Origin of the sequence: Stieleria sedimenti, assembly GCF_025060895.1 — a bacterium.
Classification (GTDB): domain Bacteria; phylum Planctomycetota; class Planctomycetia; order Pirellulales; family Pirellulaceae; genus Stieleria; species Stieleria sedimenti.
In genome coordinates, this window is the sequence record NZ_JANZKV010000068.1 from 1 (window position 1) to 53,253 (window position 53,253).

Here is a 53,253-nt window from a genome sequence, read left to right on the forward strand (position 1 = left end):
GGACGCTGGCGCGAACCGGCCGATCTCAAACGGTGATCAGAGTGTTTGACGCGAGCCTACGGGGCACCCGACCTGACGAAACGACGCTTGCTTTCGCGGTCTGGCGCGGGTCGATCGCTACCGCGTCGGGCTGTCGCTAAAGCCTGGCCAAACGCGGGGAATGAATGCTTCACCGAGCTAACCCGCTCCAGTGAAAACCTGCTCGAGAGACGCTGTGCTTACAAGCCCAGGTCGCCGAACAGCGGAGTGCTCAGGTAGCGTTCTCCCAAGCTGCACATGATCGTGACGATCCGCTTGCCTTTCATTTCCGGGCGGGCAGCAACTTGGGCGGCGGCCCACATGTTGGCCCCGCTGCTGATGCCACCGACGATACCTTCTTCTTTGGCCAGTCGTCGGCCCCAGGCAAACGCGTCTTCGTCATCGACCTGGACCACATCATCGATGATACTGGTGTCCAGATTTTTGGGGATGAACCCGGCCCCGATGCCTTGGATCCGGTGTTTGCCGGCTGCCCCGCCGCTGATGACCGGCGAATGAACCGGTTCGACGGCGATGGCTTTGAAGTCGGGGTTTTTCTGTTTCAAGTAGCGGGCGACACCGGTGATCGTTCCGCCGGTCCCGACGCCGGCCACAATCGCGTCGATTTGGTGGCCGCTGTCTTCCCAGATTTCCGGCCCCGTGGTCGCTTCGTGAATCGCCGGGTTGGCGGGGTTCTCGAATTGTTGCGGCATGAACGCGGTTTCGTCTTGGGAAACCAGTTCGGCGGCTTTGTTGATCGCCCCCTTCATCCCATCTCCGGCGGGCGTCAGCACCAGGTTGGCTCCCATCGCGCGGAGCAATGCGCGGCGTTCGACCGACATCGACTCGGGCATCGTTAACGTCAACTTGTAGCCCTTTGCCGCACAGACGAACGCCAGGGCGATGCCGGTGTTGCCGCTGGTCGGCTCGATCACATGGGTTTCCGGAGTGATCGTGCCGTCCTTCTCGCCGGCTTCGATCATCGCAACGCCGATCCGATCCTTGACGCTGTTGAGAGGCTGAAAGAATTCGCACTTTGCGAACACGCTCGCACCACCCTCAGGCACCAAGCGATTCACTTGGATCATCGGGGTATCGCCGATCGCTTTGGTCGCGTTTGAGTAAGTCTTTCCACGTGGCATGTTCATTCCTCCCTGGAACAACCGTTGCATGATGACATCGTCTGTAAACGTTTCAGCCCACGACCCAGGTGTCCCCGGCGTGGAATAGCTTTTCTAACTCGCCTTCGCCGCGGGTCTTTTTGGCGAGGTCGACTTGAGCGTTGATCTGTTCGTCGTAGGTCGAGACATTGTCGACGTCACGCAAGATGCCGATCGGCTCGGGCATTTCCGGATAACGCATTCTCGCCAGCATCATTTGAATCGACGGGTTGGGATCTTTTTCGTCGTGGATCAGCAGGTCATCATCGGGGACATCGTTGCGGTTGACGATCTCCAGATGGGTTCCGACCAGGCGGATCGCTTTCTCGTTGTCTTTGCCAAACACCAGCGGCTTGCCGTGTTCGAGTTCGACGACGTTGTCGGCACGCTGTTTCTTTTCTTGGGCGTACGCCATCGCACCGTCGTTGAACACGTTGCAATTCTGGTACACCTCAACCAGCGAGGTCCCCTTGTGCTGCGAGGCACGCTTGAGCACTTCACCGAGGTGCTTGACGTGGGCGTCCAACGACCGAGCCACGAAGGTTGCTTCGGCGGCCAAGGCGACCGACAGGGGACTGAGCGGGTGATCGATCGATCCCATCGGCGTGCTTTTGGTGACCTGGCCTTCCGTGCTGGTCGGGCTGTATTGGCCCTTGGTCAATCCGTAGATCCGATTGTTGAACAGGACGATATTGATGTCCAAATTACGACGTAGCACATGGATGAAGTGGTTGCCACCGATCGACAGCGCGTCGCCGTCGCCGGTAATCACCCAAACCATCAGATCCGGACGCGTCGATTTCAAACCCGTCGCGAACGTCGGCGCTCGGCCGTGAATGCTGTGCATCCCATAGGTGTTCATGTAATACGGGAAACGACTGCTGCAGCCGATGCCGCTGATGAAAACGATCTTTTCGCGCGGCACGCCAAGTTCCGGCAGAACCTTTTTCATCTGCGCCAGAATCGAATAGTCGCCGCATCCGGGGCACCATCGAACGTCTTGGTCAGAAGCAAAATCAGCGGCTTTGAGAACAGGCAGGGACATGGCGGAAATATGGGGAATCGTTTTGTGTTTGAAAGGATGCTTCTGCTTCTCGTCACCTCGCTCGACGCTGCGAGCAAGGCGACCGTGTTGCCGACGAAACGGCCGCGGTGATCTAGACGGCGACGATCTAGACGGCGACGGCGGCCGGCACGAGGGCTTCAATTTGCTCAATCAGTTCGCTGACCGCGAACGGCTTGCCTTGGACCTTGTTGTAACCAATGCAATCAACCAAGTAGGCCGAACGTAACAACATGCGGAGCTGACCCATGTTCAATTCCGGTACCAGCACCCGATCAAATGACTTGAGCAGGTCGCCGAGATTTCGCGGCATCGGATTCAGGTATCGGAGGTGGGCGTGGCTGACGCGGTGTCCGGCTTCCTGGCAACGGCGGACCGCGGTCAAACAGGCGCCGTAGGTGCCGCCCCAAGACACGACCAACAGATCTCCGCTGGATTCACCATAGACCTCTTGTTCGGGGATCCGCTCGGCGATCTTGGCAACCTTGGCCGCTCGCGTTTCGGTCATCAATTGGTGATTGGCAGGGTCGTAACTGACGTTGCCCGTTTGGTGTTCTTTTTCCAATCCGCCGACTCGATGCATCAGGCCTTCGGTCCCGGGAATCGCCCAGGGGCGGCCCATGTTTTCATCGCGGAGATACGGCAAGAACGGCTCGCCGTCGTTGCTATCGACCGGATGCTGGATTTCAATTTGCGGCAACGAATCCAAGGTCGGAATCTTCCAGGGCTCGCTGCCGTTGGCGATGTAACCGTCCGAGAGCAGCATGACCGGCACCATGCACTCGGTGGCAATCCGCCAGGCTTCGATTGCCATGTCAAAGCAGTCGGCCGGGGACCGCGGTGCGATCACGGGAATCGGAGACTCGCCGTTGCGGCCGAACATCGCTTGCAGCAAATCGCTCTGCTCGGTCTTGGTCGGTAATCCGGTGCTCGGTCCGCCGCGTTGGACGTTGACGACGACCATCGGCAATTCCAGCATCATCCCCAAGCCCATCGCCTCGGCTTTGAGCGCGATTCCGGGACCGCTGCTGGCGGTGACGGCCATCGTGCCCCCGAACGCCGCTCCGATCGTGGCACACATTGCGGAGATTTCGTCTTCGGCTTGGAACGTGCGGACGCCAAAATTCTTGTGCTTGGTCAGTTCATGCAGAATGTCGCTGGCCGGCGTGATCGGATAGGTGCCATAGAACAAATCCTTCTTGCTCAGCTTGCTGGCGGCCACCAGGCCCCAAGCCAAGGCCTGGTTGCCCATGATGTTACGGTAGGTGCCCGGGGAAAGCTCGGCCGCTTCGACCTGATAGCTTTCGCCGAACGCTTCGGTGGTTTCACCGAACGCCCAGCCGGCCCGCAACGCCGCGATGTTCGCTGACGCGACATCCGGTTTCTTGCCGAACTTGTTTTCGATGAAGCGCAGCGTCGGGTCGAGCGAACGGCCGAACAGCCAGTACACCAGGCCCATGGCAAAAAAGTTTTTGCAGCGGTCCGCAATTTTGGGGCTCAGACCGTGCTCGGAGACCGCGGTGCGGGTCAACTGCGTCATCGGCACCTTGATCAGCCGGTAACTGTCGTTGATCACCGTTGCTTCCAACGGATTGGCATCGACCTTGGCCAGTTTGAAATCCTTGTCGGTGAACCCGTCTTCGTTGGCGATCAGGATGCCGCCCTTGCGAAGGTCCTGGATATTGGTCACCAACGCGGCCGGATTCATCACCACCAGCGCATCGAGTGTATCGCCGGGCGTGAAGATCTCCTCTTTGGCAAACTGGACCTGAAAACCGCTGACCCCGGCTCGGGTCCCCCGCGGGGCGCGGATTTCGGCCGGGAAATCCGGGAACGTGGCCACGTCATTGCCAGCCAACGCACTGGTATTGGTCAGCTGGGTCCCCAATAACTGCATCCCGTCGCCCGAATCCCCGGCCAGTCGCACGGTGATTCCGGAGACGGATTTGACATGTTTTGTAGTCGTCATGAACTGCATCTTTCGCGTCGTCTGGTGGCCTCGCCGGGGCATCTGGCGGCGTTGCCGAGGTTTCTACCGCGCCATCGCTGCGGCAATCCGTTTCGGGGCCACAAGTTGTAGCGACCGACGGACTGTAGGGGTTGTATCGAGTGTTCCAATTCGGAAACTTCGTCAAATTCTATAATTCGGCCATCAAAACGTAATGACCGGGAGTGTTGAAACAGGCATTTTGCGCAAGAAACGCCCCGGCGAACGTGTTTTCGCCTTGCAAATCGGGTGTTTTCTTGCGGTTACACCGCGACACGATGTCCCGGGGCGTACCGCACTTCCATCATTTCGATCTTCTGGCGGGTTGCCTGAAGCACCTCAAAGGCGGCATCTCCGATCTGGAAGGTCGCCCCGGCCTCGGGGATTTCCCCGAGGTTGCTCAGGACCATCCCGGCGACCGTTTCATAGTCGTCGCTCTCGGGCAGTTCCCAATGCAGCCGGTCGTTCAGGTCATCGATCATCACGCGACCACTGACGATGACCGTGGATTCGTTGATGATTTCGAACCGCGTTTCCTCGTCTTCGTCGGATTCGTCGACGATTTCACCGACGATTTCCTCCAAGGCGTCTTCGATGGTCACCACCCCGGCGGTCTGTTGGAACTCGTCCAAAACGATCGCCATGTGGGAACGGCTATGCAAAAACTCTCTCAACAGTGATTCGACGCTGCGATCAACGGGCACCGTCCAGGCGTGTCGCATGATCTCCCCGAGCGGTCGCGAGGGCGTTTTCCCGTCGGCAATCTCCGGTAATAGGTCTTTGACGTACAGCACACCGACGACCTTGTCCAAGGTCCCGTCGTAGACCGGCAACCGGGTTCGCCCCGATTCAATCACCTGCTGCATCACCGCCGGCCAGGTGTCGCCCAGTTCGACCGCATCGATGTCCCCACGTACGGTCATGATGTGACCGACGGTGTCGTCGCTCAGATCCATCACGTTTTGAATCATTTCGCGAATGCCGGGCCCGAAGATGCCTTTGTTCGTCCCCGCGGCAATGATCGTGCGGATTTCGTCTTCGAGTAACTCTTCGGACTCGTCTTCGTTTTCGTCCTGTCCCGACAACCGGCGGGTGAGCGCCGCGATCACTTCACCGGGAATGGAAAACGGGTTCATGACCGACGTCAACGTGCGCCAGAACGGCCAGGTGTGATAGAGCACCGGCGCCGACGCGAATCGGGTGACCGCCGCCGGTAGCCAGGCATGGACGAACATCATCGAGATCGCCGCCAAAACGACCCATGCGACCAGCGAGCCGAGCATGGTGGTCAAGGCCAGCGAGCCGGTACCCTGTTTGGAAATGATCAAAGCAGCCGTGCCCGCGATCAGAAACAACACCGTTCCGATCATCCGCAAGTATTCGCTGCCGCGAATCGCTGCGTCCTGATGCTCCAGCACGCTGCCGAATCGTTCCCGGCGTTTCTTGACACGGCAGAACGCTTCCAGCGACCGCCCTGCGAAACAGTCCAGCAACTCCGCCCCTAATCCACCGATGCTGCTGACCAGGAATCCGGCGGCGGAAACCATCAGGTAAGGCCACGCATTATCCACGCTGGTCGCCCTCCGCCACAGCCGGCGTCTGGAGCCCCAGCCGCGCCAGCACCTCACGCTCGGCGTCTCGCATCAGCGCCCGCTCGTCGGCTTCGTGATCGTCCATGCCACCGATATGCAGCACGCCATGAATCACGTACAGCAACATCTCATTGGCAACTTCCCAGCCCACCTCCGATGCGTTCTCGTGAGCGGTCTCGACGCTGGCGACCAATTCGCCCTCGATGTGATCGGGATCGTCTGAATAGGGAAAGCTGATCACATCGGTCGGGTAGTCGTGCGACAGGTGCCGGGCATTGATCTCGTGGATCGTCGCGTCGTCGGTGATTCGCACGCCGATTTGGCCGCGTTGGAATCCACGCCGTGCCGCTGCCGCTCGCACCGCTTCAGCCATCCGATCATCGCTCAGTCCCAGACGATCCTGCCAGGCTTCCACCGTGCCATCCCACAGGACATCCACCGCGACGCCCGCACCATCGCGGGGGGCACTGCTGTCGTCTTGATCGGGGGAAGCGTTGCGAAGGATCGCACCGGAAGGATCAGGCTCCTCGATATCGGGAGAAGCCGGCTGAGATTTCGAATCGGTCTCAGGCTGGCTGTTGGCTCGGGTATTTGACACGTGCGTGATAGATAGCGGTAAGGGACTTCACCAAACTCTTTCGAACAAGATTCAATTGCTGGAACGTCAACCCGCACTCGTCGAATTGACCGTCCGCCATTTTCTTTTGCGCGATTTGGTCGACCAGGTTCTGAATCCGCGCCGGAGTCGGATCGACCAGTGTGCGGCTGGCACTTTCAACGGTATCGGCCAGCATCATCACGGCCGCTTCCAAGGTCTGGGGCTTCGGCCCAGGATAACGGAAATCTTTGTCGCTGACCTGTTTTTCGTTTGGATTGTCTTCACTTCGTTTGGCCGCTTCGTTGAAAAAGTATTCGACCAGCGTGGTGCCGTGGTGCTGCATGATCAAGTCGATCAGCGGTTGGGGCAGGTGGTGATTCCGCGCCAAATCCGCTCCGTCTTTCACGTGCGCGATGATCACCAACGTGCTCATCGCCGGCTGCAGCGAATCGTGTTGGTTGACTCCACTTTGATTCTCGATGAAGTATTCCGGCTTGAACATCTTGCCGATGTCATGAAAGTACGCTCCGACGCGGACCAGCAATCCGTTGGCCCCGATCGCATCGGCGGCGGCTTCGGCGATCGACGCGACGTTGATACTGTGATTGTACGTACCGGGCGCACGCTGCGCCAAACGACGCAACAGCGGGTGGCTGGCATCGCTCAAGCTCAGCAGGCTGAGATCGGTTTGGACGCCGAATGCTTTTTCGATCAACGGCAAGATCGGCGTCAGCGCCGCTGCGGAAATCACGATGAACGCGCCGGCACGCAAACCCTCTTGCGCCAGCCCGGCCAGCACTTCCAGAAAACTCACGGTCGTCGGCGCCAGACGTTCTACGCCGGTCGGGATCGTCGTCGTGTCGCCGGTGACGATCCCCACCCCGACCACCGTCAGGAACGTGACCGCCGCGGAGACGCCGCCGACGAACAATAAATGGCTCTGGGTTCGGATCCGTCCGGTCAGTAGGGTCGACGTCGTGACCGCCGCGGCCAACATCACCAAATGGCTGAGCCCTTCGTTCAAAAACAACGTCACACTGATGATCGCCGCCGACATCAGCAACAGCGACAGATCGCGACCGTACACGATCGCGGTGATGATCGAGGCGATGACCAGCGGGGCGAGTTCACTCCGATACTTGTCGCTGGCAACCCAGTAGCTGATTCCGATCGTGCAGACGAACAAGAACAACAACTTGGAAAGCTTGACGCGGTCAAACACCAACGAGCGATCGTCGACAAACAGGATGTACGATCCGCACAACAAATAAAGTGCCGCGATCATTCCGCCGTAGGCGGCGACTCGGGCGATTCGGTCGATCGCGCCGCGATAGTTGGTCCATTGGCGATGCTCCATCTGCAACAAACGCAGTTCGTGCTCATCGAGCGGTTCCCCCGCATCGGCGAGTTCCGATTGCCCGGCGTAGAATTTTTTCATCACCGGCGGGACGCTGGCGGCGATCTCTGCTCGCGCCTTACCACTGGCTTCGTCGTCATAGGACAATGTCTCATATTCCGGCAGCCGCTTGTCGATCCAATGGCTGACCATCTGAGCGACCAGGCGGTGTTGATCGGTTTCGACCTGGCTGCCAAATTGCGAGCGAAACTCTTCGGCCAGCATCGATTCGATCTTGGGCTTCATCAACGCGATCTGGACGTCGTCGACGGTGACTTCGACGGCATCGGACGGTTCGGTCGAATAGACGCGGATGAATCGCTGGCTGCCCTGTTCGGCCTGGTGTTTGATCGATTGCAACAAACCGTTGTCGAACTCGTCTTTCTGCAAGTTCTTGATCGCGGTGTCCAGTTTTTCTAATTCGGGATCACTGGCGAACACCGCCTTCATCGCGATGAATTGCTGATCGGCCGATGGCTGGTCGGTGGTCGCCGATTCGGGCGTGACCGCCACGGTGGCGACAAACTCCTCGAACGCCTTGCGCTCCTCTTCATTCATTTCCTTGAGCGACTGGGCGTCCAGAATCACGAACAAGCGATTCTTCAAACGTGCCCGCAGTTGCTCCAGAGGCGCTTTCCAGTTCCGGTAGTAGACCGGAACTTCACGTACCTTTTGGAGCCGCAATGCTTCGGTCTCGATCTGGTTCTCGACCTCAAAATTTACCCGGGCGATGATGTCTCGCACCGGGATCATGCCCGTGCGATACGCGAATCGCGGTTCCCAGGTCCGGCAAACGACCAGCAGCGCGATTGCCGCGGACAGACCGATCAGAATCCGGACGGCCCAATCGGCCTTGTCGCTATCGATCCACCACTGAACCATCTTCGGCTTGGGAATCCCCAGCGATTCAATGCGTTCCTGTCGCGTTCGCGTCTTTGTTTGGCCGTTCATGTCTGCGGATCCGATTCCTCGGGTGGGCTACCGATCCAACGTTTCCTCGCCACCGCTTCGCCCGGACAAATCGCCTCCGATCACCCGCACGCTTCCACGCCGCGGTCGAACCGATGCTCCGGTGTTCTCGGTCTCTTCATAGGCTTCGACGATGCGTTGCACCAATCGATGCCGGACAATGTCTTCGCCGGTCAATCGAATCATGCCGATCGCCTTGATCCGATGCAGTCGACGGATGGCGTCTTTCAACCCGCTTGTCACTCCGCGCGGTAAATCGAGCTGCGTGGCGTCACCGCTGACCACCATCTTGCTGCGTTCCCCCATCCGCGTGAGAAACATTTTCATTTGTGCGATCGTCGTATTTTGGGCTTCGTCCAAGATGATGAAGGCATCGTTGAGTGTCCGCCCCCGCATGTAGGCCAGTGGAATCACCTCAATGACTTCCTGCTCCATTAACTCACGCGCTTGGTCATAGTCAACCATTTCGCCCAGTGCGTCCAACAGTGGTCGCAGATAAGGGTTCAGCTTTGCGCGTAAGTCTCCGGGCAGAAAACCCAGACTTTCGCCGGCTTCCACGGCGGGGCGGACGAGGACGATCTTGCGAATCTGGCCGGCTTTGAGAGCCTCCACCGCGGTCGCCACCGCCAAATACGTCTTTCCACAGCCCGCCGGCCCGGTCGCGAAGGTCAAGTCGTATTCACGAATCGCATCGACGTACTTGGCTTGCCCTTCGGTTCGCGGACGAATTCTGCGGCCGGCATGCTGAATCGCAATGTCCTCGCTGCCGGACACCTTCAGTTTGGCCCCCGGCTCGACCTTGGCGCCCTCTTCGACCGCAGCCGTCTCCACGTCCTCGCCGCCGATCGCACCCTGCTTTTGAACTTTGTGCAGCAGTTTTTCCAAAGTACGCATCGCCCCGGAGACGCCCTCGCCCTCGCCGGCGATTCGCACTCGTCCGTTTCGATGCGTGATCGTGACATCGAATAACTGCCGCAGTTTTCGTAAATGTTGGTCTCGGGGACCGAAAAGCTGCAACAACTCGTCGGGTGCCGTGACCGTTAATGTGGCTTCAGTCATTCGGTTTAGGCCGACCTCTCGGCCATCAGGTTGGGTTGATCCTGTCGAGCTGTTCCAGTCGAGCGGCTCATGTCCAGGATCACGACGTAATCAATCAATCGTATCGACTTCACCAGAAGAAGACACCGCATTATGGGCCACCAACACCGGTGGCGAAGCAGAAAAATGCCGGCACGCTCGCTGCAAGCAACGAGTCGGTCACGTCCCACACCCCCCCCAATCCGGGCAGCAGGTTGCCGCTGTCCTTGACGCCGGAATCCCGTTTAAACAGGGATTCAGCCAGGTCTCCCACCATGCCCGAGATCGCCAGCACCGGTCCCAGCACGATCGCCCCGACCCAGGATGGGGCCAAAAGTGCGGATAAACCGGTTTTAACGGCGGTCTCGTTCATCACCGTCGTAGTGTCCGCCGGACGTGCCAATAGTGCCGGAAACAAAAACGCCAGCGCTAAATAGGCCACGATGGTCGACGCCAAAATGCCCCCGATTGCGCCTTCGATCGTTTTTCCGGGCGACAGTCGCGGGATCAATTTGTGTCGCCCCAGCGCCCGGCCCGAAAAATACGCTCCCGCATCGGCCACTTTGGTGACCAGGATCGTCGTCACCAAGGCGGCGAGTCCGAAACGGCCCGCTGTCGGCTCCGCGTGCAGGCCACGGAGTGCGATCAGCATCGCCATCGGCACTCCGACATACATCGAAACGAAAATCGCCGCCGAGGTTCGCCGGATCGCGTCACCCGGGGTTTCGTCGCCGCCTTTTCCGTATTCTCGCATCTCGGCGATCAAGCTCAGAAACACCGCCGCCGTCGCGGCCAGCACGATCCAGCCCAATCGGCCGACGGGGCAATCTTTCGGATAATCATTCGTCCCCAGCACCCACAAGAACGGGACCGCCGCCGATGACGCGACCAGCGTGGCACCGACCACCGCGACCGTCCGACGGACCGGTTGCCCGCCCGCGGAGAGCATCACCGCGATTTCCCATGCCGTGCCGATCGCAAAAAACAGCAGCAGCGGCAACAGCCAGACGCCATCAGCACCCGGAATGCGGATCGAGTAGTCGAGCGACAATAAACCGAGGACGATCACAATCAAGATCGCGCTGGTTCTCAAACGATCACGCAGCATCAAGTCTCACCGAACGTTGATTCGACAGGTGTTTCCGAAAGCCCGCCGAAGCGTCGGTCCCTGCACCCGAAACTCTCCAGCGCCGCCGCGAATTCCTGGCGGCTGAAATCAGGCCAACAGGTTTCTGTGACCCACAACTCGGCATAGCTGAGTTGCCATAGCAAGAAATTGCTCACCCGCATTTCGCCTCCGGTACGGATCATCAGATCGACATCCGGTAAACCCGCGGTGTAGAGCCGCTGCGTGATGGCTTGTTCGTCGATGGCGTCTGCGTCCAACCGCCCGGCCTGGACATCGCGACAAATCGATCTCGCCGCCATCGCCAGCTCATCACGCCCGCCATAATCAATCGCGAGCACTAGCTGAGTCCCCGGGTTGTCCGCTGAAACCTCGATCGTTCGATCCATTTCGACCAAGACGCTTTCGGGCAATCGATCGCGTCGCCCGATCACCTTCAGCCGCAGGCCCTGCTTCATGATCAACTCGCGCTCCTCGACCAGGTATTGCTCGAGCAGCTGCATCAGGAATTCGAGTTCCGCTTTGGGGCGTTTCCAGTTTTCGCTGGAAAGGCAATACAGGGTGACCGCTTCGATTCCCAGTTCGGTGCACGTCTCGCTGACCATCCTGACCGAATCGACGCCACGGCGATGGCCTTCGATTCGCGGCATGCCGCGCGATTGAGCCCAGCGACCGTTGCCGTCCATGATGATCGCAACATGATCGGGCAAACGCGTGGTCGCCACTTTCGGATCGACACTGCGAGCATCGTCGGTTTCCGCAGGCTTTGAGTCAGGGATCTTTGCGTTCATCGGTCGCTCAGGCTCCGATCGGCTGCAAATTCAACTCGTCGGATTGCTTCGTGAAAATGGTTTGAGCACGGTCGGGGCCGACCGACAACACGCCGACCGGGATTCCGACGAGGGCTTCGATTCGACGCACATAGGCCAGCGCGCCCTCCGGGAAATCCTCTTCGCGACGCACGTCATCGACCGGTTGTTTCCAGCCCGGAATCGTTTCGTAGATCGGTTTGCAACGGCGAAGCTGGTCGGCATGGCCTGGGAATCGTGTGATCCGCTCGCCGTCCAATTCATACGCGACACAAATCTTGAGTTCATCCAAGTGCGCCAGCACGTCCATCATCATCAACGCCAATCGGGTCACGCCGCTCAGTCGTGCCGTGTAGCGAACCGCAACCGCATCGAACCATCCACAGCGCCGAGGACGCCCGGTCGTTGTCCCAAATTCATTGCCCAGCTTGCGAATCCGATCGCCCGTTTCGTCTTCCAGTTCCGTCACGAACGGCCCGCCACCGACGCGGGTGCTGTAGGCCTTACAAACGCCCAGGACCGTATTGATCCAGCGCGGCGGCACCCCGGCACCGGCACAGACGCCGACGCCGCTGCTGTTGCTGCTGGTGACAAATGGATACGTGCCGTGATCGATGTCCAGCAGAGCCCCTTGCGCTCCTTCAAACAGGATCCGTTTGTCCTGCTCGGCGGCATCCAGCAATGTATCGGTCGTGTCGGCAATCATGCCCTGCAAACGGTTCGCCCAGCGGGTTGCTTGAGCGATGACCTTGTCGGCGGCGATCGAGTCGAGTTCCTCCTCGGACGCCCCCATGTTTCGCAAGATCGCCAGTTTCTGTTCCGCGACCGTCCGGATGCGTTCATCTCGGCCGGGTTGGACCAAGTCGGTCATGCGGATCGCGTGGGTGCGTCCCACCTTGTCCCGATAACATGGTCCGATGCCTCGATTGGTCGTTCCGATCGACTCGCCACGCAGCGCGGTCGCGTTGATTTGACGGTCTTCGGCCATGTGCCACGGCATGACCAGGTGGGCCCGCTCGCTGATTTGCAGGTTTTCGTCGCAGTTGACTCCGCGGGGGGCAAGTCCCTCCATCTCGCCGATCATGGTCTCGGGGTTGATCACCACACCGGGGGTGATCAGATTCTGGACCCCACGATGCAGGATTCCGCTGGGGATATGGTGCAATTTGTAGACTTCATCGCCGACAACCACCGTGTGGCCGGCGTTCGCTCCGCCCTGATAACGGACGACCAAATCAAATTGTGAAGCCAGCAAATCAACTAATTTGCCCTTCGCTTCATCACCCCACTGCAAACCAATGACGCAAGTTCCCGACACCAGAATCACTCCGGAAAAATTGATGAGGCCGGGAAGATTTTGTTCCCCGGCGCAGAATCCCAGAGCCTAAGCCCCAACACCCCGAATGGCAACGGGAGAGAGAAAGGAGTTCTAAGTTCCAGGTTCCAAGTTCCAAGTTCCAGGTCAGTTGGCAGTTGGCAGAAAAATGGGGGGCAGAAAAATGCGTGGGGAAAAACAGAAGCAGACAAGAAAATAGGTGACAAGAAAATTTCGAACCATTCTTAAAACCTGGAACCTGGAACCTGGATTTCAAACTGACCATTCCCTCTCTTAAAACTGCAACTCTCTGCCTATACTCCCTCGGCCGGGCAAGCCATGTCCGGCGCCAAAGTTAAATTCCCCACCCTTACGGCGTCCTGATGTCGGATTACAACCTGACCCACCTAAAACAGCTGGAAGCGGAGAGCATTCATATTTTCCGCGAGGTGGCTGCAGAATTCCAAAATCCCGTGATGCTCTACAGCGTCGGCAAAGACTCTGCAGTGCTGCTCCACCTGGCTCTCAAGGCCTTCGCTCCGGCCAAACCTCCGTTTCCCTTGCTGCACGTGGACACGACGTGGAAGTTCAAGGAGATGTACGAGTTCCGGGACAATTATGTCGCCAAGGAATTGGGGCTGGATCTGATCGTGTACATCAACAAAGACGGCCTCAAGCACGACATCAAGCCATGGGAGGACAGCGAGCGTCACACCGAGATCATGAAGACCGACGCGCTCAAGGCCGCTCTGGATCAATACGGTTTTGACGCCGCCTTCGGTGGGGCGCGTCGCGACGAAGAAAAATCGCGGGCCAAGGAACGGGTTTTCAGCTTTCGCGACAAAGGCCACCGCTGGGACCCCAAGAATCAACGACCCGAGCTTTGGAACCTCTACAACGCACGCGTCAACAAGGGTGAGTCGATCCGCGTGTTCCCGATGAGCAACTGGACGGAACTGGACGTCTGGCAATACATCCATCTGGAAAATATCCCGATCGTGCCACTTTACCTGTCGACCAAGCGCAAGGTCGTCGAGCGGGACGGAATCCTGATCATGCGTAACGACGACCGCATGCCGCTGTTGGAAGGCGAAGTCGAAGAGGAAAAGATGGTGCGGTTCCGAACGTTGGGCTGCTACCCGCTGTCCGGTGCGGTCGAATCCGAAGCGACCGATCTGGTGGACGTGATCCAGGAGATGTTGCTGACGACGACCAGCGAGCGACAGGGACGTGTGATTGACAAAGACGAAGGCGGAGTCGGCATGCAAAAGAAAAAAGAACGGGGCTATTTCTAGCCATCGGTCACCGCTTTCTACCACCGGTCCATCCGCCAACGCCTCGGCCATCGAAGCCTTCGTCACCAAAGCCTCTGCTTCGGCCGCGCCCCCCTCACCCCCTTTCACCAGCAACCATGTCTCACCAGTCTGACCTCATCGCAACCGACATCAACGCCTATCTCAAGCAACATGAGAACAAGCAACTCTTGCGGTTCATCACGTGCGGCAGCGTGGACGATGGCAAGAGCACGTTGATCGGACGTCTGCTGTACGACTCCAAGTTGGTTTACGAAGACGAATTGGCCAAGGTCCAATCGGATTCCGCCAAACAGGGATCGACCGGCGGAAACTTTGACCCGTCCCTGTTCATGGATGGATTGAAGGAAGAGCGAGAACAAGGCATCACGATCGATGTCGCCTACCGCTACTTCAGCACCGCGAAGCGAAAGTTCATCATCGCCGACACCCCCGGCCATGAACAATACACGCGAAACATGGCGACCGGAGCCTCGTCCGCGGATCTGGCCATCCTGATGATCGATGCCCGTCACGGCGTGTTGACGCAGACCCGGCGGCATTCGTTTATCGTGTCGCTGCTCGGGATTCGTCACGTCGTCGTGGCCATCAATAAGATGGACTTGATCGAGTTTTCCGAAAAAAAATACGAATCGATTTGCGACGACTACCGGTCCTTTGCCACGCGACTGGATCTTCCCGACCTGCACTTCATTCCGATCAGCGCGCTCAACGGTGACAACGTTGTCGATCGCAGCAAGTCGATGCCCTGGTACACCGGGACGACGCTGATGGGTTTCCTGGAATCGGTTTACATCGGCAGCGATCGCAACCTGCAAGATTTCCGGTTCCCCGTCCAATTGGTCAATCGTCCCAACCTGGATTTCCGCGGCTTCTGCGGGACGGTCGCCTCCGGGATCATTCGTCCCGGCGAAGAGATCATGGTGCTACCGAGCAAGCGAACCTCGAAAGTGAAATCGATCGTGACCTACGAGGGTGAACTCGAGGAAGCCTATGCTCCGCTGTCGGTCACGCTGACACTGGAAGACGAAATCGATGCCTCACGCGGAGACATGATCGTTCGCCCGGGAAACCTTCCCAAGTCGCGAGATTCGATCCAGGCCATGTTGGTTTGGATGGGCGAAGAGCCGATGGTGCCCGGCAAGACGTACCTGTTTAAACACACCACGCAAACCGTTCCCGGGACGATCGACACGCTCAACTATCGAGTCGACGTCAACACGCTGCACCGAAGCCCCGCCCCCGAATTGGAACTCAACGCCATCGGCCGCGTCGGTATTTCGTTTTCTGCACCGATCCATTTTGATGCCTATCGCCGCAACCGTTCCACCGGCGCGTTCATCGTGATCGACCGGATCACCAATGCGACCGTCGCCGCGGGGATGATCCTGGATAAATCGGGTGACGGTGGGGCGAAATCGGTCTGGGACGAAGAGGAAGCCGGCGATCGCGACGACAATGCACCGGTCTCCGCGGTCACCGCCGAAGAACGCGCCGCCCGGTTCGGACAACAACCGGCCACGGTGTTGCTGACCGGATTGACCGGGTCGGGCAAGACCGCCATCGGCCAAGCCCTGGAACGCAAGCTGTTCGACAGTGGTCGGGCCGTTTCGGTCATCGACGGTGAACACGTCCGCAAGGGCCTCTCACGTGACCTTGGCTTTAGCGCCAACGATCGCAGTGAAAATCTTCGTCGAAGCGCCCACCTGGCACACACGCTGAACGAAGCCGGCATGATTTGCGTCGCCTGCTTTGTCGCCCCCAGCGAGGAGGTTCGCCAGAAAGTGGCTCGCGTGATCGGCGAAGAACGCTTCCTGGTCGTGCATGTTGCGACGCCCGTGGAAGTCTGTCGCCGGCGTGACGAGAAAGGCCAGTACGCCCAAGCCGACGCCGGTGAATTGCTGAACTTCCCCGGAGTCACGGCCCCGTACGACACTCCGCCCAACCCCGATGTTACCCTCGATGCGTCCCAACAGACCATCGACGAGTGCGTCAACCAAATCATCGAAGCGCTACGGAAAAAAAAGATCATCAAATAAGTGGCGTAAGCTTCCAGCTTGCGATTCCCCGCCACCACGGGTGGCGTACCGGCTTGTTGATTGAGTGGGATCACACGTGGGATTAGCCGTATCGCGCGAGCGTACGGGCCTCGACCATCACGAAAACGCCCGCCTGCCCGTAGGCTCGCGCCAAACGGCTGATTGAATCATCAGGCCGATACGCTTCCAGCTTGCGATTCCCCGGCAAACAGCACGTTTACCCCACGGAAGGTCGTCGTGCAGTTAAGATCGAGCGTTCCAGTCGATTGAACACACACCGAGGAGTCTCGATGATCGATCGCTTTCCCGCTGCCCTACGCTCAGCCTTTTGCGGTTTGCTGTTGGTCTTCACCGCCGACCGGCTGGTAGCCGCACCGCCAGATTTGGACGACCCGGCGACGCAGCAGCGAATCCGTTCGCTTGTTCAGCCGTATCTCGATTCCGAGCAGGTCGTCGGTCTCTCGTTGGGACTGCTCGCGGGGGATTCCTCGGCGACGTTCCACTTTGGCAAGACTTCCCATCGCGGTGAAGAGCCGACCGATCAAACGGTTTATGAAATCGGCTCGGTCTCGAAAGTCTTTACGGGAATCCTTCTCGCCGACGCGGTCGTCCAAGGCAAAGTCAAGCTGGATCAGGATGCCGCCGATCTGTTGCCCGCTGGTGCCAGGATGCCCGATTCAAACGGCAAGACGATCTCGCTGTTGGATCTTTCGGTCCATCGGTCGGGACTGCCGAGATTGCCGAGCAACATGAAGAACGTCGGCGGTGAAAATCCCTATGCCGATTACACCTCCCAGCTCGCCCTCGAGTTCCTGGACGACTATGCGTTGACCCGCGATCCGGGCGACAAGATGGAGTACTCGAACTTTGCGGTTTCGTTTCTCGGCTATCTGCTCTGTCACCAAGCCGACAAATCGTACGACCAACTGTTGTCCCAACGCATCGCCAAACCACTGGGAATGACCAGCACCACGGTGACCGGCGATGCCGAAGTCCTCAAGCGTCTTGCGATCGGCCACAGCACACCGGGAAAGCCGCATTCGACGTGGGAGTTTGCCGACCTGCCCGGTGCCGGCGGGATCCGCAGCACCGTCACGGACATGCTGCGGTTTGCCAAGTCGAATCTCGATCCGCCGGACGACGACTTGGGAAAAGCTCTCCAGCTTGCTTGGAAACAACATCGCGGCGGCGACGCCAAGGACTTTGCGATGGGGCTCGGTTGGCACATCGCCCGAGACGGATCGACGCGGTGGCACAACGGACAGACCGGCGGCTACCATGCCATGTTGTTCGTCAGCCGCGAGGTTCCGGCGGCCGTCGTGTTGCTGACCAACACGGCAACCATGGAAGTCGACGTGCTGGCCGAAGACTTGATTCGCATGTTGGCCGGTGCGGTGGTCGAGCCCCGAAAGTTTCAATCGACGATCGACGTGCCGCTGGCGAAGATGAAACGGTGCGAAGGCCGTTACCAAATCGCGCCCGGAGCTGTGTTTGACGTCAGCATTGCGAAAGGCCGGTTGATGGTGCAATTGAGCGGCCAACCCGCGTTTGAAGTCTTTCCCAAATCGGAGACGGAATGGTTTTACAAGATCGTCCGGGCCACGTTGACGTTTAAAGACGAGCAGAACGGGCGATTCAAAGCGTTGGAGCTGTTTCAAAACGGCATCCGCGTCTCCGCCACACGAATCGAACCGGCCGGCGCCGAGTAAACGATCGGCCTATCGACGCGAGCCGACGGGGTTCGCTCAGCGACCGGCGGAGAATCAATGTCGGATTTTTCCCAATGGGAGAGGCGGGAAGCCTCTCCGGAAGCCTTTCGCACTGAACGCCGGAGCGAACCTGCTGAGTTCAAACGAATCTCAGTTATTCTGTCAGCGGTTCGACGTGCCAGATTTCATCGGCGTACTGCTGAATCGTTCGGTCGCTGGAGAACCATCCGCTGTTGGCGGCGTTGAGAATACTCATCCGGTCCCATTGATCGGGCTTTTGATAGGTTTCCGCCACGCGTTCTTGTGCGTCAATGAAGCTGCGTAGATCGGCGATGGTCAGCCATTGGTCGTGCGGGTTTCTCAGGCCCGAGGTCAACTCGCCGAAGACACCGGGTTCGGAGCCGTGGAAATGACCGCCTTCGAGCAATTCCATCACGCGGGCGATCGCGGGATCGGCGGCGATGATCGCATTGGGGTCATAGCTCTGTCGCGTTTCTTGGGCTTCGGCGGCATTGAGTCCGAAGAGGAAGAAGTTTTCGGCACCGGCCTTTTCGCGAATCTCAATGTTCGCACCGTCGAGTGTCCCGATCGTCAGCGCCCCGTTCATCATGAACTTCATGTTGCCCGTTCCCGAGGCTTCTTTGCCGGCGGTGGAGATCTGTTCGCTCAACTCGGTGCCGGGGCAGATGACTTCCATCGCCGAAACGCGGTAGTTGGGGAAGAACACCAATCGCAGCAGGTCGCGTGCGCGGGGTTCCTTGTTGACGACGCGGGCGACGTTGTTGATCAGTTTGACGATCAGTTTGGCCAGGTGATACCCCGGCGCCGCCTTGCCTCCGATCAAAACGCATCGCGGCACCATGCCGGCGGTTTCGCCTCGCAGAATGCGGTCGTAGAGGTGGATGACGTGCAACACGTTCATCAACTGTCGCTTGTACTCATGGATCCGTTTGACTTGAACGTCGAACAGCATCGAGGGGTCGAAGTCGACGCCGGTGTTTTTCTGGACGTACTTGGACAATCGTTCTTTGTTGGCGTTTTTGACTGCACGCCAGCGGCTGCGGAATTCGGCGTCTTCGGCGAGCGGAGCCAGCGTCTTAATCTCTTCCAAATTGGATTCCCAACCCGTGCCGATCGTCTCATTCATCAAGTCACGCAGTCCCGGGTTGCAGTGGGACAGCCAGCGCCGTTGGGTGACGCCGTTGGTCTTGTTGTTGATTTTGTTCGGCCAGATGCGATCAAAATCGGCGAACAGTCCTGTCTTGAGCAAGTCGGTGTGCAGCTGCGCGACGCCGTTGACCGAAAAGCTTCCGACGATCGACAGGTAGGCCATTCGAATGTGCGGCGTGTGGCCTTCTTCGATCAGCGAAACTCGTTTGAGCAAATCGGGCTCGTTCGGGAATTTTGCTGCGACCTGGGCGAGGAAACGCTCGTTGATTTCAAAAATGATTTCCAAGACACGCGGCAGCAACTGTCCGAACAGGCTGACCGACCAGCGCTCGAGGGCTTCGGGCAACAGGGTGTGATTGGTGTAGGCCATGCACTGCGTCGTGATCGCCCAGGCCTGGTCCCATTCCAGTTCATGTTCATCCATCAGCAGTCGCATCAGCTCGGGGACGGCGCAGGCGGGGTGCGTGTCATTGAGCTGGAAGCAGTTCTTTTGACCAAACTCGCTGAAATCCTCGCCGTGCCGTTCGACCCAGTTGGCCAAGACGTCCTGCAGGCTGGCCGAGACCAGGAAGTACTGTTGTTTTAGACGCAGCTCTTTTCCGTTCTCGCTGGCGTCGTTGGGGTACAGCACCATCGAGATCTGTTCGGCGTTGTTTTTCTGCGCGACCGATTCGGGGTAACTGCCGGCGTTGAATTCATTCAGATCAAACGCGTCGGTCGCCGTCGCCTTCCAGAGGCGGAGTGTATTGACGGTGCCGTTTCGGAAACCGGGAATGGGCATGTCGTAGGGGACCGCCACGATGTCGTGCGATTCCACCCAGCGGCTGTGTGGTTTTCCGTTTTCGTCGACGTAGCGTTCGGTTCGGCCGTACAAGCGGATCCGTTTGGTGTCCTCGGGCCGCTCGATTTCCCAAGGGTTTCCGTCACGCAGCCAGTGGTCGGGGGCTTCGACTTGGCGGCCATTTTCGATCATCTGGTGGAACATCCCGTATTCGTAGCGAATCCCATACCCGGAGACCGGCAACTGCAGATTGGCGCAGCTATCGAGAAAGCAGGCCGCGAGCCGTCCGAGTCCGCCGTTGCCCAACCCGGCATCGTGTTCCTTGTCGATGACCTCTTCCAATTCGACACCGAAACGATGCAACGCCTTGCGCATTGCCTCGTCGAGGTCCATGTTTTGGATCGCGTTGTTGAGTGACCGTCCGAGCAGAAATTCCAGCGACAAATAGTTGACGTGACGCGTGTCGCTGGCCGCGAGCAATTCGCGGGTGCGGCGCCAGTCGCGGCTGATCCGATCTCGGATCGTGATGGCCGCCGCGCGAAAGCAATAGCCGGGATCTGAGTCGATGTCGTCACGTCCCAGAGTGAACAGCAGGTGTCGGCGCAACTCGTGTGAGAGCGAGCCGAGGAGCACATCGTCAGATTCGGGAGACGGGGAGACAGCGGAATCAAGGGTCTTTTGCATCGGTAGAGTCGAGGGGGCTATTGGGAACCGAGTCAAGTTACAGAGGGACAAGGGCACGCTCGAGCACCTTGTCATAAGGTGCAAACGGTCCAGAAACAAGCGGGAGGTCTGTCAGGCCGGACAGCGGCGAAATGACCGCCCTCACGGGGAGAAAGGGGGCGTGCGGTCCGTCGTCTCGTCCGAAGACGAGACACCATCATCTTTCCTAATCGGCAAGGTCGTTGATCCTCGCGAGGCAAAGCGATGGGATTCTGCCTTCGCCACACGCCACAAGCCGCATCATCGGCCCCGCTTCCGCAATCGCTACACGTCTCGCTTTCGTTCGCCCTGACGGCCGAAAACGCGATCAGGGGACATCGCGCCAGGTGAGGAAATCGCTCTCCCCTTTACCGCGTGACCCCTCTTCCGCGGCTGCTCGGAGGGTGACTTCGAAACCTGCACGGCCCCGAAACGGGGCGTGGGGGGGAGGCCGTATGCGTCGTCGCCCGGCGGTGTCGTAGCAGCGGGAGCCCGTCCGTTGTCCCGCATTCTGGTTGAATTGCCCGGACCGAATGGGCCGGCGCGTCAGGGGCAAGACACGTTTTTCAGCAACCTCCATCCAAGGCGAACAATCCATGAAGCAAAGTCGACGAACCGTACTCGCCACTGCCGCCAGCGCCGCGGTCGCGTTGGCCGCTGCGCCAGATCGCGTTTTTGGCACCGCGCCCTACGGATTTGTCAAACAGCAACGCACGCTCAGGGTTTTGGGCACGCACGTGACGCTTCAGCAGCCCATCCGCGAGCAAGCGGAAAAGGATTTGGGGATCAAGCTGCAGTTCCAGCCGGGGGGCAGCGCCTCGGTCCTGCATCAGGCTTCGACGCGTCCGGAGTCGTTCGATCTATACGAACAGTGGTCCAACAGTATCCGCGTGCTCTGGCAGGCCGGGTCAATCCAGCCCCTGGACCTTTCGCGGCTGGTTTATTGGGACGAGATCAACAGTCTGACGAAGACGGGAAAGCTGACACCACACGGTCGAATCGGCGCCGGCGACGCCCCCAACAAACTGCTGTACGTTCAACGCGATGGATCCCTGGCGGCCCAGGAAACCAAACAGATTAGCTTTCTGCCCTACGTCCACAATGTCGACTCCTTCGCCTATGACGCGTCGGTGGTCCCGCGTGGCGTGGCGTACAAGACGGAAAGTTGGAGTTGGTTGTTGGATCCTCGTTGGGCGGGCCGCGTCGCGTTGTGCAACGAGCCGACCATCGGGCTGTTTGACATCGCCTTGGCGGTCCAATCCAAGGGACTGATCGAATTCGACGACATCGGCAACCTTTCCAAAGCGGAGATCACCGCGCTGTTTCGCATCCTGGTCGAGCTGCGCCGCCAGGGACACTTTCGTGGCGTTTGGAATAGCGTGCCCCGCTCGGTCGAACTGATGCGTGGCGGCGAAGCGGTGATCGAAAGCATGTTCTCGCCCGGCGTCTCTGCCCTCCGCGCCGAGCACATCGATTGCGTTTACGCGGCACCCAAGGAAGGCTATCGAGCATGGCACGGCGTGATGTGTCTCTCCGCAGCCGCCTCCTCCACCGCAATAGACGCGGCGTACGAGTACATGAATTGGTGGTTGTCCGGTTGGCCGGGTGCGTTCATCGCGCGGCAGGGCTACTACATCTCCAATCCACAGCGGTCCCGTCACGAAATGACCGCGCCGGAGTGGGACTATTGGTACGCGGGCAAACCCGCCGCCTGTGATTTGAAGGGCACCGACGGACGCGTGGTCGTTCGCCGTGGCGAAGCCCGCACCGGGGGTTCCTACGAACGACGTTTTAGCAATGTCGCCGTCTGGAATACCGTGATGAAAAACTATGAATCCACGTTGAGCGCTTGGAACGAGTTTCTGACCGCGAACTAAAGCCCGCCTACGTCACCCCGACACCCTTTCGAGAATGTTTCAGCTGTCGCTAAAACGAAAGATCTATCTCGGCTTCGGCATCATTTTGATGCTGGTGTTCGGCAATGCGCTGGCGGTCTACATCGGATCCAAACGGATCACGAACGAAACCAACCGGATGAGCGAGATCGAAGCGGTCAACGCCGTCGTGCTCGGCTTGGATCGCGATGTTCAAGAGCTGCGGTTGCGGGCCGACCGCTTTGTCTTTTCCGGCCGCCAATCACAATCCGACGCCGCCAAGGAGATCTTTGTGCGGCTCCGCGCCAACATTGAAACGGCGACGAAGCAGCAGACGGATCCCGAATTGGTGGCGCTGTTCGAACAGATCAACTCACGCGTGACGGAATACGCAAAACATTTTGATTCCGTTATCGTCGAACGAAAAATCCGGCAAGACCTCGTCGAACAGCAGTTGCCGGCATTGGCCAAACGGATCGATGAATGCACCTCGCGATTGTCCGATCAGTTGTCCGGACTCGGGGTCGATGATCAGAACCGTTTGGCATTGGTGCGGTCCCAGTCCGCCTTTTCCCGAGCGGAAAAGTTTCTGTTGAAGTATTTCGAGAATCCCGACGGCGAACTGGTCGCCGCGACGATTCAAGCGATCAACGACGCGGTGTCTCAACTGGACGAAATTCAAGGTGACGGGGGCAAAGTCGAAGAGATCATTGAGGCGATTCGGGACTATGAAGGCGTCGGCCTGCGGGCCGTGCAAGCGACGCGCAGCTATCTTTTTCTTCGCAACGTGGTCATCGCCGGTGAAGAGTCGGAGGTGTCGTACTACTCGGCACAGCTGCGTTCTCATGCCGAAGCTCGCCGTGAATTCATCGCTTCGCAGTTGGCGTCCACCACGTATCGCGTCCGACTACTTTCCTTGGGCATCGTCGTGACCGCCGTCGGGTTGTCGTTGTTGATCGCAACCCGACTGGCGCTGCTGATCGTCACCCCCATTTCCGATCTGACCAGAACCTTCGAGCGACTGTCCAGTGGTGAGGTGTTGGCAGATGTGCCGGGAACCGAAAGGACCGATGAGATCGGGAAAATGGCCACGGCGGCCCGCATTTTTAGTGACCAAAACCTGCGGACCCGAGAACTGTTGCAGCAGTCCCAGGCACTCGGGCGTGAACTCCGTGAAAAAGCCTCGCAGCTGCAGGCGACCAACGAAGAACTCGACAGCTTTGCCTACGTGGCCTCGCACGACTTGCGTTCACCGCTGCGCGGGATCAAACACCTGGCTCAATGGATCGAAGAGGATGTTCGCGACGACCTGTCCAGTGACGGCGAAGTCTATCTGGACAATCTGAAAGTCAGGGTCGGCAAACTGGAGGTCCTGTTGGAGGACCTGTTGGATTTCTCACGCGTCGGCAGAATCAATCCGCCTTCAGAGATCGTCGAAGTTCGATCGGTGCTTGAAAACATCGTCGACATGGTCAGCAATCCGCAATCGATTGAAGTCAAGTGGCCGGATGATCTGCCGGTGTTCGAAACCGTCCGGCCGCCGCTCGAACAGGTGTTCATGAATCTGGTCGGCAACGCCATCAAGCACAACGACAAGGGCGCCCAGGGCTGCGTCGAGGTGACGTGGGCAAACGGCGACCATCAGTTTCGATTCTCCGTCCGCGACAATGGCCCCGGAATCGAAGCGACCAATTTCGATCGTATCTTTCAGATGTATCAGCGCGTCGGCAATCCCACGGTGGAAGGCAGCGGCATGGGGCTGGCGATCGTCAAGAAGCAAGTTGAATACTTCGGCGGCACGATCGAAGTGGAATCAGAACTCGGCCGCGGAACCACCTTTCATTTTTCCTGGCCTCGCGAGTTAGCGACAACGTCCCCTGAAGTCTTCTGTGGAGCATCGATATGAGCAATGGCACGCCGACAATCCTGGTCGTCGAAGACGACTTCGTCGATCTGGAAATCATCCGCCGGGGAGTGGCCAAACGCGGTTTACAGGCCGACATCCTCAACGCGACCGATGGTGCCGCCGCGCTTGAGTTGCTGCGTTCGGATCGCTTGACGCCGGAGCAACGCGGTCAATTGGTCGTGTTGCTGGACATCAACATGCCCGGAATGAACGGGCATCAGTTTCTGGACGAAATCAGAGCCGACCAAACGCTTCGCCACACCGTCATTTTCATCCTCACCACCTCGGATCACCCGCGCGACGTGACGCGGGCGTACGAACGGAATGTTGCGGGGTTTTTTTTGAAGTCAAACCTGGGGGGGCTGTTGGAAACGCTGTCCTCGTATCTCAATCACGTCAAATTTCCTCCCGCGGCAACGCTGCAAACCAGCTGATTGTCGGTGTTCCTTCAACTCAGCTGAACAAACCTGCATCCCGCCACGAAGCGATCTACGTATTCATTGAAGCAATCGCAAGTCTGGGTCACCCCTGCCGGCATCCCTCCCAAAACGTGCCATCGGTGATTCGCACACCTGACGTGTCCTGATTGCCCTCCACTGGCTCCCGCCCCTCCAATCCCCCACCTGGAGAACCAAAATGTCAAGCCTGACCAGCAAGCCGTCCCGAACACGCAAACGTCCCTTACAACAGGCGGTGCAAGCCGGCTTGGCCAAGCGGAAGGCGAGCGGGAATGACGGAGGGTGGAGCGATCCGTCCAAGGCGACTCGGACACCGCGGATCCTTTGCATCGACGATGACCCCGAGATTTGTCGCACGTTGGAAATGCGTCTGAGTGACTATCAGGCGGAAGTCCTGGTCGCCTACTTCGGCACTCAAGGGTTTTGGGAAGCGATCACCGATCACCCCGATCTGATTCTGATGGACGTCTCCATGCCCAGTGGTGACGGACGGTTTGTGTTGGAATCATTGCGGAACAACCAGGCGACCGAGGGAATCCCCGTGATTGTTTTGACGGGCATGCGTGACCCCGAGCTGCATTCGGAAATGCTGGCGTTGGGGGCCGACCGTTTTCTCAATAAACCGATCCATTTCGATGTCTTGCTCCGCGAAATGCAATCCTTCGTCGAACTTTCAAAACGTCCCGAATAGCCCGCCGCGCATTCGGGAACTGCCACGCCGTCGCGAACCGCTCGGACGCGACACGAGCGGGGTGGGGACGGAAACGCACAACCGCGAAAGAGAGAGTCATGGTGATCGCAGAACAGAAGACGCAGTTGAGAATCCTGTTGATCGAAGATGATTGCGTCGATGGCGAGTCGGTCACCCGATCGCTGAACAAGGCGTTTCCCAATTGCGGCGTTCGGCGCGTGCGTTGCTTGGGGGAGGCAATCGGCGCGGTCGCCGCGTCCGAATTTGATGTTGTGCTTGCCGATTTGTCGCTGCCGGACAGCCGCGGACTGGATTCCGTCGTCACCATGGTGCAGGCCTGTCCCCAGAATCCTTTGATCGTTCTGACCGGGCACGCCGACGATGAGCTTTCGATCACGGCGATCGCCGAAGGGGCACAAGACTATCTGGTCAAGGGACGCATCAGCCCGGAATTGCTGCAACGGTCGATTCGTTATGCCATTCAACGGCATGCGATGTTGCGACACAACGACCAACTCTTGGAAACACTGCGCCAGCGTGATCTGCTATTGCAAAACAAGAATCAGAAACTCGAAAAGGCCTGTAAGACGGCACAGAAGTTCGTCGACAATGTCTCGCATGAGTTCCGCACACCGCTGACGGTGATCATGGAATATGCCTCGCTGCTTGCCGATGGCATCGCCGGGCCGGTCAGCGAAGAGCAGGCAAAGTTGCTCGGGGTGATCGACGATCGGGCCAGCGACCTCAACAACATGGTCGACGACATGCTGGACGTCAGCAAGCTGGAATCGGGGTTGTTGGGGGCGTCGCGTTCACCGTGCAAGGTGGCCGACATCATTGATCATGTGCTACCGGCGATCCGACGCAAAGCCATCGTTCGCGAGGTTCAGCTGGACGTCGAAATTGACGAGGGCTTGCCGGACGTGTTTTGTGACCCCGCCAAGGTCGGTCGGGTGATCGTCAATCTGGCTATCAACGCGATCAAGTTCACTCGCAATCCCGGCCGCGTTTGTATTTCCGCTCGCCGGCACGGTGAAGACGACATCTCCATCGCCGTTTCGGACAACGGCGTCGGCATTCCCGCGGACCGTCAACGCGAAATCTTTCAGCGGTTTGCACAGGTCAAGACGGAGATCCGCGACAGCACCAAGGGGTTTGGGCTGGGGTTGAACATCGCTCAGGAGTTGGTGGATCTGAATTTCGGCAAGATGGATGTCGAAAGTACCGAAGGTGAGGGCAGCTCTTTCAGTTTTACGCTGCCGATCAATTGCCCCGGTGAAGTCACGCGGCGGTTCATCAGTCGGATGGCGGCGGGACACGAAGGAGAGGCCGCGGTTTCCGCCATCGCGATCGCGATCGAAGACGACACGAACGAATCGGTGATGCGGGACGTCGAACGTTTCCTGGTTCACCTGCTGAGACAAAACGATTTGATCTTCACGCTGCCTAACCGGCAATGGTTGCTGTTGGTGTCCGTGCCCTCGATCGCGCTGGACGACTTCTTGATGCGATTGAACAAAGAACGACTGCAGATCAACCGTAATCGTCCGCGTGGTCCACTACCCGAATTTCAAGTCCGAGTCGAAGGGACCTGGAATGTCGCAGAGCGGCCACAGGACATCGTTCAGATGGTCGATCAACAACTCGGTGAAGAGAACTACTGTGTCGCATGACTCCAAGATTGTAGTGATTGATGATGATCGCGGGATCGTTCTCGGTGTGCAAATGCGTTTGGCGCACGCGGGATACCAGGTGCACGTCGCCTACGACGGTGCCGAAGGGCTGGAACTGATCCGGTCGGAGAACCCCGATCTGGTGTTGCTCGATGTCCAGATGCCACATCTGGACGGGTTGTCGGTGTTGAAGACGCTGCAGGACGACCCCGACACCGTCACGCCGCCGGTGATCATGCTGTCGGCCAGTCTGCAAGATCGGCAAACGGCGCTCGATGCCGGTGCCCACTACTTTTTGACCAAACCCTATCGCAGCAGCGATCTGTTGGACGCCGTGACGTCCGTGTTCAGTGTGCCGGCCGGAATGGGCTGAGACCATGAGCAACCGCCTGTTTTTTCTGTCCGAGGTCTTCGGACTTTTGACACACCCGCCGACCGATGGAGAATCAAATGAGTCTGAAACAAATCCTAATCGCCGATGACGATCAAGACCTGCTGGAACTACTCAGTCTCCGTTGCAAACAACTGGGGTTGGATGTCATCACATCCAACGACGCCATGGACGCGCTGGCCAACGTCGACTTTTACGCGCCGCAAATCGCGCTGTTGGATGTTCGCATGCCGGGAGGAAACGGCGTCAGCGTTTCCGAGATGATGGCCACGGACGAACGCTTGAGCCAAACCTCGGTGATCGTGATGACCGGTGATCCGAATGAAAAGATCCAGCAGCGTTGTCACGAAATGGGGGCACAACTGGTCAAGAAGGACCAACAGATCTGGACACGACTGGAACCACTCCTGAAATCGCTACTCGACGAAGAGATCGAGCACCGCGCGACACCGTTGGTTGATTTTTCCGATGCCCGGCAGACACCCGGGGCCGAGGACAATCAATCACTTTTGTCGATGCTGGAAGATTGGGGATGGCTGGACGACGATTCACAGCCGTCCGCAATCGACGACGAAGCGGCCGCCGGTGGCACGCCCTGGGTGCTGGCGATCGACGATGACCCCGACTTTTCGATCGGCCTACAAAAACGACTGCTCAGCGTCGGCGTCCAACTGGTGCGGGCCTACCGGGGCATGGACGGCTATCGCAGCGCGTTTCAAAGCCGCCCCGAAGCGATTTTGTTGGACTATCAAATGCCGGACGGAAATGGCGAGTACATCCTGCGTCGCTTGAAGGAATCGACGGCCACCGACTCGGTGCCGGTCATCGTGGTGACCGGGATGCGTGACGCGTCGCTGAAGCGTCGCATGCTGGCCGGCGGGGCGAGCGAGTTTCTGACCAAACCGGTTTCCTGGGACCAATTGAAGCGGGCATTGGTTCAATACACCGACCTCGACCTCCGCACAGGCATCGTCCCCGAAGCCATGGTGGGTTCGGCCGAGTAGGGAGCCGTCCGGCACTGTCTGTCATGCATCACCCCGGTAGGCAACGCTGTGAAGCATTTTCCCCTGTGGTTGTTGAGGTGTTAGCGGCAGGGCGCGAGCCCTCCGGTTCCGCATCTTTGCCCAAAAACCGGAGGGCTCGCGCCCTGCCGCTAACAAGTCGTTCACGGCGTAGGGCTCCGCCTGGGCTGCGCAAAATCTCTCCGTTGAAACGTGCATTGCTTCGCAGAAGTTTGGCGGTTTCCATTCCCTTAGGGGCTTCGTGGGATCAGCCGTTTGGCGCCAGCCTACGGGCCCTCCGTTGTTGACGAGGCCCGAACGCTTGCGCGAATCGGCTGATATCAATTGCGTTTTTGATGCCCAACCGCTCCATGCTCATCGATGGTCCATCGCAGAATCGATTCGGCAGAAATTCAGCGCCGGCTCCGCCGGCGGCCCGGGGAGGCAGAGCCTCCGAGACAGTGTGTTCCCAGGCGGAGCCTGGGAACAAGTCTTGAGCCATGAATGACGTCTAACGCTAGACGCACCGCCTACCGCGTTGCCCGCGATGGATCGTCTCGCACGATCTGTTGATAAGCCGCATCGATTTCCTCGATGGGACTCTGCAAGCTCCAGATGCCGCGGGTTTGGATGCCGATGTCAAAGGCCGGGTTGGCGGCACGTACTTCGGTCAACCGTGCAATGTCATCGGTTGCCTTCTTCAAGCGTGCGTCGACGTTGGGGAAAATCGAACTGGTCGCCAGCCACCACTGTGCATCGGAGGCTTGGATGAGCAGTTCGTGGTTTTCCGTCAGGAACGTCAACAAGAGTTCGCTATCCCGTTTTTCGGCCGGCGTGCATTGTTCGTTCAGGTGGAACGAGAGAAGCTGGACGTACTGCATCGGTGCGGATTGCAATTGCAGCCAACGCGGAAAGATCTGGTCGCTGCCTACGACCGGCAGACTGAACCAGAAGATCGATCCCAAACCGGGTTCGGACTCGACGTGCAGCTGGCCGAGATTCAGTCGGCAGAAACGGGCGGCGATCGACAAGCCCAGGCCCAACAGTTTGTCATCGGGATCAGTTGTCAGCCCGGGTCTGGCGAAGCGGGCGGCGAGTTGATCACGCTGTCGGGGCTGGATGCCGGTCCCATCGTCGTTGACCCCGATTCGAATGTGTTGATCGGGTTCATCGTAACGAACCCAAATCCGCACGTTCCCCGAATCGCTGCAGGCATTGATGGCGTTGACGGCCAGACAGACCAGGACGCGACAGACCTTTTGGCCGTCGCAGTACGCGATCGGGGTTTCGATTAGCGATTGGATTTCCAGTTTCACATTCCGCATCGCGGCTCGTTGCTCAATCGTTTCACGAACCGACTCAATGATTTCCTGAACTTGGCAGGGTCGGCGACAGATGTCGAGCAGTCCCGAATCAAGTTTGCTTGAATCGAGCAGGTCATCCAATTTGTTGTTCACGTCGTCGGCTCGAATCAATGCCTTTTCCAGCATCGCGGCCTGTTCCAGATTGATTCGGCCGGCCAATCCCTCGCGGACGATCGAGACGTGTTCTTTGATGACGGTCAACGGATTGCGGATGTCGTGCGAGGCTTTGGCCAAAAACTCGTGCGCCGTCTGGTGCAATCGTTCCAATTTCTGGTTGTCTTGCTCCCTCAATTCCGCTTGCTCGCGCAGCAATCGGTGGCTGGCTTGCAATTCCTCGGTGACCCGGCTCATCTCGTTGATGGCCTGTTGACGCTGGACGGCATGTTCGATCGCTTTGCGTGTCCAGCTGCTGTTGGCGAGCCCCTTGGGGAGAAAGTCTTGTGCGCCGGCATGAAGGATTGCCCGCTCGACCGTTTCATCTTCTAGCCCGGTCAGGACCAGAATCGGGACATCATCACACTTCGCTTTCAATCGCTTGACCGTTTCCAAGCCACTTGAGTCGGGCAGGCTGAGATCGGTCACGATGACGTCAAAGTTTCGCAGATCCAATTCTTGCAGGGCAGCTCCCAGCGATGTCGCATGCGAGAGCGAGATTCGCTTCCGACCATGACGCAAGTTCTTCGAGACGCGCAAGAAATCCAGATCATCGTCCTCGACGACAAGCACACTGAGGACCGTGTCTGAATCCGCCGCGGAGGGGTGCGGTGGATTCGACGTCTTTGCCAAGGACACTGCGGGTTCCACGCTGTCAAAGGGGGGGCGGTCGGGTAGGAGAGGAGAATGCGAATTGATCATGCAGCGGTCTTGGTCGAATGATTGGGTGGGCCAAAGACGGGGGAGGATCAGCTGGCCGCGTGTTCGATTGCCGCCGTGCATCAAGGCGATGGAGGATGCTCATGAAGGAGTCTGGTCCATCCCAAAACTGTAAGCCTCAAACAACAGGGTGCAAAATGAAACTGCGGATGCTATTTTAGCTTCTCGAAATATTGGACTTTCACAGATGGCTGTTTCCCCTCAGGTGCGGGTTTGTCCTCGTCGTCCTGAGGCTCGTTCGGTCTGCCCCTTTCCTACCAAGGCTCCCCTCAGATGAGTGTTTGCAAACAATTGAAACGTGCGGCCGAAAAGCCCCCGGTTAGAACGTCGTTCCGCTTCGCCCGGGCTGCGGTGTCGCTCAGGCTGGCGTTCGCGTTGGTGCCGGTTTGGTTGCTCGGACTCACCCCGGTGTTTGCCCAAGACGCGACCGGGGTGGTCGAACAGAGTGTCAAACCCGGGATCAACGACCAGTTTGTCGACCCCGAATTAGACGTCAGTGAATGGATGGGGCGATTCGAAGTCGAAAGCCGAGAGGTCTACGCGGGACGTCAGGATGTGCTGGAAGCTTGCGGCATCAAACCCGGTCAAAGCGTCGCCGACGTCGGTGCCGGTACCGGTTTCTACAGCCGGCTGTTCGCCGACGCCGTGGGAAAGAATGGCTGGGTCTTCTCCGTCGACATCTCGCCTCGATTCCTGGAACACATCAATACAAAGGCGCGCGAAGACAACGTGCACAATCTAACCGGTGTGCTCTGCTCGGACCGCTCCGTCAACCTGCCACCCCACTCGATCGATGTCGCGTTCATCTGCGACACCTACCATCACTTCGAGTATCCGCACCTGACGGTCGAGTCGATTTACAAGGCGATCAAGCCGGGCGGGTCCTTGATCGTCATCGACTTCGATCGGATTCCGGGAAAGTCGCGAGAATTCATCCTCGGTCATGTCCGCGCCGGCAAGGAAGTGTTTCGCAGCGAGATCGAAAAGGGCGGATTCGAATTTGTCGACGAAGTCCAGGTGCCTGCATTCGAGGAAAACTATCTGTTGCGTTTTCGCAAGCCGGCGGCATCCTGAACGGAGATCGCTATCGCAAGAATTCCAACAGCCCCAACGAATTCAGGTTTGCGGTGACGGCATAGGTGTATTGCAACAGCGTCTGTGAGTTCTCCAGACGCAGCACCGCATCGGGAAAGTCGGTGGCTTGGAGTTCGCCGATATTCGATTCGACCGAAAGCATCAAATCATCGACGCGGAACTCCATCGTCTGCATCGTTTGCAACGAAGTCGACTGTTCGCCCATCACGCTGAACACCCTGCTGGCCGCCTGGTCCAGTTCATTCAGACGCCGGTTGAGTGCTTTTCCGTACTCGGCCGAACTCAGCTCCCGGCTGTTGCGAAGGTCCGCGGCGGTGGCGTGAAGGACTTGGAACAGGTTGGACGTACCGGGGAACTCTAACGAATCGTCGCCCGTCGAACGGATGTTACTCGAGTCGATGGTGACGAATCGCCCGCTATCGACATCGGAAACGAGTTGGCCGGAACTGAAGTCGATCGGAAGGGTCGATGCCCCGTCGTCGACGCTCAATGTTCCCGTCGATGTGATATCGACCGTCCCGTTGAAACCGGCTGCGATGCTGGTCGTGTCCAAGTAGACCTCTTGGCCGAAAAAGCCCGGCACACGCAAGTTCGTGTCGGCATTGGAAAACGGAACCGGTTCGGCTCCGTTGAGGGAGATGGTTCCGGCCGAACCGTCGCCGGATGTATCGACGATCGTCAGTTGATGCGCGCCGGCCGGGCCGAGGATGGTATCGCCTGCCGCGGAGTTGGTTCCGGCGAGCACGCCGGAGCCGCCCGCATAACTGGTGCTGTCGTGCCGGACTCGTAACGTGGCCCGACCGATCAGCGTGTCGGTCCCGCCGCCATGTTTCGCTCCGGTGGTGCCAGACAGCACGGTCGCTTCCCGCCCGGAGCCTCCGAAAATCTTGGACCCGTCGTAGTAGGTGTCGATCGAGATCGAATCACCGATGTGGGTTTGACTGCGTTGCCGAGAACCTTGGTAGCTGACTTCCAAGACGCCATTTTCACGCAGCGGTTCGCCGAACGAAAACGGAGGCTGATTGGATCGGGTGCCCCCGTACAAATAGTTCTCGTTGAACTTCGCCAACCCGATTTGTTTCGCTTGGGCCAGCAGCGCGTCGATTTCGGTGGCCAGCGCATTGCGTTCGTCGGAATCCAGTGCTTGAATCCCCTGTTGCACCAGGTTCTTGGAAAGCGTGATCAATTCGCTGACGTCTTGAAATTGGGCGACACTGGCGTTGAGCGTCGAGGTCGCTCGGCCGATGACGCTCTTGTCGGCTTGCAATTCGACATAGCGGGTTTCCAGCGATCGAACTTGTCGATAGGCGACCGGTTCTTCCGACGGCAGTTCGAACTGCAGCCCCGATGTGATCTGCCGTTGGGCAGTCAGCAATCGCGAGCTGTGCAACGAGGTGAAATGGATCGCGTTGCGCGTAAACGTTCGCGAGGTGACTCGAGCATCCATCGGATTAGCCTATGATTCTGAACAGTTCGGTGAGCATTTCGTCGGTCGCTTGAATGATTCGGACGGCCGCCTCATACGACTTTTGATATTCCTGCAAATAGACCAATTCTTCGTTCAGATCGACGCCTGATTTTGCGTCTCTCTCGGTTTCCAGCCGCAGTTGGAACGTGGTCAAACTGGTGCTCAACGCGGTGTTGGAATTGATCTCGAAACCGATCTCGGTCCCCATCTCACTGGCGAACTGTCCGAGGGTGCGACCACCAGGCATCGACGCGGCATCATCAATGGCGATGAAGCGGGTGAGATTGCTGGTGTCGGCGGATTCGCCGGATCGGCCCGTCGCGATTCGGTCGGGATTGGTGGCGACGGTCGCGTCGACTCGGATCGAATGGGCATCGGTTCCGCTGAAGAAGGCGTTGATGCCCAGTGCGGCCAGAATTCCCGTCTGATCCGGTTCGCCCGTCAAACGCGTCGTGAATTCATCGCCGTCGTTCATCGTGCCGGCGCTGAAGGAGACTTCGACACCATCATCGAGTTCGATGGCCGAACCCGCTTCGTATCCGTCGCCGACGTTCACACGCGTCAACAGCGCACCGCTGGACGAATAAACATTAGCGAACAGTGCCGCGGCGCTACCAACTTGTCCGGTGCCCTCGATCTGGACCGTCAACGTTTCGTTGGTCCCTGCGGTGTAGGTGCCGGAGACGGTCGCGACGCTGGTGCCGGAAAACAGCGACAGGTCGGGATTGGTTTCCACGCCGCCGGCGAAATTGAATTCCAGGTCCGCTCCCGTGGTGATTTGAAACTGGTTGCTGACCGCCCGGATCGATGCGGTGATGCCCAAGATTCCGGTCAATTGTGACGCCACGTCCTCGAGCGTGTCCAGGTCGGGATCAATGGAAATGACGTGCGTTTGCCGATCGCCGTTCGCGTCGATCACAGAAAGGGTGAGTTCGCCGGCGGTCAAGTCACCGTCAGGGAATGCTTCGGACAATGGCACATCCGTGTCCGCGACGTTGACATTGCCGACCAGGTTGGTGAACGATCCCGCGCTGCCGATCCCGGTCGAATGAACGGTGTTGACGCTCTGAATCAGTTGACCCGCGATTTGGTCCAGCTTTCCTTCGAACAGGGGGATGATCTCGTTGTAGGCTTCCACCAGTGCCGAGAGCCGGCCGGTTTCAACCGACAAGGGCCGATCGGAATCGTCCAAGTAGACCTCCAGTTGTCCTCCCGCTTCGACGACGGACAGAGAACTGGGGTGGCTGCCCTGTTCAATGCTGTGGTTTCCGATGGTCAGGTGCAACTGGCCGCCGGGTTGTTCGTTGCGAGAAATGCCGACGACTTCCGCAATCCGGTTGAGCACGGCGTCACGCTGGTCCAATTCGTTGTTCCGCTCGATATCCTGAGCGGAGAACTTGAAGATCTCGAAACTGACGTCACTCAATTCTTGCAGGTCGCCGTTGAGCAATTCGATTTCGTTTTCGATCTGCAGCCGAACGTTGTTCTTCAGTTCGGTCAACTGTTGGGCCGCATCGCGGAGACCGCCGGACAACTGTTTGCCGGTTTCCAGCAGGGCCGATCGTTGAGCGGGCTCATTCGGGGACGCCGACAAATTCGTGAACTCGGCGAAGAACCGATCGAGCTGTCGTCCGACCGAATTGTCACCGGTCAGCAGTGCCGACTCGATCTTTCGCTCGATGTTCAACAACTGTTCGACGTCGTTGGAATCGGAGATGACGCTGGTCAAGGACGATTCGGTGACCTGGTCGCGGATGCGAGTGATCCCAGAGATCGTGACGCCGTTGCCGACACGAAAGCCGCCGGTGTAATTCGGCGGAGTCGATTCCATGGAAAGCCGTCGTCGGTGGTACCCATCGGTGTTGGCGTTGGAAATATTGTTGGAGACCACCTCCAAAGCGAATTGGCTGGTTCGCAGGGCGGACAGGCCGATTGAAAAATTGGGCATCGTTAGCAGTTCCTTCCGATGATTTTTTCTGTGGGGAGCTTGAACGCCAAGCCATCGGCTTGGTAGCTGGCTTCATCGACATCACACTGCAACACACCGAGCAGATAACGACGATGAAACTCGGTGGAATAAAAGATGACCACCTGATTGGCGGTCAGCCGTTGCTGGGCGGCAACGAGCCGATCGTGAAGGCGGCGACGGTTGGCATCGAGCCGCTCGGATTCAGCGGCCGGCAGAGTGGCGAGAATCGTCTTGATCGACGTCAGACTGTCGTCGGCTTCACTGGGCGGCTGAGATGCGTCGGGCTGCTCGGTCGCTTTTGCGCCCACATAGCGGCTGAGGATTTGGCGTGATTTGCGGCTGTCAGCTTGACAGTGTTGCAGCTTCTCCAGCAGCGGGGAGAGCTGTTGCAGGTCCGATTGTTTGGGGCCGTAGATCCCCGCATTGTCCAGCAGATTGGCCATTTCGTCGTTGAGTGCGTCGAGCGCGTCGGCAACGCCCGATTCCAATTGCAACTGCCGCTCGACGAGGACGCCCAGTTGTTCCGTTTGTTGATTCATCGTTGAGTCACCGAATGTGAGGGATGTCCAGAGGGGTGTTCGAGCCACGGTCGAAGGGCCGTGGCGACGCAGGGTGATGCGAAAGGTTGTGTTAGGCGGAGAACGAGACGCCGGATGATTGCTCTTGCCCGCCGTCGGCTTGTGTTTTGGCGTACTGTTCGACCAACAGATCGCTGACGCCGATCGCATTGGACTGGGCGAGGTGCTGGCCGATGAACAGGTCAAACATGCCGCCGAAGGAGTCGCTTCCGTCGCCGCCGAAGAGGCCGTCTTCGAGTGAGTTTCTCATTTCTTTCATCAGCATCGACAGAAAGACACTTTCAAACTCGGTGCCCAGTTCTTTCATTTGCTCCAGGGACGGATCGCCGCCCTTGGCGGCCGCCGCGATCTGACCCGGCAATCCCACGCTGATGTTGTTTCCGATGGATTCCATTGCATCTGTCTCCTGCGAATTATTCGATGACCAACTCGGCCTTCAGGGCGCCTTGATTGCGCAACGTCGTCATGATGCTGATCAAGGTGGTGGGTGAAACGGCCAAGGAATTCAAGGCCGTCGCCAGGTCGCCGACCGTCATTCCGCCGGGCAACACGTTGTAGCGTCCGCCGGATTCGAATAAATCGATTCCGGTTCGCGGCAGGACGACGGTGTCGCCTCCGGCAAGCGGGTTGGGCTGGGATGCGATCGGCGTTTCGGTCGTGGCGATGACGATGTTTTCGCTGGCGAACAGCACCGGCGCGATCTTGACGTTGTGGCCCAGCACGATCGATCCGGTTTTCTGGTTGATCACCACGCGGGCCGGCGTGTCCGGTTCGACACGCAAGTTGCCGATCGTCGAAATAAATTCGGTGACGCTGTTGGCAAAGGTCGATGGAATGAAAACTTGAACGGTTCCCGAGTCGAGGGCACGGGCGCGGCCGGGGAAGATTCGATTGAGTGCATTGCCGATCGCGGTCGCCGTGGAATAGGACTTGTTTCGCAACACCAGACGCAGGCTTCCGTTGTTGACGATCGTTCCGCAGGGAACCGCACGTTCCACGATGGCTTCGCAAACCCCGACCGTCGGGTGGTTCTTCTGCACGTTGGCTCCGGCACCTTCGGCCGAGATGCCGCCGCCGATGATCGCGCCCTGGGCGATCGCGTAGATCTCGTCATCGATGCCCCGCAACGCCGTTTGATTGAGCGTGCCGCCACGCAGGCTCGATGCGTCGTCGGCAACCGAAACCGTCACCAGAATCGTCTCGCCGGGTCGTGCATACGCGGGGATCTTTCCCGACACCATCACGGCCGAAATGTTTTTGGTGTCGACTTGTCCCACACGTACCCCGCGACGCAGGTAATAGTTGGTGAGCATTTGCCGCGTCTGTTGCGACTTGCCCCCCGTTCCGCTCAACCCAAACACCAAACCCTCACCGGAGACATGGTTGACGCGGTCACCTTCGACAAACGCAATGTCCTTGATCCGAACACTGGGATCTTGACGCAACGGAGCCAGCGGTGTGAGGGTCGACCCCGGACCGGGCGTCGTTGCGGGCGGTGGCGGCAGCGGATCCTGAAGTGTCTGGGCACGCACGACCATGCCGCCGTTGCCGATCAACAGGACGGCCAGGCAGAGTGTGGAAAACGCGAGTCGTGAATACTTTGAAAGAATCTGCATGAATCGGGTTGCGACCGCGAGAATTAAAAAGGCCAAAGACGATTGAATCGGCGGCTGAGCCAGCCTTGGCTGGTGTAGGCCTGTTCGGCACCCTCGGCATCGAGCGTCAAACGCAGGTCGGCCACCAAGTAGGACGGAACGGTGTTGCCGGGCAAAATGTCGTACTGACGCACGATTCCGGTCAGCTTCAGATCCCGAGCGTCGCCCTGGACCGAGATCTTTCGCGTTCCCTCGACGACCAGATTTCCGTTGGGCAAGACATCGACCACCATGACACTGAATCGGTCGGTAATCTGTCGTTCGCTGCGGAATTCGGCATCGCCGGTGAACGCGCGTTGATTTGCCGTGTTAGTGCCCAATTCCGCGCTGCCGCTGCCGGTACCGATCGTACCGCCGAGACCGTAGTCAAATCCTTGCGTGGATGACGAGTTGCCCGTCTTGTCCATCGACCGCTCATCGCGGTTTTCGACGTCCGTGCTTTCGGCGATCAGAATGGACAACGTGTCGCCGCGGTTGCGGGCGGCGTAGTCACGGTACTGGTCGATCTGATTCTGGCTGCGTCGCTCGAACAGGCTCTGCCCCAGCGACGGTTGTGTGGTGACAGCGATCGCCAGCAGGACGAGCGCCGGTTTGATCAACGCTACGACCGACGTCGGGATCACTTGGCGCAGCGGGGGAGATTCATGGTGCATCGTTATCGCCTCCGTGGGGTCGAAGAAACGGTTGCCAGGTTGGGGCCGATGATGGAAGCGTTGAAACGCCGGTTGGTTTGTGGGTTCAGAACCTCGATCGTTTCTCCGATCTGTCCTGCTTCCATCGCTCGGGCGTTCTTCAGACGGATCTCGCCCCGACCGACGCTGATCACGACGTCGACCAAGTCGTTTCGCTTGACCGTTTGGGACGAACCCGACCGAGTGCTGTGGAAATGATTGGTCAACAGAATCGAGTTGCTGGCGATGTAGCGGCTTGCGGTCCGTCCGACGGCGTTGTCGGGATTGGCATAGTCGGCACTTTGAGTGATCGAGCGTTCGACCAGACGAAACATGTCGGGTTTCAGCACGGTGCCCTGAGCGATCGGCTGGCTGGCGATCGCAACGGTCATGGAAAGGCTGACCTGGGCGTCAAAGGAATGCGCGTATTGGTTCCCGGCCGAATCGATGATGGCGACGGCCAGCCTGGTGCGGCCGATCGGAAACTCATTGCGTGGGATCAGCTCCACGGCAAACTCGCCGGCGGCGAGCTTCTGTTCCAACGTGACCAACTGCGGCGTTTGTGTCAGTCGAATGGCGACCCGTTCGGGGGCGACGGCGAACTGTTCGCCGAGTTCTGATTCGAGCAACTGTTCCAACTTGCTGCGCAGCTTTGCCGGCGAGGAGCGTCGGGCCGACACCGTGGACGGTCCGATGATGTTGAACGAATCACGCTCGTACCCGGCCAACAACAGACGCATCTCGACTTGCTTTCGCGTGATCGAGCAATCGTCCTGGTCACGCAGCGATTCCAAGTCGAGCTGCTCGATCTCGCGTCGCTGTGACGGTGTCGCATGGAGGACGTTGGCAATGTCGCCGATGCGAACGGTCGTGTCGGCGACTGGCGAAGACGTTTGGTGCAGCGCAACGACAACGTCGCCGGCCGACGAGGCGTCCGGCGGGGTGAAGATCAGAAAACTGATCAGCAGCATTGCGTATCGAACCGATTTCATCATCGTTACCGAACGAGGTCACTGGCGGAGGAGAGCATTTCATCGCCGGCGCGGATCGCCCGCGAGTTGATCTCGTAGGCCCGTTGGGCGGTGATCAGCGAGACCAGTTCCGAAACGACCTCGACGTTGGATCCTTCGATGAATCGCTGTCGGATCTGGCCGTTGCCCTGTTGTCCGGGTTGTCCAAGAATCTCTGGGCCCGAGGCCGCGGTTTCCATGAACAGATTGCTGCCCAGGTTCTGCAGTCCGGCGGGGTTGGTGAACCGGGCGAGTTGAATGGTGGGGCCGACGGTCGAGACCCCGTCGATCTGGAAACTGACGACCCCGGTCGAGGAGATCGACAGGTTGGTCGCTTGCTGGGGAATCGTGATTTGCGGATCCAACAGGAAGCCGTCGCCGGTGACCATCTGGCCTTGGTCATTGAGCGTAAAGTTGCCGTCGCGGGTGTAGGCGATCGTGTTGCCTTGGGTGACTTTGAAAAATCCGTCGCCTTCGATCGCCATGTGGGTATCGATTCCCGTTTCGGTGGGTGTTCCCTGGGCGAACAGGCTGGTGGTGCCGACGGCCCGCACCCCGCTGCCGATCTGCAGCCCGATCGGCTTGATCTCGCCGTTGGCCGAGGCGGCACCGGGCGGCGTCTTGGTGTCGTACAGCAAGTCGGCGAAATTGATGTGCTTCTTTTTGAAGCCGGTTGTATTGACGTTGGCCAAATTGTTGGCCGTGTTGTCGATCATCAACTCCTGGGCGCGCATGCCGGTGGCGCTGGAATAGAATGCTTTTAACATGGAATACCTATGCGGTTCTCAAGCGGGTTATGATCGGATGTATTCTTTGAGCGAGTCCGAGAGTGTTCGCGTGGCTTTCTCGACCGCCTCGTGTTGTCGCGTGTTGACGATCAGCGCGATCAGTTCCGAAACCGGCTGGACATTGGAAAGCTCGTGGCCGAATTGCGTGATCTTGACCGGGGCATCGCTTTCGATCGAATCGGGGCCCGGAGTAAACCCGAGGGCACCGACGGGAATCAGCGTTCCGTTGTTTTCGTAAGCGACCGCTTGAATCCGGCCGACTTCCCGGTCGCCGGCCGAAACCGTGCCGTCGGAGGAAATCGTGATCTCGCGGTCCGAGACATCGCGGTCGATGGTGATCGGTCCGTTTTCACCGCGGATCGGAACCCCCTCTTCATTGACCAGCGTATTGCTCACGGGGTCGCGGAACAGTCTGCCGTTGCGAGTCAGGTAGGGTTGGCCACCGTTCTCGTAAACGAAAAAACCGTCGCCGGCGATCGAGATGTCCAGCGGTCGATCCGTCGGGGCGATTCGTCCCGGTGTGAAATCCGACGTCAACGCTTCGACTTCGGGGCCCAGATCCAAGGTGGTATTCGGTGAAGTCTCTTCGAATCGCTGTTTGATTGCCGGTTGAACGCGTCGGTGTCCGCTCGAATTGACGTGCATCAGGTTGCTGCTGATCAGCTCCTGTTGCTTCGCCAATGTCTGCATCGCGGCGGCGCCGCTGTAGAGTCCGTTGATCATTCGACCTTCCTATCCATGGAGCGATCGCGGCGGGTCAGGGGACACGGAGACCAACAGCGATCGTAGGTATTGGTTATGTCGAATATCCGGCGTCTGGCGGTGAGATTATTGGGCCGGCTTGGGCAAGAACGCACGAGGGATAACCCACAATCCCGGCCGGATGCGTCAGCCCAATGCCACCGACGTTGACACCAAACGGAGTGTTTCTTGTGAGCGGTAGGGCGCGAGCCCTCCGGTCTTTCACGCTACAGCCGGACGACTCGCGGCCTGTCGATTTAATCCGATCACAGATGGGATCAGCCGTTTCGCGCGAGCGTACGGGCCTGTAGCACGAAGAAAACACACCAGGGCCCGTAGGCTCGCGCCAAACGGCTGATTCAATCGACAGCCCGCTCTCGCCGTTCCGCGAACGTCTGCAGTGCCCAAGTAGGGTGGCATGGGGCATCGGCCGAGCGGCGCGCCGGCGCTCGGCCGCGCTTGTGGGGGTTAACCCTCATCGGGTACTGAAAGGCAGGTCCCGACTGAATTCCGTCACCCGGGCCGGACGATAAGCTGTAACGACACGGAAAGATAAACCGGTCACGCAAAGATGGCGGGCGGCCGGCCAGCGTCGGTCTTGGCCGCACCGGCCCGAGCGTCTCATCGCGTGGCGATCGGAAGGATCACCGTACGACCCATTCCCTCCCAACACCTCAACGATTCATGGCAGACGACAACGAGTCCGGAGCGGACGACAAAAAGAAATCCGGCATGCTCTCCAAGCTCGTCATCTGGGGGGCGGTCTTTGTGATGGGCGCCGGAACCGGCGTGGCGGTGCCGATGTTCGTGCTGCCTTCGGATCCCAAGTCGGCCCACCGCAGCCCGGTCGATGAAGACCGCATGGATATCCCCGAACCCGATGACAAGCTGGCGTTCGTGGACTTTGACGAAGTCGTGGTCAATTTGAACGATGACCGGTATTCGCGGTACCTGACCTGCACGTTCTCCCTGCAAATCGCGGCCTCGCAACAGGAGGCGATCAGCAAGTTGGTGGAGGACAAGAACGTTGTCCTGAAGAACTGGCTGATCGCACATCTGCGTGACAAAAAGCTGGAAGACGTCCGCGGGAAACTCGGCCACAACCTGCTGCGGCGTGAAATCCATGACAAATTCAACGCGATGCTGTTCACCGACGGCATCGAGCGGATTCAAGATGTCCTTTTCCAGGATTTCAAGGTTCAATGAACGTGCGTCCGTTCGATTTTCGTGACATTGCTGCTCTGGATGACACTGCCGTTGCCATTCGAACTTGGATTTCGAAGTCAACGTCGTTCTTCTCGGACTATTGGGTCGAGGCGACCGGATTCAGTGCCAAATTGGATCTGGGAGCGATCACGACCGAATCGTACGACAAGATCCTCAGTGAAATCCCGCGGCACGACCTGTGTTGCGTCGCCGAGATCAAGGACCGGCTGCCAACGGTCTGGTACGGCTCCAGCGATCAGTTCCGCATCATCCTGTCCGATTTGCTGTGTTTGGAAGCCACGGATGAGGGCGGTGACAGGGACCTGAGTGCCATCGAAACCGATCTGTCCAACTACTTCATCAACCGGGTCGCCGAATCGATCAGCCGGGGCTGGATGGGCCTGGGGGAATTGGAGATCGAAGTGACGGATCTGGAGAAAGACGCCCGAAAGCTCCGTCTTTTCCGCGGCAAAGATCTGGTCACCAAGGTCTGCATCGAAATCGAATGCAAGGGCGGTACGGCGACGTTGAATTGGTTGTTGCCGAAGCAGAAATTGCCGGCATTGCTCGACGAAACGGTCGACAATCGGGCTGGTGCAGAACCCGCCACGCCGTCCAAGGAATTGATCGGCCAGTTGCCCCTGGAAGTCGTCACGATGCTGGGGTCGGCCAAGATCCCGATGTCCGATCTGGGCAAGCTCAAGCCCGGCGAGCTGATCATTTTGGATCAACGCATCGACGAACCGATGATGTCCCACGTCGATGGCGAACCGGCCTTCCAGTGCTGGGCCGGCCGGTTGGGCAAACAACAGGCCGTTCAAGTTTCAAAGTGTTTGAACAAGTAGACGAAGGAATTGATTCATGGCTGAACCCAAGACAGAAACGCCCGTCTCCGACGAGCCGCAAGCGACGTCCGAGGACGCCCAAGCTCAAACGTCAGAAGAGCAAGTCGACGACTCGATTCCAGAGTTTGAAGCGCTCAAACCGAATCCTCCGCAACCCTCCAAAGACCTCGATTTCTCCCGCTTCGGGGGAGTCCACGTCACCCTGGCGGCCGAATTGGGACGCACCCAATTAACGATTCAAGAATTAATCGGACTGGCGGAGGGGTCGGTGGTTGAATTAAACCGGGCCATCAGCGCGCCGGTCGAGTTGGTTGCTCAGGGTGTTCCCATGGGTAACGGCGAGGTAGTCGTGATTGACAATCAATTCGCGATTCGAATCAAGCAAATCTATCCCTCTTAGGTCAAATGAATCGGCATTCACATGGACGTCAACATGCCTTTCCGCTTCACCCGAAAATCGATGTGCGTTTTTTACGCACTCCTGATTTCATCGTCACTGGCGACGGTCGCGCACGGTCAACGCTACGCCGAACCTGAAACTCGCTCTTCGCGACCACTCGGCGGAATCGTCGACCAACTCTCACGCGGCGAGTCGACGGTCAGCATTCGCCGCGGGGTGCTCTCGGGCGACATCGGTTCGGTCGACCGGGATGGTCGATCCGAAATTCCGGCGAGTCCGCTGCGGCCTTCGGGCAACCGTCTCGACGGTGGGGCCGAACAGGTCGTTGCGCTGCGTCCCCAACCGATGTCGGTGCGTCAGGCGAGTTTCGAGTCAAACGATCACGTCAACGACCTGTATTCCGGGCAGCAGCACGAACTGCAGTCGCGACAGAGTCTTGATCGGCTGAATGCCCAAGATCACTATCAATCGTTCATCGAACGTGAAAATGCAGCACCGGAACCGGAGCAGGCCGATGCGACGGAGATGATCAGCCGGATCGGGATCAACCTGGTCTTTGTGCTCGCCCTGGCCGTCGGCGGGATCTTGTTCGTCCGCCAGATTCAAAAAGGCAAACAGGGTGGCCGCCAAGACACGCCGGCCGACTTGGCCGGGTTGAAGATCGACCAGGTGTTGCAGGTCACCCGCGGCGTCAGTTTGTATCTGGTCGATTCGATGGCCAGCAAGATTCTGGTCGCCGTCGACGGCGGGGGGATCAAATCGGTCAGCGTGCTGCCGTCACGATTCGAGGACGCGCTGGAAGAACCCGAAGCCTTTGGCCGGCAGAAAGAATCGGAGTCCGCCCGGGCCGGTGGAAACGTTGCCAGCCGCCAGACGTCGCGTCGCAGTGTCAACAAGACGTCGACGTCAGAGATCGATGAGAACCTGATCCGGTTGCTTTTGACGAAGTCAAAAGAAGCCGCCTGATCAAACCGAGGACTGAAATGGATTTCGCCTTGATCGCCCAGACAACCGCCGAAGCAGCCAGCGATCCGTCGCAGCTGTTTTCGGATCTTGCGCCGCCGTTGCAGGTGGCGGTGTTGCTCGGTGCGCTCAGCTTTGCCACCGCGATGCTGGTCAGTGTCACGGCATTCACGCGAATCATCATTGTGTTGTCCTTCGTACGACGGGCGCTCTCCACGCAAGAGATTCCACCGAATCAGGTGATGATGGGGTTGAGCCTATTTTTAACGCTGTTCGTGATGGCGCCGACGTTTGAGAAGATTCATGCCAACGCGGTGATCCCGTTGTTGGAGGCTCAGGAAGCGGCCGGTCCGGATGAAGAGCCGACGTTCGGGTTCGTCGACGCATGGAAGATTGCGTCGGAAGAGCTGAAGGTGTTCATGTTGCGGAACACACGGACGAACGATCTGGGGTTGTTTTTTGAACTGTCCGAGACGCCGCCGCCGTCCCAGCGGATGGACACGCCGCTGAAGATCGCGGTGCCGGCGTTTATCATCAGCGAACTGAAAACCGCATTCATTATGGGGTTTTGTATCTACATCCCGTTTCTGCTGATCGATCTGGTCATTTCGACGATCTTGATGGCGTTGGGGATGATGATGATGCCCCCGGTGGTTGTTTCGACGCCCTGCAAGTTGCTTTTGTTCGTGCTCGTTGACGGCTGGCAATTGATTTCAAAAGCACTGGTCGCAAGTTTTGCCTAGGGGCGGGGCGCGTACAAATCGATGAAAGACACGGATTCCAATTTCGGATTTCTGCAGCGGAGTGAGCTTTGGCTTTCGGCCTCGTTCCTCGCGATGCTGGTCGTCCTGATCATCCCCTTGCCCACGTTCCTGCTGGACATGTTTCTGGCCTGCAACATCGCCGCGGCGATCTTGTTGCTGTTGGTCACCCTGGGCGCGAAAAAGCCCCTCGATATCGCATCCTTTCCGTCGCTGTTGCTGTTGCTGACGCTGTTCCGGCTGTCGTTGAACGTTGCCACGACGCGTTTGATCCTGCTCGATGCCAATGCCGGCAAGATCGTGTTGACGTTCGGGGATTTTGTCGTCGGCGGAAACCTGGTCGTCGGCGTGGTGATCTTCTTGATCTTGGTCACGATTCAGTTCATCGTGATCACCAAGGGGGCGACGCGGATCTCCGAGGTCAATGCCAGGTTCACACTCGATGCGATGCCCGGAAAGCAGATGGCGATCGATGCCGAACTCAACAGCGGTGCGATTGACGAGAAAGAGGCGCGGGATCGACGCAAGGGGTTGACCCAAGAAGCGGAGTTTTACGGTGCCATGGACGGTGCCAGCAAGTACGTCCGCGGTGATGCGATCGCCGGTTTGATCATCATGATCGTCAACATCCTCGGCGGCGTGGTGCTGGGAGTCAGCGACGGTCAAGCGATCACCGACGCTCTGCAAGTCTATTCGATTTTGACGATCGGTGACGGACTGGTGTCGCAGATCCCGGCACTGATCATCGCCACCAGCGCGGGCATCCTGGTCACCAAGTCGGCATCCGAGTCCAACCTCGGCGACGAAATCAATGAACAGGTTTCCGGTGCGTATCGGTCCTTGTTCCTGGGCCCGATGATCCTGGTGTTGATCGCGTTCACGCCGGGCTTTCCGAAATTTCCCTTCCTGCTGCTCGCCGCTGCGGTGTTCGCATTTGTCTTTTTCGCCAAGCAACGCGAGACGGCCAAAACCGAGGAAGCCGAGAGAGAGCCGGAAGTCGTCGCGGCGACCGAGACACCCGAAGAGAAGGGGTTGCAGAAGTTTGTCCAACCCGAACGGATCATCATCGAAATCGGTGCCGGTTTGATCGCGCTTGCCGAACCGAAGCGGGGCAAGGGCATCGCCGAACGGATTTCGACGTTGCGTGAAGACGTGGCGATCGAGCACGGGTTCTGGGTGCCCGCGGCGCGGATCCGCGACAACCTGCAAATCGGTGTCAACGAATACCGCTTTCTGATTTGCGGGCGTGAGATCGCGCGGGGGCAGGTGTTCGTCAACGACTATCTGGCGATCAATCCAGGCAGCATCAATGCGGAACTGGAGGGTGAGCCGATCCGGGACCCCGCGTTCGACCTGCCGGCCAAATGGATTCCGGAATCGCAGCGCCGTCGGGCGGAGGTTTTAGGGTTTACCGTCGTCGACGCGCCGACTGTGTTGATCACGCACCTGAGCGAATGCTTGCGGAAGCACGCCCACGAACTTTTGAGCCGACAAGACCTTCAATCCATGCTAGAGAAACTCAAGGAGATCGCGCCGACGACGGTCGAGGAAATCAAACCGGATACGGTGCGTCCGGCCACCCTGCATCAAGTGCTGTTGAATCTGCTCCGCGAACGCATCTCCATCACCGCCCTAGAAAAAATCGTTGAATCGGCGGTTCAATTCGGTCCCCAAATCAAAGACCCCGTTCAGTTGACCGAAAAGATAAGAGGCGGTATCGGCCACATCATCTGTGACCGGTTCCGTGACAGCAACGGAAACGTGAGGGTCATCATCCTGGAGCCGCGATTGGAACATTATTTCCGAGAACACCTCAATGGCGACGCGATCGTGTTGCGTCCCGATCAGCTGGAACGCTTGATCATGGAACTGCAAGCGAAATGGGAAGCGTCGCGATTGAAAAACCAGATGGCGACCGTGTTGGTGGATTCGTCGGTTCGCTTCCCGCTGCACCGAACGATCTTCCGGTCGTTGCCGGAAATCAGTGTGGTCGCTTACAGCGAGGTCCCCTCCGACATGCGCATCGAGTCGGTGGGAATGATCCGCTACGAAGACGTTTTGGGAGATGGCGAGAATCCCTCACCCGACCCGTTCGTACTCGGGCTGCACGGCAAAGACGGCAATCAAGAAGGGCGTAAATGAGCGGAAAGTCAACAACTCGGCGTGCATCGTTCCGGCGTCAAAAGGCGTTTCCGGTGGGGACGTTGATCGCCCTGTTGACCGCGGTCGCGGTGACCTTGGTCGGCGTCATCCTGGGGCTGGAATCATCAACCATTCTGATGCGTGCCATCGTGTCCTCGGTCCTGGTCGGATCGGTCGTCTCGATCGGTGTTGGAGTGATTCGACTCGCTGACGCGGACTACAAGGACTGAGCGGCTTCGTTATGAAAGCGACGATCGAAACGACCTACAAACCGTCCGCACAGACCGACCGCGATCGGCTGGTGCTGGATAACATCGACTACGTTGGGCGGATTCTCAGCACGATGACATTCTTTAGCAGGAATGATGATCATCGGGAAAACCTCCACTCCGCCGGAATCCTGGGGCTGGTCCAAGCCGCCGCCAGCTTTGATGCCGAGCAAGGGGTCGCGTTTCGAACGTTCGCCTATCCACGGATCCGCGGCGCGATCGTTGATGAATTGCGCAAACAGTCTCCGGTCTCACCCCGCATGATGCGTCATGTCGGCAAGATCAAAAAACTGTGTGAGACGCTCGAGCCGCCGATCACGCCCGAACAACTCGCCGAACGCTCTAGCCTGCCGATCGATGTCGTTTTGGAATGTCTCGAAGCGATGCGGTTCATCAAGCCTGACGACTGGAACGATCTTTCTGACGTAGTTCACAAAACTTGGCGGACCAGTATCGATTCTCCGGAAGATCTGGCCGAAAAAGAAGAAATCGGACAACTGCTTGCAGAATTGATTGAGCAATTGCCAGAGAAGGAACGCCTGGTGATGACGCTGTACTACAGCGAGGAATTAAACCTGGCGGAAATCGGGGCCGCGATGGGTTTGTCCGAATCGCGCACCTCACGCCTGTTGGCCGCAGCGAGATTCAGACTCAAGGAGGCAATTCGATGGAAGACCAGCTAGCAACCGTGTTGAAAGAACGCACCACCAAGGTCGGCGGACCACGCGTCCGGGTCGGGCCGACCAAACACTGCAATGCCGAACCAGAAGTTCGAGTGATCAAAGACGGAAATCGTATCGAATCGATCGTCATCGCTTGCCCCTGTGGGGAAGAGATCACGGTGATTTGCGGCTATGACGAGACAGCGAGTACGTGACTAACACCCGCAGCAATGACCGACAGCGTGCACGGCACGCGACGACCAGGGGCGACCACGGCACCGCCGAGCGTGCCTGCGCGCCGCGCCGGTCCCTGATCGCCGTCTCGTTGCTGCTGGCCACCCTCGCGTCCGGATCGACGGCGCCGGCGCAAGAGCGGCATCACAGTCGCCGCGAGCAGAATCCCAATTCGGCGCTGCGAAAATTGGATCTGCTGCAACAAAGCGTCAAACAAAAGCTGAAAAACGCATTGGGCGTCAAGGGACAGAACACGTCAAACGATGACGCATCGATGAGCGGCGCCAATGACACGACGGGGGCTGACGACCGCCATGGCCCTGCCGATGGCCGCACCGCTGGCAACGGTGAAGTACAAGCCGGAAACCCCGCTCAACAACAGTACCACCCCAAATGGACTCCGCAGCCGACCCGTCCGACCGCTGCGGAAAGTCATCCCCGTTGGGTGCCGCCGACCAACCAGCACGACGACGGTAGCCGCGGTTTCGCAGCCGAGAATCGTTGGCAGCCCGAGCGTGACACCCAAGAACAGTACTTCCAAGAGCCGCCCGCACAGCAACAGTACGCACAGCAACAGTACGCACAGCAACAGTACGCACAGCAACAGTACGCACAGCAACAGTACGCACAGCAACAGTACCCACACGAGCCATACGCACCAGAGACATACGCCAGCCCGAACCCGATGCGGGCGGCCGAATCAGCGGAGCAGCATGCCGTCGGGCCAGCGGCGTACAACCAGATTCAACGGCCCTTGCCGCCACCGATCGCCGAATTGGCGACCGGCGAGATCCCGCATCCGGCGGGGCAACAGGGAGGCGGACCGACCGGCCGTTGGGATGGTCAGAGAGCTTACGGTCAGGGACAGGGTTATGCGGATCCTCGCTATCCCAATCCGTCCGGCATGGCCTATCGCGGTGAGCAACCGGGAACGCGCCTGGCAAACGGCTCGATCAACACCAACGCGCCCCTGGCGCGGGGCAGTGTGTTGGGCGACAACCAGATCACGGCGACACAACATGCGCTCCGATTGATCGAAGAAAACGGTGACCTGAAAGCCAAGTTGGCGATGCTGGACGCCGAAAACAAACGGCTCAAGGAAAAACTGGACCAGACGGAAACGTTGCTGGGGCGTTCGACCAAGGCCGTGGAAGGGGCGTATGAGGAGATCGAGGCGACGCGTCAGATCAACCGTGAACTGCAAACGAAGCTGAACGAAGCGGAGCAAAAATACAATCGCTATCTGATGGAAACCGATCGGATGCTGCAATCGATCCGCGAAGAGTTGGACGATGTGTTGGTACGCGAGATTTCGGCGAACGGGACTTAGTGTCGTGCATACTTTTAGACTTCGATTGCTCGCCTCGACCTTGATCTTGGCTTGGTCCATTCAGTGGTCGCCGGCCGGTCCGCCGCGCTGGTGGACGCGCTGCAAGGGGGAGTGCGGCGCGACGTGCCATTGCCAGGAACCGACCAATGCAACGGGGAAAACGGCGGCGCCGAAGTGTCCTCCGCAGCCGGTGCGAACGTCACCGCTGTTGGGACAATTGAAGCCGAATCGAGTGTTGATCGTCGCGCCCTTGGACGGCCAGGATCGCTTGAAAGAGCAGATGGCATTAATGCAAGCCTTGGCCGCCGCGCTGCGGGCAAAAGCCGGCGTCGACGTGGTTGAAAGTCCGCGGCGGGTCTGCGAAGCCTGTTTTCCGATTCACAGCGGTCGATTTGACGAACGCAAGCTGGTCGAACTCGGCAATCAACACTTCGTCGATACGGTGCTGTACTGCAACATCGAGTCGATCGATGCGTACAGTCCGATGCGGTTGGAGATTCAATTTCTCGCCATCAACGTCGCCCAATCCGTGGCGATCGTCTCGGGATCCCATTCGTTTGATCTGGCCGATCCGGCGATGAGGGAGTGCTTTTTTGCGGCGATGAACGCCGACCCCGCCGTTGACACGACCCTGAAGAACTCGCCGACGCGGCTGATCGACTACGGGGCCACGCGGGTGGCCGGCGCGCTGGCACAGGTCTGGAAGTAGACGCAAGCAAAAAGTGGCGTAAGTTTCCAGCTTGCGATTCGGGAAGCTTTCAGCTTCCCTCCTCTCCACGACGATGAAACCGCGCCGAGCCCGTAGGCTCGCGCCAAACGGCTGATCATCGCTTGACATCAGCCGGTTCGCGTCAGCGTCCGGGCCTCCACGACCACGAAACCGCGTCGAGCCCCGGTAGGCTTACGCCAAAGGGTTGATAAAATCGGTCAACGGTTTGCGAGTTCCGCGACCCCAACGCCAGGAATATCGGAGCATCAGGCTTTGTGAACGAACCCGTCCCAACTCATGGAAACGCACCGGTCCGTCACGGTGAAGAGTGGGCCAATGCGCTGACGCATGGGTTGGCGGCATTGATGTCACTGGTGCTGGGAACGTGGCTGGTGCTTGAGGCGTTGCCTGACGGGGCCGGGTTGGCGTTGGCCTGCGCGGCGTACATCGCATCGGTGTTCGCGACGTTTTCGTTTTCAACGTTGTCCCACGCGATCCTGCAGCAACCGCTGTTGGACACGTTGCGGGCTTGGGACCAGGCGATGATCTACGCGATGATCTCGGGGACCTACACGCCGATTGTGTTCCGCTACGCGCCCGACGCAGTCCGCACGCCCTTGTTGGCGGCGATCTGGGTGGCGGCGTTTGCCGGCATCGCCGGCAAGTTACTGATGCGTCATCGCGTCAACAACGTGGCGACCGTCAGCTACCTTTTACTCGGGTGGCTGCCGGCGATTCCTTTGTATGGCAACGTGCCATCGGGCCTCGGCTGGGGAATGTTACTCGGCGGCGTGTTGTACACCCTGGGGGTGCTGGTGCTGCTGAACGATCACAAGTTCAAATACTTGCACGTCGTCTGGCACCTGTTCGTCATCTCCGCGGCGCTCTGTCACTTCCTGGCGATTCAGTGGTACGTGTTGCCCTAGCGGCAGCGGTGTCCGGTTCGTCCATCGCTGCTCTGATCGACGACGGCCCTTCCGGGCGGTCGATCCTTCCTGATCGTCAGCGTCAAAGACCGGAGGGCTCGCGCCCCGTCGATTTAGTGAGCCGCGACGCGTAAGCGGCCGGGCATCCAGGTTTTGCCCGCGGCCTTACGGCCAATACCGCTAAGTTCCAGTTTTGCACTTTTAGATGCTCTATCCGGCGAGCGTTGCCAGGAACGTGAGCAAGGTCGCCGAATTATCATCGGGTGTCGTTGCCAGCGACACCTTCGATAATTTCTCGTCCCAGCTTTTGCGGCGCAACGTCGTCAGCATGTCCGCGAAGCTCGGTTCGCTTTTCCAATCGTACCAGGGCCGATTGGGAAACTGCAAATCAGCATGTCCTTCGGTCGCGAACCACACAATCGTCAGGCTGTACAAAAACATCGCCATCGGGGCGGTTCGCTGCACTGCCAGCGGCGTCCGATTGGCCGGATCTTCCAAGCCAAGGTGTTGCTTGCAGTCAAAGTGTGTCACTTCGATCGACCAACGCTGCGAAAAGATCGAGAGAATCTCTTTCGGAGTCATCGACACATCGGTGCAATAGAAGATCCGCGTCGGACGTTGGCCCACAGTGTCCTGCGACAGCACCAATCGAAGCAGTCGATCGTTGCCTGCTTTGTAGTACAAGCCCGTGCGAGTCTTGACTCGAAGCGATCCGTGCAAGCCGTATTGATCGTAGTGAAGTGTCTGCCAACGTGTCTTGTCTTTTGCCCACGCGGCGGCATCTTTCAAACGATCCCCTTTCTTTCGACTCCGACCACGACGAACTTGTGTTTCCTTGGGAGCCGGCGCATACAACGCGGCTTTGGCATGAACCGGACCGATCAAATCGAAGTTCTCCGGCAACTTCGACAGCACGCTCTTGCCGCTGTAAAGGCTGTCAACAACAAGAATAAACCGTCGATTGGGGAACCAAGATGCGACCAACGTTAGCATCTCGGCCATCAATTCAGGCCGTGTTTTGTGGGATTTTGCGCCGACTTTGTGAGAACGCTTGGCGTTCCTGGCAGCCTGCTTTTTCTTTTCTGCAGCTTGTTTGGCTTTCTTCGATGCTGCACGAACTTGGCTGGCGGTTGGCTTCTTCGCGTTCTTGCGTTTGCCTTTGGCAAGCCCTTGCTTGTTGCGATACAGCCGCATGCAAATGGGAAGTGCGAAAACTTTCGTCGGTGCCCACCAAGGATTCGAAATCACGATGCAGAGGTCGACCCAGTCGTGGCCCCAGTGGCAAATTTTCTTGGACTTGGAAGAGCTCAGCGCGTCGTGGTGCATGCCAGTTCCGAAGATTCCCAGTCCGCGTTTGCGACACAACGTGTCGTCGCCCGCGAGCACAATTGTGGCGTCGTCGCCAATCAAGTGATTCACGATCAAATGTGCAAGCAGCTTCCAAAGGTGGTCGATGTTCCAAACGGCTTGAGAAAAGAACCGGTGGTAATCGGAGAAATGACCATTGCCAACGGAGTCACTTGTGACAATTAAGTCGGTGACATAGCGATGCCGCATTGACAGGATCCACCCCGTCATCAGCAATCGAAACGTCGCAAAACTCGGTTCGGTGAAAACTGGCGAAAACGTACGTAGCAAAGTCTCGAATGAATTGGTAAGTTCCATCTTGGGCGGCTTCCGTGCCAAAGGAATTGAAAGTTAAGAGGTTCAATTTCCATTGTCGCGGGCCGCCTTTTTCGTGCCAATATCAGTTCCCAAAAGTGCAAAACTGGAACT

At 58.6% G+C, this 53,253-nt stretch carries 45 protein-coding genes; 23 read left to right on the forward strand and 22 right to left on the reverse strand.

Translation table 11 applies throughout. From position 1 onward, the window contains the following. Positions 1-218: 218 nt before the first annotated feature. The 10 genes from cysK to NZK35_RS10870 form a co-directional block, all read right to left on the reverse strand. Entirely contained in the window at positions 219-1,160 is a 942-nt protein-coding gene (cysK, locus tag NZK35_RS10825) for a cysteine synthase A (RefSeq protein ID WP_259632549.1), read from the reverse strand. A 52-nt stretch (positions 1,161-1,212) separates the two neighbouring features. After that, positions 1,213-2,223, reverse strand: coding sequence for a 2-oxoacid:ferredoxin oxidoreductase subunit beta (locus tag NZK35_RS10830; RefSeq protein ID WP_259632550.1), 1,011 nt, complete (start codon positions 2,221-2,223; stop codon positions 1,213-1,215). A gap of 127 nt (positions 2,224-2,350) precedes the next feature. Further along, positions 2,351-4,210: a 2-oxoacid:acceptor oxidoreductase subunit alpha gene (locus tag NZK35_RS10835; protein ID WP_259632551.1), complete on the reverse strand. Its 1,860-nt coding sequence runs from the start codon at positions 4,208-4,210 to the stop codon at positions 2,351-2,353. 281 nt (positions 4,211-4,491) lie between these two features. Beyond that, positions 4,492-5,799 carry a hemolysin family protein gene (locus NZK35_RS10840; RefSeq protein WP_259632552.1) on the reverse strand — a complete coding sequence of 436 codons (1,308 nt, stop codon included), beginning with the start codon at positions 5,797-5,799 and terminating at the stop codon, positions 4,492-4,494. Further along, a complete protein-coding gene (gene ybeY, locus NZK35_RS34675; RefSeq protein WP_259632553.1) occupies positions 5,792-6,418 on the reverse strand; it encodes an rRNA maturation RNase YbeY in 627 nt (208 codons plus the stop codon). The genes NZK35_RS10840 and ybeY overlap by 8 nt, the downstream gene beginning before the upstream one ends. After that, on the reverse strand, positions 6,387-8,765 hold the full coding sequence (locus NZK35_RS10850) for an HD family phosphohydrolase (protein ID WP_259632554.1): 2,379 nt from the start codon (positions 8,763-8,765) through the stop codon (positions 6,387-6,389). The genes ybeY and NZK35_RS10850 overlap by 32 nt, the downstream gene beginning before the upstream one ends. 27 nt (positions 8,766-8,792) lie before the next feature. Beyond that, complete coding sequence (locus NZK35_RS10855) at positions 8,793-9,842, reverse strand: PhoH family protein (RefSeq protein WP_259632555.1); 1,050 nt, start codon at positions 9,840-9,842, stop codon at positions 8,793-8,795. A 130-nt stretch (positions 9,843-9,972) separates the two neighbouring features. Then, positions 9,973-10,968, reverse strand: a complete 996-nt coding sequence (locus NZK35_RS10860; protein ID WP_259632556.1) for a phosphatidate cytidylyltransferase — start codon at positions 10,966-10,968, stop codon at positions 9,973-9,975. After that, positions 10,968-11,777 carry a polyprenyl diphosphate synthase gene (gene uppS, locus NZK35_RS10865; protein WP_259632557.1) on the reverse strand — a complete coding sequence of 270 codons (810 nt, stop codon included), beginning with the start codon at positions 11,775-11,777 and terminating at the stop codon, positions 10,968-10,970. The genes NZK35_RS10860 and uppS overlap by 1 nt, the downstream gene beginning before the upstream one ends. 7 nt (positions 11,778-11,784) lie before the next feature. Next, positions 11,785-13,113: an adenylosuccinate synthase gene (locus tag NZK35_RS10870; protein WP_259632558.1), complete on the reverse strand. Its 1,329-nt coding sequence runs from the start codon at positions 13,111-13,113 to the stop codon at positions 11,785-11,787. A gap of 380 nt (positions 13,114-13,493) precedes the next feature. Here NZK35_RS10870 and cysD point away from each other — a divergent pair, with 380 nt between their 5' ends. From cysD to NZK35_RS10885, 3 genes are all read left to right on the forward strand, one after another. After that, positions 13,494-14,405 carry a sulfate adenylyltransferase subunit CysD gene (cysD, locus tag NZK35_RS10875; RefSeq protein ID WP_259632559.1) on the forward strand — a complete coding sequence of 304 codons (912 nt, stop codon included), beginning with the start codon at positions 13,494-13,496 and terminating at the stop codon, positions 14,403-14,405. A 116-nt stretch (positions 14,406-14,521) separates the two neighbouring features. Then, positions 14,522-16,462 (forward strand): sulfate adenylyltransferase subunit CysN, encoded by a 1,941-nt coding sequence (gene cysN / locus NZK35_RS10880; RefSeq protein WP_259632560.1) that lies wholly within the window; start codon positions 14,522-14,524, stop codon positions 16,460-16,462. 290 nt (positions 16,463-16,752) lie between these two features. Next, on the forward strand, positions 16,753-18,171 hold the full coding sequence (locus NZK35_RS10885) for a beta-lactamase family protein (protein WP_259632561.1): 1,419 nt from the start codon (positions 16,753-16,755) through the stop codon (positions 18,169-18,171). A gap of 154 nt (positions 18,172-18,325) precedes the next feature. On the opposite strand, the gene NZK35_RS10890 is transcribed toward NZK35_RS10885, so the two are convergent. Further along, a complete protein-coding gene (locus NZK35_RS10890) occupies positions 18,326-20,806 on the reverse strand; it encodes a glycogen/starch/alpha-glucan phosphorylase (protein ID WP_259632562.1) in 2,481 nt (826 codons plus the stop codon). Positions 20,807-21,420: 614 nt separating this feature from the next. On the opposite strand from NZK35_RS10890, the gene NZK35_RS10895 reads away from it, so the two are divergent. From NZK35_RS10895 to NZK35_RS10925, 7 genes are all read left to right on the forward strand, one after another. Then, positions 21,421-22,701, forward strand: coding sequence for an ABC transporter substrate-binding protein (locus NZK35_RS10895; protein ID WP_259632563.1), 1,281 nt, complete (start codon positions 21,421-21,423; stop codon positions 22,699-22,701). Between the two features lie 34 nt (positions 22,702-22,735). Next, complete coding sequence (locus NZK35_RS10900) at positions 22,736-24,604, forward strand: sensor histidine kinase (protein WP_259632564.1); 1,869 nt, start codon at positions 22,736-22,738, stop codon at positions 24,602-24,604. Further along, entirely contained in the window at positions 24,601-25,038 is a 438-nt protein-coding gene (locus tag NZK35_RS10905; protein ID WP_259632565.1) for a response regulator, read from the forward strand. Before NZK35_RS10900 ends, NZK35_RS10905 begins: the two co-directional genes overlap by 4 nt. Positions 25,039-25,240: 202 nt before the next feature. Beyond that, positions 25,241-25,753: a response regulator gene (locus NZK35_RS10910; RefSeq protein WP_259632566.1), complete on the forward strand. Its 513-nt coding sequence runs from the start codon at positions 25,241-25,243 to the stop codon at positions 25,751-25,753. 98 nt (positions 25,754-25,851) lie between these two features. Beyond that, positions 25,852-27,426 (forward strand): hybrid sensor histidine kinase/response regulator, encoded by a 1,575-nt coding sequence (locus NZK35_RS10915; RefSeq protein WP_259632567.1) that lies wholly within the window; start codon positions 25,852-25,854, stop codon positions 27,424-27,426. After that, on the forward strand, positions 27,416-27,799 hold the full coding sequence (locus NZK35_RS10920) for a response regulator transcription factor (RefSeq protein WP_259632568.1): 384 nt from the start codon (positions 27,416-27,418) through the stop codon (positions 27,797-27,799). The genes NZK35_RS10915 and NZK35_RS10920 overlap by 11 nt, the downstream gene beginning before the upstream one ends. Positions 27,800-27,876: 77 nt before the next feature. After that, positions 27,877-28,821, forward strand: coding sequence for a response regulator (locus tag NZK35_RS10925; protein ID WP_259632569.1), 945 nt, complete (start codon positions 27,877-27,879; stop codon positions 28,819-28,821). A gap of 527 nt (positions 28,822-29,348) precedes the next feature. On the opposite strand, the gene NZK35_RS10930 is transcribed toward NZK35_RS10925, so the two are convergent. Beyond that, a complete protein-coding gene (locus tag NZK35_RS10930) occupies positions 29,349-30,974 on the reverse strand; it encodes a hybrid sensor histidine kinase/response regulator (protein ID WP_259632570.1) in 1,626 nt (541 codons plus the stop codon). Between the two features lie 354 nt (positions 30,975-31,328). On the opposite strand from NZK35_RS10930, the gene NZK35_RS10935 reads away from it, so the two are divergent. Further along, positions 31,329-32,129, forward strand: coding sequence for a class I SAM-dependent methyltransferase (locus NZK35_RS10935; RefSeq protein WP_259632571.1), 801 nt, complete (start codon positions 31,329-31,331; stop codon positions 32,127-32,129). 10 nt (positions 32,130-32,139) lie between these two features. Here the strand turns inward: NZK35_RS10935 and flgL are convergent, their stop codons facing one another. The 9 genes from flgL to NZK35_RS10980 form a co-directional block, all read right to left on the reverse strand. Beyond that, on the reverse strand, positions 32,140-33,597 hold the full coding sequence (gene flgL / locus NZK35_RS10940; RefSeq protein WP_259632572.1) for a flagellar hook-associated protein FlgL: 1,458 nt from the start codon (positions 33,595-33,597) through the stop codon (positions 32,140-32,142). A gap of 4 nt (positions 33,598-33,601) precedes the next feature. Then, a complete protein-coding gene (gene flgK / locus NZK35_RS10945) occupies positions 33,602-35,566 on the reverse strand; it encodes a flagellar hook-associated protein FlgK (protein ID WP_259632573.1) in 1,965 nt (654 codons plus the stop codon). Positions 35,567-35,568: 2 nt separating this feature from the next. Continuing rightward, positions 35,569-36,126 (reverse strand): hypothetical protein, encoded by a 558-nt coding sequence (locus tag NZK35_RS10950; RefSeq protein ID WP_259632574.1) that lies wholly within the window; start codon positions 36,124-36,126, stop codon positions 35,569-35,571. A gap of 91 nt (positions 36,127-36,217) precedes the next feature. Then, positions 36,218-36,559, reverse strand: a complete 342-nt coding sequence (locus tag NZK35_RS10955) for a rod-binding protein (protein ID WP_259632575.1) — start codon at positions 36,557-36,559, stop codon at positions 36,218-36,220. A 19-nt stretch (positions 36,560-36,578) separates the two neighbouring features. Beyond that, positions 36,579-37,781, reverse strand: a complete 1,203-nt coding sequence (gene flgI, locus NZK35_RS10960) for a flagellar basal body P-ring protein FlgI (protein ID WP_259632576.1) — start codon at positions 37,779-37,781, stop codon at positions 36,579-36,581. Between the two features lie 23 nt (positions 37,782-37,804). Further along, positions 37,805-38,473 carry a flagellar basal body L-ring protein FlgH gene (locus NZK35_RS10965; RefSeq protein ID WP_259632577.1) on the reverse strand — a complete coding sequence of 223 codons (669 nt, stop codon included), beginning with the start codon at positions 38,471-38,473 and terminating at the stop codon, positions 37,805-37,807. A 2-nt stretch (positions 38,474-38,475) separates the two neighbouring features. Next, the gene (flgA, locus tag NZK35_RS10970; RefSeq protein WP_259632578.1) at positions 38,476-39,486 is read right to left on the reverse strand and encodes a flagellar basal body P-ring formation chaperone FlgA; all 1,011 of its coding nucleotides are present in this window, start codon (positions 39,484-39,486) and stop codon (positions 38,476-38,478) included. A 2-nt stretch (positions 39,487-39,488) separates the two neighbouring features. After that, positions 39,489-40,268 (reverse strand): flagellar basal-body rod protein FlgG, encoded by a 780-nt coding sequence (gene flgG, locus NZK35_RS10975; protein WP_259632579.1) that lies wholly within the window; start codon positions 40,266-40,268, stop codon positions 39,489-39,491. Between the two features lie 27 nt (positions 40,269-40,295). Next, the gene (locus NZK35_RS10980; RefSeq protein ID WP_259632580.1) at positions 40,296-41,012 is read right to left on the reverse strand and encodes a flagellar hook-basal body complex protein; all 717 of its coding nucleotides are present in this window, start codon (positions 41,010-41,012) and stop codon (positions 40,296-40,298) included. 702 nt (positions 41,013-41,714) lie between these two features. Between NZK35_RS10980 and NZK35_RS10985 the strand changes: the two genes are divergently transcribed. The 12 genes from NZK35_RS10985 to trhA all read left to right on the forward strand — a co-directional run bounded on the left by NZK35_RS10985 (position 41,715) and on the right by trhA (position 51,477). After that, a complete protein-coding gene (locus NZK35_RS10985) occupies positions 41,715-42,236 on the forward strand; it encodes a flagellar basal body-associated FliL family protein (RefSeq protein ID WP_259632581.1) in 522 nt (173 codons plus the stop codon). Positions 42,237-42,238: 2 nt separating this feature from the next. Then, positions 42,239-43,081 (forward strand): FliM/FliN family flagellar motor switch protein, encoded by an 843-nt coding sequence (locus tag NZK35_RS10990; protein WP_259632582.1) that lies wholly within the window; start codon positions 42,239-42,241, stop codon positions 43,079-43,081. A gap of 16 nt (positions 43,082-43,097) precedes the next feature. Next, positions 43,098-43,481 carry a FliM/FliN family flagellar motor C-terminal domain-containing protein gene (locus NZK35_RS10995; RefSeq protein WP_259632583.1) on the forward strand — a complete coding sequence of 128 codons (384 nt, stop codon included), beginning with the start codon at positions 43,098-43,100 and terminating at the stop codon, positions 43,479-43,481. A 33-nt stretch (positions 43,482-43,514) separates the two neighbouring features. Next, positions 43,515-44,447, forward strand: a complete 933-nt coding sequence (locus tag NZK35_RS11000; RefSeq protein WP_259632584.1) for a hypothetical protein — start codon at positions 43,515-43,517, stop codon at positions 44,445-44,447. Between the two features lie 17 nt (positions 44,448-44,464). Beyond that, the gene (gene fliP / locus NZK35_RS11005; RefSeq protein WP_145207340.1) at positions 44,465-45,187 is read left to right on the forward strand and encodes a flagellar type III secretion system pore protein FliP; all 723 of its coding nucleotides are present in this window, start codon (positions 44,465-44,467) and stop codon (positions 45,185-45,187) included. A gap of 21 nt (positions 45,188-45,208) precedes the next feature. Continuing rightward, positions 45,209-47,347 (forward strand): flagellar biosynthesis protein FlhA, encoded by a 2,139-nt coding sequence (locus NZK35_RS11010; RefSeq protein ID WP_259632585.1) that lies wholly within the window; start codon positions 45,209-45,211, stop codon positions 47,345-47,347. Further along, complete coding sequence (locus NZK35_RS11015; RefSeq protein ID WP_143547972.1) at positions 47,344-47,577, forward strand: hypothetical protein; 234 nt, start codon at positions 47,344-47,346, stop codon at positions 47,575-47,577. Before NZK35_RS11010 ends, NZK35_RS11015 begins: the two co-directional genes overlap by 4 nt. An 11-nt stretch (positions 47,578-47,588) precedes the next feature. Further along, positions 47,589-48,299 (forward strand): sigma-70 family RNA polymerase sigma factor, encoded by a 711-nt coding sequence (locus tag NZK35_RS11020; protein WP_259632586.1) that lies wholly within the window; start codon positions 47,589-47,591, stop codon positions 48,297-48,299. Beyond that, a complete protein-coding gene (locus NZK35_RS11025) occupies positions 48,284-48,493 on the forward strand; it encodes a hypothetical protein (protein ID WP_095739597.1) in 210 nt (69 codons plus the stop codon). Before NZK35_RS11020 ends, NZK35_RS11025 begins: the two co-directional genes overlap by 16 nt. Further along, a complete protein-coding gene (locus tag NZK35_RS11030) occupies positions 48,490-49,842 on the forward strand; it encodes a hypothetical protein (protein WP_259632587.1) in 1,353 nt (450 codons plus the stop codon). The genes NZK35_RS11025 and NZK35_RS11030 overlap by 4 nt, the downstream gene beginning before the upstream one ends. 4 nt (positions 49,843-49,846) lie before the next feature. Beyond that, complete coding sequence (locus NZK35_RS11035; protein ID WP_259632588.1) at positions 49,847-50,551, forward strand: hypothetical protein; 705 nt, start codon at positions 49,847-49,849, stop codon at positions 50,549-50,551. Between the two features lie 275 nt (positions 50,552-50,826). Then, positions 50,827-51,477 carry a PAQR family membrane homeostasis protein TrhA gene (gene trhA, locus NZK35_RS11040; RefSeq protein ID WP_259632589.1) on the forward strand — a complete coding sequence of 217 codons (651 nt, stop codon included), beginning with the start codon at positions 50,827-50,829 and terminating at the stop codon, positions 51,475-51,477. Positions 51,478-51,687: 210 nt separating this feature from the next. On the opposite strand, the gene NZK35_RS11045 is transcribed toward trhA, so the two are convergent. Continuing rightward, on the reverse strand, positions 51,688-53,142 hold the full coding sequence (locus NZK35_RS11045; RefSeq protein WP_259632590.1) for an IS701 family transposase: 1,455 nt from the start codon (positions 53,140-53,142) through the stop codon (positions 51,688-51,690). Positions 53,143-53,253: the final 111 nt, after the last annotated feature.

What these genes read in the sequence shown, in the direction of transcription:
- cysK (WP_259632549.1), bottom strand. Translation starts at nt 1,160, where the DNA reads ATGCCACGTGGAAAGACTTACTCAAACGCGACCAAAGCGATCGGCGAT.
- NZK35_RS10830 (WP_259632550.1), bottom strand. Translation starts at nt 2,223, where the DNA reads ATGTCCCTGCCTGTTCTCAAAGCCGCTGATTTTGCTTCTGACCAAGAC.
- NZK35_RS10835 (WP_259632551.1), bottom strand. Translation starts at nt 4,210, where the DNA reads ATGACGACTACAAAACATGTCAAATCCGTCTCCGGAATCACCGTGCGA.
- NZK35_RS10850 (WP_259632554.1), bottom strand. Translation starts at nt 8,765, where the DNA reads ATGAACGGCCAAACAAAGACGCGAACGCGACAGGAACGCATTGAATCG.
- NZK35_RS10855 (WP_259632555.1), bottom strand. Translation starts at nt 9,842, where the DNA reads ATGACTGAAGCCACATTAACGGTCACGGCACCCGACGAGTTGTTGCAG.
- NZK35_RS10860 (WP_259632556.1), bottom strand. Translation starts at nt 10,968, where the DNA reads ATGCTGCGTGATCGTTTGAGAACCAGCGCGATCTTGATTGTGATCGTC.
- uppS (WP_259632557.1), bottom strand. Translation starts at nt 11,777, where the DNA reads ATGAACGCAAAGATCCCTGACTCAAAGCCTGCGGAAACCGACGATGCT.
- cysD (WP_259632559.1), top strand. Translation starts at nt 13,494, where the DNA reads ATGTCGGATTACAACCTGACCCACCTAAAACAGCTGGAAGCGGAGAGC.
- cysN (WP_259632560.1), top strand. Translation starts at nt 14,522, where the DNA reads ATGTCTCACCAGTCTGACCTCATCGCAACCGACATCAACGCCTATCTC.
- NZK35_RS10885 (WP_259632561.1), top strand. Translation starts at nt 16,753, where the DNA reads ATGATCGATCGCTTTCCCGCTGCCCTACGCTCAGCCTTTTGCGGTTTG.
- NZK35_RS10890 (WP_259632562.1), bottom strand. Translation starts at nt 20,806, where the DNA reads ATGCAAAAGACCCTTGATTCCGCTGTCTCCCCGTCTCCCGAATCTGAC.
- NZK35_RS10895 (WP_259632563.1), top strand. Translation starts at nt 21,421, where the DNA reads ATGAAGCAAAGTCGACGAACCGTACTCGCCACTGCCGCCAGCGCCGCG.
- NZK35_RS10900 (WP_259632564.1), top strand. Translation starts at nt 22,736, where the DNA reads ATGTTTCAGCTGTCGCTAAAACGAAAGATCTATCTCGGCTTCGGCATC.
- NZK35_RS10905 (WP_259632565.1), top strand. Translation starts at nt 24,601, where the DNA reads ATGAGCAATGGCACGCCGACAATCCTGGTCGTCGAAGACGACTTCGTC.
- NZK35_RS10910 (WP_259632566.1), top strand. Translation starts at nt 25,241, where the DNA reads ATGTCAAGCCTGACCAGCAAGCCGTCCCGAACACGCAAACGTCCCTTA.
- NZK35_RS10915 (WP_259632567.1), top strand. Translation starts at nt 25,852, where the DNA reads ATGGTGATCGCAGAACAGAAGACGCAGTTGAGAATCCTGTTGATCGAA.
- NZK35_RS10925 (WP_259632569.1), top strand. Translation starts at nt 27,877, where the DNA reads ATGAGTCTGAAACAAATCCTAATCGCCGATGACGATCAAGACCTGCTG.
- NZK35_RS10935 (WP_259632571.1), top strand. Translation starts at nt 31,329, where the DNA reads ATGAGTGTTTGCAAACAATTGAAACGTGCGGCCGAAAAGCCCCCGGTT.
- flgL (WP_259632572.1), bottom strand. Translation starts at nt 33,597, where the DNA reads ATGGATGCTCGAGTCACCTCGCGAACGTTTACGCGCAACGCGATCCAT.
- flgK (WP_259632573.1), bottom strand. Translation starts at nt 35,566, where the DNA reads ATGCCCAATTTTTCAATCGGCCTGTCCGCCCTGCGAACCAGCCAATTC.
- NZK35_RS10950 (WP_259632574.1), bottom strand. Translation starts at nt 36,126, where the DNA reads ATGAATCAACAAACGGAACAACTGGGCGTCCTCGTCGAGCGGCAGTTG.
- NZK35_RS10955 (WP_259632575.1), bottom strand. Translation starts at nt 36,559, where the DNA reads ATGGAATCCATCGGAAACAACATCAGCGTGGGATTGCCGGGTCAGATC.
- flgI (WP_259632576.1), bottom strand. Translation starts at nt 37,781, where the DNA reads ATGCAGATTCTTTCAAAGTATTCACGACTCGCGTTTTCCACACTCTGC.
- NZK35_RS10965 (WP_259632577.1), bottom strand. Translation starts at nt 38,473, where the DNA reads ATGCACCATGAATCTCCCCCGCTGCGCCAAGTGATCCCGACGTCGGTC.
- flgA (WP_259632578.1), bottom strand. Translation starts at nt 39,486, where the DNA reads ATGATGAAATCGGTTCGATACGCAATGCTGCTGATCAGTTTTCTGATC.
- flgG (WP_259632579.1), bottom strand. Translation starts at nt 40,268, where the DNA reads ATGTTAAAAGCATTCTATTCCAGCGCCACCGGCATGCGCGCCCAGGAG.
- NZK35_RS10980 (WP_259632580.1), bottom strand. Translation starts at nt 41,012, where the DNA reads ATGATCAACGGACTCTACAGCGGCGCCGCCGCGATGCAGACATTGGCG.
- NZK35_RS10985 (WP_259632581.1), top strand. Translation starts at nt 41,715, where the DNA reads ATGGCAGACGACAACGAGTCCGGAGCGGACGACAAAAAGAAATCCGGC.
- NZK35_RS10995 (WP_259632583.1), top strand. Translation starts at nt 43,098, where the DNA reads ATGGCTGAACCCAAGACAGAAACGCCCGTCTCCGACGAGCCGCAAGCG.
- NZK35_RS11000 (WP_259632584.1), top strand. Translation starts at nt 43,515, where the DNA reads ATGCCTTTCCGCTTCACCCGAAAATCGATGTGCGTTTTTTACGCACTC.
- fliP (WP_145207340.1), top strand. Translation starts at nt 44,465, where the DNA reads ATGGATTTCGCCTTGATCGCCCAGACAACCGCCGAAGCAGCCAGCGAT.
- NZK35_RS11010 (WP_259632585.1), top strand. Translation starts at nt 45,209, where the DNA reads ATGAAAGACACGGATTCCAATTTCGGATTTCTGCAGCGGAGTGAGCTT.
- NZK35_RS11015 (WP_143547972.1), top strand. Translation starts at nt 47,344, where the DNA reads ATGAGCGGAAAGTCAACAACTCGGCGTGCATCGTTCCGGCGTCAAAAG.
- NZK35_RS11020 (WP_259632586.1), top strand. Translation starts at nt 47,589, where the DNA reads ATGAAAGCGACGATCGAAACGACCTACAAACCGTCCGCACAGACCGAC.
- NZK35_RS11025 (WP_095739597.1), top strand. Translation starts at nt 48,284, where the DNA reads ATGGAAGACCAGCTAGCAACCGTGTTGAAAGAACGCACCACCAAGGTC.
- NZK35_RS11045 (WP_259632590.1), bottom strand. Translation starts at nt 53,142, where the DNA reads ATGGAACTTACCAATTCATTCGAGACTTTGCTACGTACGTTTTCGCCA.